This is a genomic window from Nocardia sp. NPDC003999, assembly GCF_053604885.1.
Window position 1 is genome coordinate 57,672 of record NZ_JBSGIB010000021.1, and the last position, 56,572, is coordinate 114,243.

The following is a 56,572-nucleotide window of genomic DNA, read 5'->3' on the forward strand; positions in this document are numbered from 1 at the left end:
AGATCGAAGTTCACCGCGTTGAACGCCTTCGCCAGCGCTCCCGCGACACCCGCGACCTCGAAAACGAGTGCCAGCGTGCCGAACAACTGAGACCTGCGCTGGTGGTATCCGGATTTTCCCGCGTACCACCGTTGCTGTTCCCGGATGCGGTCGTTCAAGTAGACGCGGCGCCGTTCGTCGAACGGTGCGGAGCGCAGCCGCCGCATGCGATCGGTGATGGCCGGGGCGGTGGTCGGCCGCAACGCCAGCGCCGAGATATCCTGACGCAGCAGCATGAGTCGCTCGATCAACATCCGATCGGCCTCGCCCGGAGACAGCGTCCCGACGAACGGCGCACCCTGTACCGCGTACTTCCAGGTCAAGGTCTTCACCGATTCGGCGAGCGCGCGACCCTCGTACCAGGACTTACCCGGACGTCCGCGCAGAACGCCCACATCGACCGCGAGGATTCCGACGAAGGCCATCGCCGTGAGGATGGCCGCGATATCGGTGCCCGAAGCGCCGACGCGTATGGTGAATGCCGCGCACGCCGCCGCCACCACGGCCAGCCAAAGCCGAGCTCCGTAGGCGCGAAGATAGAACTTCTGGCCGTACAGCGACGCCGTGTCCGCGGACTGGAACAGCCCGGGGTAGTCGTCAGCCTGCCGCACGGGCCGCGGGACGCGTTCGAACCGACATGGCCGAAGCGTAACAGGCGACAGGTCCGTATCGAATCCTTTTGCGCTGCTTTAGAATTACGAGTCGACCATCGCCGATCGCCATTCCCGACCACGCATTCGCGACATCAACCACGGACTTGCAGATCCGCCATCAGATACCGGGTGGCGGCCCGATGACCGTCGGTCACGGCGATCCGGGCCGTCCGCGGGGTGGTGCCGGAATTCGGTGAGCGGCTGTCCATTCGCGACCAGTGATAGAGCACTTGCGCTTTCAGGAACGCCCGGTCACTCCGCTTGTCGCAGAGGAAGATGACTTCGGCAATGGGAAAGCGGTCGATCACACGTTGCAACTCGAATCGTGTTCCCGCGTTCGCCGGCACGTATCCGGCGAGGTCGAGCACGACGTAGTCGACCCGGGACAGCAGTGTGTCCACCGCCGCCTGCCAGAAGCTGGCGTGGCAGAGGATCGAGCGAACGGGATAGCTGCCCGCGGGGTCGCGGACCTTGACCGCCAGATCGGTCACCCCGAGCAGCCGCCTGCGTCCGGGTGGAAACGGTACGTCCGAGTGTTTCGCCAGTTCTTCGCGCAACATGCGCGGTGACGCCACGAACATGGTGCGGAAGGCATTGCGCCTGCGCACGTCTCGCACCTCCTCCGGACTCACCGACGCGGCGCTGCGCAGGAGATGCACATACCCGAACTCGCGCCACGCGCCGCGCAGGAATTCCCGGGCGCGCGCCCGATTGTCGAACAGGCGCAGATAGGCGATCTGTACCGGCTTCGCGCCGATCACATTCGACCGCGGCGAGACCTCGCGAAGGTCTCCCCCGCCCCGCGGCGGGGTGGTGAACCGCACGGTGAGCGCCGGAATCTCGCTCGCGCGAGACCAAGTCGGGTCCGGGCCGATCGGGCTGATCCTGGCGCTGTAGGCGGGGTCTTTCGACCACTTCTCGACCGTCCGGCTCGCATTCCAACGCCGCCACCGCAGCGCGACCGATGCCAGCAATACCGCCGCCGACAGGACCATCAGGCCGAGGACGGCAGGCTCCAGTTCCGGCGCCGGACGTTGCGTTCCGTCGGGTTCCTCCACGGTCACCCCGTAGACCAGGACCAAGACGAACAGCGCGACCGGCACCACGCCCCAGAGCAACCGTCGGCTCGCGGCCGCGCCGTGACTTCGGACCTCCTGCACCGTGGCCATGTGCGTGTCCAGCGGCGGCACCAGCATGGCGATCTGATCGGGATCACGGTCCACGCGTCGCCGCAGCGATCGCGCCCGCAACCCCTGCGATGCGTCGGTGACGGCCTCCGCACCGGCGGCGAACGCCCCCACCCCCAGCACGGCCAGCGGAAACAGCACCAGCTGCCGCCACGTCGACAGGTCCACCGCGGGCACCCAGGCCGCCAGCAGCTGCGGCCCGCGAGCCCAGACCACGACAACAGCCGCCACGGCCGCCACGAATCGAACGGCGTTTCCAGCCGCCGACCGCAGCGACGCGGTCTCCTCGCCCCGGACGCGAGCGTACAACTCGCCGCCGCTCATTCCGCTGACCACCGCTGGCGTACCGTCCCGCCCCTGTGCCGACGAACATCCGTATACCGATGGCTGCGCCTGTCGCGCCGGCGATATCGCCGGGCATGTCAGCCGCTTTCACCGGCGAGCACCAGTATGGACCCGAGCCGGTGAAGACACATTCGTTATCGGCCGGGCCTATATGACGCGGACCGGCGCGGATTTCGGGAAGACGACCGGCAAGGCCATCAGTGCCCGGTGGAACGGTCCCGGCCGCCATTGCAGTTCGGCCTTGCCCAACTGGATTTCCGGCAGAGCGTCGAACAGCTGGTCGATGGCGTTCTGCACCGTCATGTAGGCGACGGATTTCGCCGGGCACGCGTGCGGACCCGCACTCCACGCCAGATGGGAACGATTGCCGATACGACTGCCACCTGGCTCGTCGGTCCCACGGATCTGAGGATCGTTGTTGCACCCGGCGAGGCTGATGACCACCGGCTGGTCCGCGGGCAACCAGACCCCGTCGACCATGATCGGCTGCCGCGGGTATGTCGTGCAGAAGTTCGCCATCGGCGGATCGTTGAACAAGACCTCGTCGAGCGCGTCGGTGGTGGACAGGTTCCGTCCGAGGACGTCACCGAAGCGGAACCGGTCGTCGGTGATCATCAGCAGCACGGCGTTGGTGATCAGATTGCGCTGCGCCTCGAATCCGGCCCCGTAGAAGCTCATCAGCTGGGCGAAGATCTCGATGTCGTCGAGTTCGGTCGAGTGGTGCGCCAGCCGCGAGGTGACGTCGTCGCCGGGATGTTGGCGCTTGAGCCGGATCAGCTGCATCAGCGCATCCTTGAGCATCTTCATGCCCTCGGGCCCCCGCACCGTGTCGAAGCGCGCGGCCATACCGGTGGCGACTCGCTCGCCGATCTCGGCCGGGCAGCCGACCATCTGGTTGAGGACTTCCAGGACCAGCGGAAACGCGTACTGGGTGACCAGATCGGCGGATCCGTCCGCGCAGAACGCATTGATCAACGGGACGGCGATCTGTTCGACCGTGGTAGGCACGTCGAACAAATCGATCCCGTCGATGGCGTCGACGGAAGCATGCCGGTAGCGATCATGGGCGAGTCCGGTGTTGTACCGTGCCGCCGGATACCACTCCATCATCGGCCGCACCGGAGAATCGTCGGGAATGGTCTTCTGCCAGGTGCGCGGATCGGCCGGGAAATGGTCGGGATCGCTGAGGATGCGCACCGCGGTCTGGTAGCCGATCACCAGGGTGGCAGGAACGCCGGGCGCCAGCTCGATCGGAACCAGCGAGCCGTGCTTGCTCCGCATCTCGCGGTAGGCATGGTGCGGGTCGGTGACGAACTCTTTCGTATACATCTGGACGCGCGGGGCGTCCGCTTCCGTCAAGGGTCCGTGCTGGACGGGGCACGCTCCGGTTCCAGTGGTGTGCGGCGCGGCCATCGGGGACTGTGGTGTGGTCAAGAACGTGACTCCAGGTAATGGAACTGCAATTCGACGAAAGTGATCTGTGAGCGGGTACACGTGCCTGCCGGGACCTGTCGTCCAGAGCTCGGCGACCCGCATACGCTAGCAACATAGCAACGCTCCGATCCCTCCGCTGACGAAGGCGGCGCCGACATACGGCCGAGAGGCACGTCGGGACAAGGCAATTCGCCGAATTTCGGCACGAAAGCACGCTGTAGGCGCTGGTCGGGAGCGCACGATCCGGTCGCCGCGCATCGGCTCCGGGTCGTGTTCCGCACCTGGGGGGCGTCGCCGCTCCCCTGCGGTCACGCGCGGTCGGCTACCGCACGGCAGATCACTGTTCGGGTCCCCCACCGCCGGCCAGGCCAACCGTCGTCGCGGCCGCCTGCCGCGCGTCGTCGACCGTGCATCGGCCGAGTCCGCAGGCGGTGGCGACACCGTAGGCCTCGCGTCCGGCGGCTTGCTCGAAGAGAGCGAGCGCGCGGGCGCTGTCCTCTTCGGAGTCCGGGGAGACGACACCGGCGATCACTTTCCAGTCGGGATCGAGTTTGCGCAGTGGTGCGTAGAACCGCGGGTCCAGCGGCGCCGGCTCGGCGCCGTAGGCGCACGGGATGTGCACCGGCGGCAGTGGTGTGCCCTGTTCACGCAGCAGCCGTGCCGTGCGGCCGAGCAGCTTCACCGCCGGAGTGAGGGTGCGCGGGGTGAGCAGGCTCTTGTGCTGATAGTCGCCGTAGCACAGGTGCACGATCGCTTCCGCGCCGATTCGGTGCATCCGGCCGAGGAAACCAGCGAATTGCCGCGCGACGAGCGGTGCCAGGACCCACTGCGAACGTAGTCGTTCGGCCTTGACCATGCTCAGCAGTGCGATCGGCGACTCCAGCTGCCAGACCACGCGGTCACCGTACCGTTCGACGACCTCGGTCATCTCCTGAATCACCGCTTCGGTGAACACCGGCAGCTGCCGAAGCGCGCCGACCACGAGCCCGGAGCGCCGCACGGCGGGCCAGACGGGAAGCCCACCGGAGACCGCGGCGCCTGCGAAGACGAACATCGCCAGATCCAGCGGACTGGGTTGGCTGATCTGGACTTTCGTTCCGGCCAGCTCCGGACGGTCGCTCCGCAGCGATTCGAACGTGTCCACGACCTGGCCGATCCGCTCGACCCGGTCCATCGAGACGTGCCGCGGCTCCAACGTGCGCCCGGATCTCAGGCCGTAACTGGGGAAGTCGCTGTAGTCGGCGTACTCGCCGGGGCGGACGATCTCGAAGACGTCGGCATGCTGCTTGCGCGTGCGCAGATAGTCGAGAATCCAGTCCGGATCGAGATCGCAAGGCACGGCGGTCACCGGCCGTCCCTCGCTGTGGTCGGCAAACCATTGCATGACGGCACGATCACCCGTCATCAGCTCGGCAGGCAGGCTGCCGACATAATGCGCGTATCTGGTCATCTGTGGCTCTTCTGTTGTCTGGACGCGCGATCCGCGACCCGGGAGCATTCCCGTTACGCCGATCGGTAGCTGTGCAAGCGTACACGGACACGCCGGAATCCCGCACCCCCTGATGTTCCCACGCTATCGACCAGCGGATGAACGTTTCCGAAGCCGTTCGCCGTCGCGGCAGGTGCTGCGGTGGCCGAGTCGGCCAGCCACTGCGGACCGGGACCTGTTGTGTGCCAATGGCTTAACCCCATGCTTCGATGCGAGCCCCGAACGGCGGCGACTACCGCGACAAAAGCACCGGACGAACCCAACGCCCACCAGACCCGGCACAGCGGTCACTATTGCGCTGACTCCAGCAGGCGTGCAGCCGATACGGGGTGCTTGCCGGCATCGTTCGGTGATCGGCAAAGTCGCGGATCACGCACCCTTCGGCTGCACAGCAGCAACTTCCTCGCACAACACTGACCCGGGGTCGGCACCGGTCACCGTAGTCCGGGGCGACCGACCGCAGCAGTCCGCGCCGCGTCCTGGACGAATTGCGGCGAGGCATTCCGAAAATTTCCCACGCGCAGGCGTATTCGCGGTCTACCATCGGTGTCGTCCGAACCGATTTGCTGGATAGGACAATTCGACGGCGCCTGGTCCGTATCGGCGTCGTGTCGTGTTATCGCTTTGCTGTGCACCACTGATCAGATCCGAACAGACGCAGACCATCGACAGCGTGCTCGTCGATCGTCTCGGTATCCATCTCGGGGGTGAGGGCCACGCATGACCATCGAAACGCCTGTCGGGACAATTCCGGCTCGCCTGGTAGCCGCGACCCGCTGAGCGTCTCGACCGGCTCGCGGGATCGCGTGATGTCTCGTCGGCAGCGCTGAGAGCTTTCCGATCCGAGCATGATTCGCTCGGGATGACCAGGTCGCCGCAGTACCGCTGAGCGCAGGCGCATCGATCGACCTCGGACACGGCGATGCCCGGAATTCATCGAATCCGTAGTGCGACAAGCGCTGCGGTACGTCGCCGACGCGGCGGTCGCGAGAACCACTCAGACAGAATGGAGTCCCCGCATGGCCTTCGAGTTTCTCGTGCCCGCTCTCACCGCACTGGTCGCGGTGGTCGTCTTCGTGGCGGGGGATCGCCTACATCCGAAGGCATGGCGGCACACCGACGACGACACCGTCGGCGCGCTGGTGCTCAACTTGATCAACACGATCTTCATGGCGGTGGTGGCGTTCATCGTCGTGATCGCCTGGCAGCAGTACGACAACGCGCGCAATCACACCATCGCCGAAGCCAAATCGCTCATCGACACCTACTGGGCCGCGCACAGGATGCCCGAACCCGACCACACGCGCATCCAAGGACTGGTGCGCGATTACACCGAGCAGGTTCTCACCGCGGAATGGGCCGTGATGGCCGACGACGGTCATCTCAGTCAATCCACCCAGGACACCCTCGATACCCTGCGCGACGCCGTTGCCGTGGTGAATCCGGCCGATCCCGAGGTCGACACACTTCGCACCAGTGCGCTGACCAGCCTCGACGCGGTGGCGCAGGCACGTGCCGATCGCGCGCTGGACGCCGGTTACCGCGTTCCCGGCTTCCTCTACCTGGCCATGTGGATCTGCACGGTCCTGCTGCTGTTCAGCGTGGTCCTCTCCGGCGTCCAGGTCACCAAGCGCACCGTCGTGACAACCGCGCTGCTCGGCGCCATCGTCGGCGTGGTGATCCGGGCGATCTACAACCTCGACGAGCCGTTCTCCGGTGGGAACGTGGTCCCGAAGGAGGCCTTCGAACTCGCACTGTCCCGGTACCAGCACACGACGTGATCTTCCGGCCGGTTCCGACTACGACGAGGCGACTGCACATGCGACGCGAGCGAAACACATCTCGAACACCGAGAATGGCCAAGGGATTGGCCGCTGCGATGCTGCCCCTGACCATAGCGGCACTCGTGGCCCAACCGCTGGAAGCATCGGCGGAGGCACCGCCGTGGCCGCCTTTCGGCGACCTCGCCACCGGGAGTGCGGGGACCGGATCCGAGCCGGTGGGCGCCTTCGCGGGCGGTGGTTCCAGCGACCGCCCCGCCACATCGTCCGGTAGCGCCGCTGCCGAAGGTGAGACGTCCGGTGGGTCCCTGAGTCTCGGCCCGATTCGGCTGCCTTCCGGCAGCGCCGGCCTCGTCGCCACCGGCAGCGCCGGGACCGCCGGCGCTCGCGGCGGTCCGCTCGCCACCGGCGATGCGGAAACCGGCGGCGCGGCACGCCCGGCGCCCCACTCGGACGTCACGGCGGAACGACCGGCCGCGACGCCGGGAGTCGACACCGGCAGCGTCCAGCTGGCGTGCACCGGCAGCGCCGTGACGGGCAGCGCGTTGCTCCTGCTCGGGCTCGCGACCGGCAGCGGTTTCGGCTCCCTCGTACCTGGTCTCATAGGCCCCGGATCGAGTGGATCGGGCGTGGGCAGCGCCGCCGCAGGCAGTGCCGCTACCGGCAGCGCAGTGCTGACGTGTCTTCTGCTGCTTCCCACCACCCCGCCCCCGCCTATGAGCCCCCTCCAACTCGGTCCGCCTGCCCCGGAACTCCCTATCGTTCCGGCTCCCGCAGCTGCCCCTACACCGATACCGCCGCAGGCCGAACGTCCCCTACCCGAGCCGCGCCCTGCCCCACAGAACCGGACACGCGGACGGGACATCCAACCCGCCGAACCGGCCCCCGACCCGGCCGTCTGGAACCTCATGAGGCTGATGACAGTGCTGGTGGTCACCGTCATCACCGTCGTCGGTATCCGCCTCGCACCCGGCCCCAGACGAACCCGTTAGATCTCCGATCCGCGCAAGGATGGTGCGGGTGCCGAAACAACCGGCACCCGCACCGTCCTCACTACTCGGAGTCCCTCCGGCACACCTCAGCGGGGCGCCATCCGGATGGCGCCGTCGAGACGGATGGTCTCGCCGTTGAGCATCGGGTTCTCCACGATGTGGCGCGCGAGCGCGGCGTATTCGCTGGGGTCGCCCAGGCGCGAGGGGTGCGGGACCTGAGCGCCGAGGGACGCGATGGCCTCGTCCGGCAGCGTGGCGAACAGCGGAGTGTGGAACAACCCTGGCGCGATGGTCACGACCCGGATCTTGATGGCCGCGAGGTCACGCGCCACCGGCAGGGTCAGGCCGACGATTCCACCTTTGGACGCCGAGTACGCCGCTTGCCCGATCTGGCCGTCGAAGGCCGCCACGGACGCGGTGTTGATGATGACACCGCGCTCCTCACCCACCGGATCGGTCTTCGCGATCCGTTCGGCGGCCAGCCGGATCACGTTGAAGGTGCCGATCAGGTTGACGTTGACGACCTTGGTGAAGTCCGCCAGCGGGAACGCCCCGTTCTTGCCCACGGTCTTGATGGCATTGCCGATACCCGCGCAGTTGACCGCGATCCGCAGATCGCCCAGCTCCTGCGCGGCGTCGAGGGCCGCCGTGACCTGCTCCTCGTTCGTGACGTCCGCCGCCGCGAAGACCACGCCGTCGCCGAGTTCTTTGGCGACGGCCTCGCCGGAGGACGACGGCAGGTCGATGATCACGACCTTCGCTCCCTTGCCGTGCAGCTCCCGCACGGTCGCCAAGCCCAGTCCCGACGCACCACCGGTCACGGCCGCGACCGAGTTGCTGATCTCCATCCCACTCCTCTTCTCCGGGTTGTCGAACGACAGCGCGAAACGCCGTCCGACTGGTCCGCGCTGTCACCCCGACACGGGGAGCCAGGCGCCGTGACCAATCGAGACACGGCGACAGGCTAACCGTACGGGCAGCGCTAAGTAAACAGTCATTCTCCTTCGAATCGATACGCCGGTCGTCCAATGTCACCCGAACCCCCTGCAAGAGCGCGGAAATCGTCGTGATGGCAAGCTGTTGGTTATGGCCGATATTCGCCTGGACGTCTCCGACGCCATCGCCACCATCACACTCGACCGCCCGCGGCAGCTCAACGCGTTCACCACCGCGATGGGCGCGGAGCTGATCGATGCCTTCGACACCTGCGACCGGGACGATCGAATTCGCGCCGTGATCATCACGGGCGCCGGACGCGCCTTCTGCGCGGGCGCGGACCTGTCAGCGGGTGCGGAGACCTTCGTCGCGGGCGACCAGGACGCCGCGGAGTCCTTCCGCGACAGTGGCGGCGAGGTCGTCCTGCGCATGTTCGAATCTCGCAAGCCCATCATCGCCGCCGTCAACGGCCCCGCCGTCGGCGTCGGCATCACCATGACGCTCGCGGCGGACTTCCGCATCGCCGTCGACACCGCCCGCATCGGGTTCGTCTTCAATCGACGTGGCATCGTTCCCGAGTCCTGCTCCAGCTGGTTCCTGCCCCGGCTGGTCCCCATGCAGACCGCACTGGACTGGGTGTACTCGGGCCGCCTCGTCGACGCGAGCGAGGCCCGCGAAGCGGGATTGTTCTCCGCGCTGCATCCGGCGGACACCCTGCTCGACGAGGCGCGTGCGCTCGCGCGCCGCGTCACCGAGCATTCCGCGCCGGTCTCGGTGGCCCTGTCCCGGCAGATGCTGTGGCGCAACCTGGGCGCCGAGCATCCGATGATCGCGCACCGCATCGAGTCCCGCGGCATCTACCACCGAGGCGCGAGCGCCGACGCCAGGGAAGGCGTGACCGCCTTCCTGGAGAAGCGCCCCGCGCGCTTCCCCGACAGCGTCGATCGCGACCTCCCGGACCTTTTCGGCGACGATCTCGCGGTCCCGCCGTTCCGGCCGTGAGTCTCTCGGCGCTGATCACCGACCTGTCGGTGCGTCAGGATCCGTCGACGGTGGCGAGGAACTCCCGCAGCAACGCGGTGATCGCCGTGGGTTGTTCCAAGCTGCTGGTGTGACCGCAATCCGCGATGGTGTGCAGGCGCGCGCCCGGGATCGACGCGGCGATGCGCTCGGATCGCGCGGGCGGCGTCGCGCTGTCGTCGGCGCCGACAGCGACGAGCGTCGGCATCGTGATGGCCGCGATCTCGTGTTCCACCGAAGCCCGGTCGGCCACGCCGAGGACTGCCCTGCGAACGGCGGCACGATCACAGCGCCGCAGGCGTGCGGCCCACGCATCGATGACGGGCCGATTCGCGGGGTCGGCGCGGAAACTCGGCCCGAAAAGGTGCGGTTCGATCCTGCCCAGCACCGGTTTCGCGCCGAACAAGCGCAACGCGAGCGCGAGCCGCTTGTACTCCCCGATCTTGCCGGGGTCCTCCGGCTCGGCGCTGCTGTCCAGCAACGTCAGTGAGCGCAGCAGCGTGCCGTGCCGCGCCGCGATCCGCTGCCCGACGAAGCCGCCCATGGACAGACCGACCCAGTGCACCGGAGCGATCCCGAGTCGCCGGATCACCGCGACGGCGTCACCGGCGAGGGTGTCCATGTCGTAGCCGTGAGCCGTCGCCGGGGTCGCGCCCTGGCCTCGCCAGTCGATCGCGACGCAGCGATAGTGCTCGCGCAGCACCTCGATTTGCGGCTGGAACATCCAGCCGCCGAACAGCAGTCCGTGACCGAACACCACGGTGGCCGCCTCCGGGCGGTTGCGCGGCGTTCCGGTGTCGGTATAGGCGATCGGCACGCCATCGACCGTTATCGTGGGCATGAGTTCGTCCTGCTCCGAAGAATCGCGCTACACCGAAATGGACAGTTCCGCGGGTCCACGCACGTTGATCCGTCCGTTCCAGCGCAATTCGTCGATGGTCGCCTCGGGGAACCGCCGCACGAAGCGAGTGAAGACGGCCCGTGCCTCGAGCCGGACCAGCGCCGCGCCCAGGCAGTGATGGATGCCCGCGCCGAAGGAAAGGTGCTGCTGCGCGTTCGGCCGGTCGAGGCGCAGCTCGTCGCCGTCGACGCCCCAGAACTCGGGATCGCGATTGGCGGCGCCGACGCAGGCGAGCACCAGGCTGCCCGGCGGAATCACCGAGCCGCCGATCGGCATGGACTCCACGGTGATCCGGCGCATCAGTTGCACCGGGGTGTCGTATCGGAGCAGTTCGGCGACGGCGTTCTCGGCGAGTGCGGGGTCTTCCCGGAGTCGTCTTGCCTGCCCGGGGTGGCGCAGCAGGGCGAGGATGCCGTTCGCGAGGTGGTTCACGGTCGTCTCGTGGCCCGCGATGTAGAGCAGCATGACCTGGGCGACCAGCTCGTCCTCGCTCAGCACATCGCCATCGTGTTCGGCGGTGATGAGCCTGCTCAGCAGGTCGTCGCCGGGTGCGGCGCGTTTCCAGCGGACCAGGTCGCCGACCATGGCGAACAGTTCCTGGTTGGCGGACCGGACCTTGGCCTGCAAGGCGGGATCGGGCAGTGGTTCCAGCGCCAGCACGAGTATCGCGGTGAGTTCGCGCAGCCTGGTGTGCTCGACCACCGGGACGCCCAGCATCTCGGAGATGATCGCGAAGGGCACCGGGAACGCCAGTCCCGCGACCACATCCGCGGTGCCCGCCTCGGCGATGCGGTCCAGGGCGGCATCGACGAGTGCCTCGGCCCTGGGCCGCAACGCCTCGATCGCGCGGGGTGTGAACGCCTTGGCGACGAGGCGGCGCAGGCGGGTGTGATCGGGCGGATTCCGGTCCAGCATGGACAGTCCGCGCATCATGCGGTTTTCCTTTCCGAGCTCGCCGCTGTCGCTTTTCCAGGTCGGCAGACGGGTCAGATCCTGTTCGTCGACCGACTGCGCCGACCGCTGCAGCGCGGCGGCATCCTCGTACTTCGACACGATCCAGAATCCGAGCGGGTGCTCGTGCACGGGTGCGGCGGCCCGCAGCCGGTCGTAGTGCGGATAGGGATTCTCGGCGAAGCCCGCGGCGAACGGATCGAACACGAAGCTGTCGGTGGTCACGGCCACTCCTCCTGGTTCACGAGTTGACCAGTTTCACGTTGCGCATGGTGACAAGTGCCGTGGCGCACAATGTTTCGTCCTCGTCGCGGACCGAGAAGACGTCCGTGGCCGCGATGGTGATGAGTACTCGTGGCGACGCATCCACAGGAAATGCGAATGCGCCAGGCCGCGCAGCGTTCCGCGCAGACCACCGCCGGAAAGGTTCGGCGAGTGCGGATCTCCTTCGCGATCGCTGTATTCGTGATGCCGCCGATGCAGGGCCACCCAGGACACCACGCCACCCTGTCCGGCCATCGAGCCGAGCACCGCCAGCACCGCGGCGACCCACGGCGCCGCCGTGAACGTGCGATGGGTGAACAGCCGGTGGTAGCCGACGGTCACGCCGAGGCCGGTGGCCAGCCACATCGAGAACAACAGCAGGAATTCGGTCAGGCCGAACGGATGCACCCGGAGAAAGGCGAACGCAAAAGCCGTGCCGAGAATCGGCAGAATATCGAATAGCAGGAAGTGCCGACGTTGCAGCCGATGAATGTAAGGACTGCTGATCGTCTTCCTGCGGGGTTCCGGCTTCTCGCCGTTCGGATCACTGTCTTCGGCAATCACTCGACTACACCTCGTCGGTCCAGGGGCCCGATCTCGCCGGCGGGACCGCTCGACCGTAACCCCGCCGGCGAGAGGAACTTCGGCAGAGCAAGAGCCCCCGATCGTGGGATCGAAAGCGTCTATGTCACCACCACGCCACGACGCGCAGCGGAAACGAGCCCATCCCGCGCACCGGCGCAGGCAGTGCGACGAGTCTGGCGCCGGTGCCGGGGAGCGCGTCCAGGTTCGTCATCTGCTCGATGATCGGGATTCCCGCGCCCAGCAGCGTGTGATGGCACGGACGTGTCGGCAACGACGTGTCGTCGACGTCGAGCGAGTCGATGCCCACCAACGCCACATTGGCGGCGACCAGCGCATCGGCGACCTCACCGATCAGGAACGGATGCCCGGGCTCCCGGTACGCGGCCGAACCCCACTCGGCCGACCAACCGGTGTGCACCAGCACCGCCTTGCCCCACAGGAGCGCGGGATCACCGAGCAGGTCGGGGCCCACCGCGCGCAGTCCCCGCGCGCGGATAAGGACGATCGGCACGTTGAACAGCCGTTCCAACGGCAACTCGGCGATGTCGGCGCCTTCGGCGTGGAAATGGTAAGGCGCGTCGATGTAGGTCCCGGTGTGGCCGACCATATCCACGCGTGCGATGTCGTAGGCCATGTCGATCAGCGGCGATCGGTCGCGCGCCACGGCCGTGGTGACGCGTGGTGCGGGCAGGCCCGGATAGGTGAGCATGCCGTCCGAGACCGGATGCGACAGCTCCACGATCGCTCGGCTCATACCTGGGACGCTACCGGCCGATCCCGTGCCCGTACACGGAGTCGTCGCGGGGCCGGACGCGGTGAAAGCGCCGATCGCGATCGGCACATGCGCGTCGCGCCGAAGAAGCGCAGAATGGACACCGGAAGGTCATCATGCGAGCGCTACAGGGCCTGCTCGGCGTCGTGCTGGGGATCCTCACGGCCGTGCTCGGCACGGTACTGGGGCTGGTCGCGGCCGTGCTGTGGCTCGTCGGCGCGATCCTATGCGTGACGGTGATCCTGCTTCCCCTCGGTCTGCCGGTCACCAAACTCGCCCGCCGCCTGTTCACCCTCTCCCGGCAACTCATGCATCTGCCCTGACGGCCGTCGCCGCGGGTCGGTCGATCAGGTTTCGTATGGCTTCGATGACGGGGCCGGGCATCTCCTCCGGCAGGAAGTGTCCGCACCGCACGGTCCCGGCGCGAAGATCGTTCGCCCATCCCGACCAGATCGATAGGGGATCGAACGGAAGCACGACCTCGCCCGGATCCTGCCAGAGCGCGGCGACGGGCATGGTCAACCGGCGGCCCGCACGACGATCGGCTTCGTCGTGGACGTTGTCGATGGAGGCGCTGGCCCGATAGTCGGCGCACACCGCGCGAACGGCGCCGGGCGCGCGGCCAGCCGCGAGGTATGCGGCGCGGGCTTCCCCGGGAATCGCGCCGGGTATCCGGCACCAGTCGTCGAGGAAGTGCCCGAAGAACAGATCGGGGTCGGCTCCGATCATGCGCTCGGCCACGTCGGAAGGTTGTGCGAGCAGGTACAGATGGAAGGCGAAGATGCCGGAGGTCCCGTGCAGGGTGGACCACATGTCCGCGGCGGGCAGCACGTCCAGAATCGCGAGATGGCTGATCGCGTCCGGGTGGTCCAAACCTGCACGGAACGCGACCAATCCTCCTCGATCGTGTCCGGCGAGCGCGAATCGCTCATGGCCCAGCGCCCGCATGAGCCCGATGATGTCGGCGGCCATCGTCCGTTTCGCGTAGGTGCTGCCATCCGGCTCGCCGACGGGCTTGTCGCTGTCGCCGTAGCCGCGCAGATCAGGGCAGATCACCAGATGGTCGCGAGCGAGGTCCGTCGCGACGTGCCGCCAAGCGAAATGGGTCTGCGGAAAGCCGTGTAAGAGCACGATCGGGGCGCCTGCTCCGGCCATGGCTACGTGGAGACCGATATCGCCGACCGTCACGCGATCGTAGGCGAATCCAGCAATCCTGTTGCGCATCTCCCGGACAGTAGGACATGGCACCGACAAGCTCTGGGCACGTGCACTGGTCGAAAACCACTGCGGCGCTGTCGATCGTCAGCGAGAACTGAGATCCCCGGCTTATCGCGTGCGGCCGAACAGTAGCCGCTATCGGGAGCGGCTAACCCCGCCGGGATGCGGGAACAACAACGGTGCGAGAAAACGCCGGGCGAACTCCTTCGCCGCCGCGGCGTCGGCGAGCGGGAGCGCGCCGCGCGGATTCGAGATGAACGACATCGTCAGGCGGACGAACAGCTCGGCGACCACCTCGGCGTCGAAGACGCCCAGCTCGCCCCGCTTCTGCCAGTGCACGATGAAGCGCGCCACCAATGCCCGTCCCTGCTCGATGAATTCGTCACCGGTGAGGAAACGGGTGAGTTCCCCTGCCGCGGACGAGACGCGAAGGCTGCGCGTCAGCAACCGGGGGGCCTTCGCCTCGCTCACGAACGCCGAGAACATCTCCGCCAGCGCGCTGACCGGACCCGCCGAGCGCTGCACCGCCTCGGCCACGATGATCCCGACCCGTTGCGACTCGGCCATGAGGGCGTAGCGGACCAGCGCGGACTTGGTGCCGAAACGGCGATAGACCGTGGCGACGCCGACACCGGCCTGCTCGGCGATGCGGACCATGGTCGTCTCCTCGAAACCCACCTCGGCGAAGCAGTCGCGGGCGGCCTCGACGATGCGGCGCGATCGGGCGTCCAGCGCGGCGAGATCGGCCCATACATCGCCCACCGCGGCCAGAAACTCCGGGACGGTCTGGTCACCGCCGCGTCCCTGCGGGCGCGTGGCGGAATGCGGTTCGGCCGGGCCCACGTCACCCGCGGTCTTGTTCCGCCTGGTGCTCGTCTCGGGCTTGCTCGAATCGTTTCGCTGCGCCCTCATCGGCGTGAGCCTACCGCCCGTCCCGTGCGGCGCCTCACCACCACCGTCGGCTCTTCCGCGTCCCCGCATGCGGGGACCCGTTCACCACGTCCACAAATGATAGTCTTGAAGCCATATCACTATCACCCGTAGTTCAGAGGTGACCCATGACGACGAACGCAGAGCTGCCCGTTGTTTCAGAGCCCGGCGTCGGCGCGGCGCCCTTCGATCGGGTTCGCCCCGAGGTCCTCGCCGAGTTCCGCAGGCATACCGGCAGCGTGCTGTCGGGCGTCTTCGCCGGCGCCGCCTTCGACCAGGTCGCGCTCGTCCCCGTCGCCGCCGCCGTCGACCGTACCGGCCGCTTCGCCGCGAACTTCGCCGATCGTGGCGTACGTTCGAGTTTCTCGGCCCTGCTGGCGATGTGGGGCGACCCTGCCGACCGGCTGGCCGAGGCCGAGTGGCTCAAACAGCGCCACCGTGACGTGCACGGCCGGGGTCGCGGCGACTATCACGACGTCCGCTACAGCGCCCTCGATCCGCAGACGTGGATCTGGGTGGGGGTGAGCGGGATGTTCGTCGCGCTGAACACCTTCACCTACTGCACCGGGACGGTGCTGCGCCCGGAGGAGAAGGAAGCCGCCTATCAGATGCTGCGCGAGGGGTTTTCCGGGCTGGAGTTGGCGGCGCGGTCGGGCAAGCTACCCCCGGACCTGGCGTCGGCGACCGAATACTACGACGCGATGGTGGAGCGGGAGCTGTCCTCGAACCCGTTCCTGGTCGAGCAGTTCGCGGGCCTGACCCGGCTCCCGTTGCCCACCCTCGGGCTGCCGCAGCTCGTTCGCACCGTGCTCATGCCGTTGTGGCTGCTGCTACGCCCTTTCACCGGTCACGTGATCCAGGTGTGCTCGGCCGAGGTCATGCACCCCGGCGTCCGCCGCATGGTCGGGTTCGAGCTGAAGCGGCGCCACCACCTCGAGTTCGCCGTGTACGTCCGTGTGCTGCAAGCGGCATGGCGTCTGCTGCCGGATCGGTTGCTGCTGCTCCCGCTGGCCTACAACCGCCTGCGATACGAGAAGCTCGTCCGCTATCACCGCAAGTACGCGCTGGACTCCTTCGCGCCGCCCCCGGGCTCGACGGGCGGTTGCCCGGCCTGAGACGGCCACTCCCCGCCGGGGGCAAGGCACGCCGCACCGCACCGGAAGGCATACCGGACTGGGTATGCAGGTGTCGAAGCTGGTGCTTGCCAAGGTGATTCAGCGGATCCGGCGGCACGGCTCGGCGATTCACCGGCTCGGGCAGGCGGCGCGGCAGGTAGCGTGTGCCGATATGGCGACCCCCTTGGCGTACACGGCCACCTACTCCCATCCGGCCGACGCGCTTCGCGCGGCGCTGGCCGACGAGCGGTACTGGAAAGACCGCGTCGAGGAGGTCGGCGGAGTTCTCGTGGAGTTCGATGCCGCCGAGGACCGTTTGCACGTGCGAATGGTGCAGACCATAGCGGCGGCCGAGTTGCCCGGCGCCGTCACTGCGGTGCGCCCCGAGGGTCTGGTCGTCACCCGCACCGAGACCTACACCCAGGAGGGCGGCAGTTTCGACGCCGACGTCGAGGGTGTGCCCGCGCGGGTGAGCGGCACCGTCCGGCTCACCGAGCAGGATGCCGCCGCGGTGGCGGTCGTGGACGGCGCGGCCGAGGTGGGGATTCCGTTGTTCGGCAAGAAGATCGAAGCGGCCGTCGTCGCACGGCTGGTCGACATGCTCGCCGCGGAAGCGGAATTCACCGATACCTGGATCACGAACCACTGACACGTCGACCGGCACCCGGAGTCGATCGGGCAGTCGATCGGGCATCAAGGATCACGCGGGGGCGGCCACCTCACCGGTCTCGTGCTCTGTACCGGTCGCGGTCCGACGACCCAGCGCCGGCGCGATCAACTCCACGGTGTCGTGCAGGATCTGCTCGTAGTCGGCGCGGTGGAACTCGTACGGAAGCTCCAGTCGCAGTTCCGAAGTCTGCGCGAGCACCGGATCGGCCCGCAGCCGATCGATGATCTCCTCGGCGGGCCCGACCAGGTCCGGGGCGAACAGGACGCGCCGCGGCCCCTGCGGCCCGAGGGTGCGCTCGCGCCTGCTCTCCGCGTACTGCCGGTACCGCTCGCGAGTCGCGCGGTCGGCGCAGTCGAACGGAACGATCACCCGTCCCACCGCGACCCGGGCGGGCCGAGCCGGATCCACCAGTCCGCGGTACTCGCCGATCAGGCTCGACTGGGTGGTGGTGAAATCGTCGCTGTGCTCGCCGAACACGATGTTCCCCGTCAGGAGGTTCAGCCCGTTCTCCCCTGCCCAGCGCACCGAACGGGTGCTGGCCCCGCCGTACCACAGCCGGTCGATCAAACCGGGATTGTGCGGCTGTAACCGCGGCCGCTGGGTGTTGCCCGGGGAGTGGATCACCGTGTCGGCGTCACCGAGATAGTCGCCCCGCAGGTTCTCGATCAGCCGGGCGATCCGTCCGTAGGAAAGGTCGTAGGTGCGCCAGTCCCCGTCGAAGACCAGGCCGCCGAGCAAGTCGGCATGCGGCGGCGTGCCCGCACTGAAACCGGCTTGCAACCGGCCCCGCGACAGCACATCCGCCAGCGACAGATCCTCGGCCAGCCGGAACGGGCTTTCGTAGCCGATGGGAATCACGGCCGTGCCCAATTGGATTCGACTGGTGCGCTGACCGGCGGCGGCCAGGAACACCGCTGCCGACCCGACGCCGTGCTCGAGATGACGCTGCCGGATCCACGCACCGTCGAAACCGAGGCTTTCGCCGTACTCGAACAGCCGTAGCGTGTCCTCGAGCCCGGAGTACGGATCGTCGTCGGGATAGTTGCCCGGCGTCAGGAACGACAACGTCTTGATCCGAGGTGTCGTGTCGCTCATCGGTTCAGCCGCGCTCGTACGGCAGCTTCTCACCGGCTTCGATCGCGACCGGGAGCCGGTTCTCCGCGGGCGGCAACGGGCAGGTCGCCAGGTCGGTGTAGGCGCAGGGCAGATTCGCGGCCCGATTGAAGTCCAGATCCACCGAACCGTCGGCATCCGGCGGCGACAGCTGCAGCACCCGGTTGGCGGCGTATGTGGTGACCCCGGAGGTTTCGTCGGTGAAGAGCACGGTCAGGGCGCCGGGGTCCTTGCCGGGGAAAGCGGTCAGGCGCAGCGGCCGTCCGTCCAACTCGAACTCGACCTGCCCCGGCGCGTCGTAGACGTGTTCCAGTCCTTCGACAGCGGCGCCGACCGTGGTCGGCTGCGGCTCCGGGAAGGCGACATATCGCCCGGAGACCACCCACTTCGGGTGCGGCGCGTAGGCGGGCGTGCCGCGAAATGCCGTGCGCAGCGGGTTGTCCGGGTGCCGTGGCCGAACGATGTCGTGCCCGCCGCGCTTGGCGACCTCGATCACCGCGTCACCCCAGACAGCGTTCACGCCGCCGCGTTCGGGGATGACCCCGAACACATGCCGTCCGCGCACGGGTTTCCCGTCGACCACCAGCTCCTCACCGTCGTCGAGCACCACCGTCACACCGTCGGCGCCGGTGGACCAGGCACCCGGCGCGTCGGAGAATCGCTGCGGCGTCTCGGCCAGCCAGTGCAGATCGGTGATGGCCAGGAATCCGTGCGGGTCGGCCAGTCGCGCCTCTTGTCCGCGGTGCCAGTCCTGCCAGTCGGCGACGAAGGCGTCGGTCGGAGTTGCCGCGGCGGCCTGCGCTGTCATGTGGTGCTCCTCATCTGAAGCCGTGTCCGCCCCGGTTCGGTGCATGCAGTCCCCACGATTCGAGCCGAGACGTGCGACACCGCTCCGGACGACGAACGGAGGTGATACCGGATTCAACCGCACGTGCCCGTGCGCGAACAGAATTGCGATCAGCCCGAACCCAATCGCCGCTCATGGAGCATTCATCTGGTCGTGTGCGCACCGCCGTTGACGTGAATCGTCTGGCCCGTGATGTGCCGGGCGTGCGGGGAGGCCAGGAACTCGATCAGCCCGGCGACGTCATCGGGCTCACCCGCGCGTTTGTCGTGCGTGGAGTCGATCAACCAGCTACGCCGTTGCTCGCTCAGTTGCCCTTGGAAGAAATCGGTGTTCTCGATGTAACCGGGCGCGACCGTGTTCACCGTGACACCCTTCGGCGCCAGTTGCGCCGACAAGCCGGCCGACCACGCCGCCAGCGCCGCCTTCGCGGCGCCGTAGGACCCCGCGGCATACTCCGCGCCGATCGAGCCGACATTGATCACCGCTCCACCGGGTCGCAGCCGCTCCCGCAGCGCCGAGGTGGTCAGGACCGCACTCAAGAGATTCGTCGACAGGTTCGCCGTCCACTGCTCGGCCAACTCCGCCAACAACACCGCGGCGCCGTTCCCGACGACGAGATCGGTGTTGCCCCCGGCCATGTTCACCAGCACATCCACTTCGGGCCCGACCGATTCGGCGAACCGCTCCACCTCCGTTGGAATCGCCGCATCACAAACGATTCCCCGCACTCCGAGTTCCTGTGCCGCCCGCTCCACCCGTTCCTTCGAACGCCCGGTGATCACCACGTCCGCCCCGCCTTCGGCGAACCGCTGAGCCACCCGGCGTCCGATTCCCCCGCTCGCACCGGTGACGACGACCGTTCCGCGCATTCTCATCTCCTCTCGGTATATTTAGCGCTAAATGTACCGAGGGGAGAGACTTCCGGCAATGACGCACGAAGCACACGACGAGATACCGTCGGCCGCCCGGATAGCCGCGGCATGGCGCCGCGAACTGCCCGGCGCGCGAGTCGAGTCGATCGAGATCCTCACGCCGCTGTGGCGAGTCGCCAAACTCCTCACCGACGAGCGACAGCGCACCCTCCAGCGGCTCGGCATCGATGAATCGACCCTCGACCTGCTCAGCACCCTGCGCCGATCCGGTCCGCCCTACCAGCTGACCACCCGCCAGATCGCCGCCCGCAGCCTCGTCACCGCGGGCGCCGTCTCCCAGCGCCTCGCCCGTGCGGAAGCGGCCGGGCTGATCACCCGCGAACCGACCTCGACCACCCGGCGCGGCGTCCTGGTCTCGCTCACGCCGGACGGCCATCGCCACATCGAACAGGTCGTGCCCGCCCTACTAGAGCACGAAACCGCCTTCACCGACCAACTCGCCGCCGACGAACGCACCGTGCTCACCGCGGCTCTGCGCACACTCGAGGCGGCGATCCGATCCGCCGAACCGGCATAGACCCCCGCGCCGACTCGGTCAGGCGCCGGACAGATCCGCGGACAGGTCGCTGATTTCCACGACCGGCCCGGCTCTGACCCAATTCGCGCGAGGCCGGATCGAGGATCGCACTGCGGTAGACGGCGAAACCGCGCACAGCGTGCCGGAATACGTCCGGCGATTGAGCGAACACGGTCCACCAGTCGCCGGGTGTGGCATGGATCGTGCCGTGATCGACGGCGGGATCCTTGCCGGGGCCGAACAGCCGGTCGTAGAACAAGAGGATTCGTTCGATGTGATTGCTGACACGTCGCCTGTCAAGGCTCGATCCGCCGACCCCGGCACCAGGGCATTCGAGCGGAGCCCCGGTGCCGAGAAGACAGCGTCAGAGAGGTCGCGGCTCCGGTGTTCCGGCGTGACCGCGCCACGCCGCACGTGGCCCGATGCCGTGGAATCGCCCGCTCCGCAGCGAGTCGGCCAGCGCGTCCTCGACAGAGGAGTGAACGGGCCGCAGGGCGTCGAGGTCGAGGACGGCCACGACGCGGGCCACTACCAGCCGGTCACCGACCACTCGCAGCCGGATGCCCCGGCGCAGGCATGCCTCGGATTCTTCGGCCAAGATCAGCAGCGAACGGCAGGACATGAAGCCGAGACCGCTCGCATCGATCACGATCGACCCCGGCGCCGCGGTGGTCGCTCCGGCCTCGTATAGCAATCGCCGCCACGCGGGCAGCGTGTAGGCATCGACTTCACCATGGACGTGGACGACGGTCGCGTTGCCGCGGTGTTCGATGGTCGCGTCCAGTCCGAGGAGGGCGTCTTTCCACCCGTCCGACGAGGGGTGGGCGGCGCCGCCGAGACCGTGCAATTCTGTGCTCATAGGGCACTCGATTCATTTCGCGCCTAGCGCGCTCGATACCGGCCCACCCTGCATCCTCAAGACAGACCCGTCCCTTATTGCTAACAGAGACATGCCCATCTGTACAGCGGTGCGGATCCGAGCGGTTACCTGGACAGGTCGTGGGACGGGCTGCGGCACCTGTTGGAGTCGGCCGAGGCGGGAGGCCGCGCGCTGCTCAAGCAGGCGCCCAACTGCGGAACCGATCGACGGCGACCCGTCACGGCCGGATAGGAACAGCACGTAGCCACGCCGGGCCGTCACGGATTTCCCATGGCCGCACGCCGATCGTATGAGCGGTTCCTGCCGACCGTGAACGCTGACATTTGTTCAAGACGAATCTTCGGTCGCCCAGCAAGGTAGTCCCTGTACGGACCGTCCGAAGGAGAACCAATGGCTGAGACCAGCGCCGCTGCGGCGTCGAGTCGGTGTTCGGATCCAGATCCGAAGTGGCAGTGGAGTTTCGGATCGAAGATGCCCAACTGATCGGCGATTTCAGCAAAAAGGGAGGCATACTCGTGCGGATCCTCATCTCCGGTGCAAGCATCGCCGGACCGGTGCTGGCGTACTGGCTCACCAGGCACGGCTTCTCCGTCACCGTCGTCGAACGCGCGCCGACCCTGCGCAAGACCGGCGGCCACGCGGTCGACCTGTTCCGGCCCGCGATGGACATCTCGCAGAAGATGGGCGTGCTGGCGCGCATCCAGGAACGGGCCACCGGCACGAACCGGATGACACTCCACCCCGAAGGCGCGCGGCGGCCCGCCAGCGTGGATCTCGCCAAGATCTTCGGCGCCACTTCCGACCAACACGCCGAGATCATGCGCGACGACCTCAGCGAGATCTACTATGACGCCGCCTCCGACGACGTCGAATATCTCTTCGGCGACTCGATCACCGCGATCTCACCCGAGGGCGAGGTACGGTTCGAGAAGTCCGCGCAGCGCCGCTTCGACCTCGTCGTCGGCGCGGACGGGCTGCACTCCTCTGTGCGCCGCCTGGTCTTCGGCGAGGAATCGCGCTTCAGCGCCTTCGCCGGGGCCTATCTCGGGGTGATGACCCTGCCCGGCGCCTACGGCTGCGACAGCGAACTCCACATCCACGTCGGTGTCGGCCGCACCGCAGGTATCTACGGTGTACGCCACCTCGGCGAGGCGCGTGCGTTGTTCCTGTTCCGCAGCAACCGCGAACTCGACTACCACCGCCACGACGTGTCACGGCAGAAAGAGCTGCTGCGTAAAGCATTCCACGGTTTCGACACCGACGTGGACCGCTGGCTCGACGAACTCGACCACACCCCGGCGTTCTACTTCGACTCCATCACCCAACTCCGCATGGACACCTGGTCCCGAGGCCGGGTGACGCTCGTCGGCGACGCGGGCTACTGCCCCGGCCCGGCCGTCGGCGGCAGCACCACGCTGGCCGTCGTCGGCGCGTACGTCCTCGCCGGAGAACTCGCACGAGCGGGCGGCGACCACGAGCGCGCCTTCCCCGCCTACGAACACGCGATGGCCGAACACATACGCGGCGGCCACGCCGTCGCGCTCAGCGCAGCCAAGACCCTGATCCCCACATCCCGCCTCGGTGTCTCGGGACTGGTGCAGGCCACCCGACTGTCATCCGCCCTGCCCGCAGGCCCCGGCCGCGCCTTCCTCCGCCTCGCCACCAAAAGCACACGCGTCTACAACGCTATGACCGTCGACGACTATCCACCACCGCCCACCGCATCAGGAGGCCTGGGTGGCGACCCGTTCAGCCCTCGGACGTCAGACCCTCGAAGGTCAGGGTGAGCAGACGGCGAGCATGGTCGGCACGCCGTTGCCCGCGTCTGCGGTCGCGGGGACGAGGGTCATTAATTCGGTCACCTCGAGATCCGCGTGTACGACGGCAGGCTCGTCGAGCACTGGATGGTCGCGGGACCCTTCCAGGCGGCCGGATAGGCGACAGAGCGCGAGCTACGCGCGGGCGAAGTTCGCCCTGCGCGGCGCTCTCAGTAGAAGACCGGACCCGGGACGCCGCCGCCGACCGCGATGGCGTCGCCGGTGATCGCGATACTGCGGGGTGACGCGAGGAAGGTCACCACGTCGGCGACTTCCGCGGCGTCGATGACCCGGCGCAGCGTATTCTTCGCCAGCTCGGCTTCGAGTTCGGTGACCGTATTCCCCGACTCCTCGGCTTGCGCGGTCAACCGCTGGGTCAGGCGTTCGGTCCTGGTCAGCCCCGGATGCACGACCGTCACATTGATGCCCTTCGGACCGAGCTCGTCCGCCAAATTCTTGGTCAATGCCGAGACGCTGATGTTCCGAATCGTCTGGGCGATGGAATTCGCCTGGCGCGCACCGAGTCCACTGATGTTGATGATCCGGCCCCAGCGCTGCTCGACCAGATGAGGGGCGACCGCGCGGGCGGTGCGCAGATATCCGAGCACCTTGATCTCCACTTCACGCCGCACCACATCGTCGCTGGTGGCCGCCAGGTCGGCGCTCGCGCCCGCACTCCACGGCGTGGCGGCGGAGTTCACCAGGATGTCGACGCCGCCCAATTCGGCGACGGTGCGCTCCACCAGCGCCTCGACCTGGCCGTCGTCGCCGGTGTCGGTCGGTATCGCGACCACTCGCCGGCCCGTCTCCTCGGACAATGTCCGGGCAGCGGCCGCGAGCGGTTCGGCCGCACGCGCCGCGATCACCACATCCACACCTTCGTTGGCGAGCCCGCGAGCGACAGCCAATCCGATCCCTCGGCTGCCGCCGGTCACGATCGCGCGTTTTCCATCCAGATCGAAATTCACCAGGCTGACGCTAACAAGCCTGTCGATCCCGGTAACCGATCCCGCTCGACATGATCGGAACTACGCGCTGCCCCGCGTCTATTTCCGGTTCTTCCGGGGCGCGGCGAAGCTCAGCCGTTGCCGTAGACGCGATCCGGCGAGATCAACACCACCGCCCGGCGCTCGGCGGCCATCACTCTGTCGTACTCGTCCCAATCCTCGTGCACGCCACCGGCCGCGGTGAACACCTCACGCAGCAGCAACCGCAACCGCTCGGCATCGACCCCGGGGGCCGGGTCGTCCGGACCGGCGATCCACACCGGCCCCTCGGCGGCGCACCATTGCCAACCGACACGGACCACGATCGTGGCACGCGCCCGGGCCCGCAGGTTGTCCAGTTTGCGCACGCCGCCGCGTACCACCATGCCGACCACGTCGGCACCGGTCGCCGGGTGTCGCAATACGCCGGCGTTGACCAGCGACGACTGGATCGTGTTGTCGGCTCGAAGGGTGGAGACGACGCAAAGTCCGTGGTCACCGGCGATCAGCCGGGCGAAGTCCGCGAGATCGGTCACGCCGAAAGTCTACGTACTCGAGCGGGCGCGGGCCGTCGGTAACAGCGAGTTACGCAGTGCCGCTGATATTTTCCGCACAACCCGCTCGGAAACACACCCGGCCACGCCATGCGCGCGCCGTGGCAGTGCTTGCTCCCCGGGCTCAGAAATGATCGCGGCTCAGAGTCGGCCGACGATTCGTTCGGGCGTGACCCGGACGACGACCATCGGAGTATCCCCGTAGGTGGCCGCGGCTTCCGGATTGTGCTCGCGATAGGTCTTGCCGGTGTACTTCAGCGCCAAACGATCCCGTATTTCGAGACCGCCTTCGGTGGACAGGGTCGCGGTACCGTGGATCGCGGCGTAGGTGTAGGGCTGCTCGGGTGGGTTGACCAGCACGCCGACTCGGGCGTCACGGCGCAGGTTGCGCTCTTTGCGACTGCCCTCCCCCACGACGAAGAGGACATCGTCCCCGTCTCGCAGTATCCACACCACCGATTGATGTGTGCTGCCGTCGGGCTGGATCGTGGCAACGACACCGAATACGGGCGAGTCGAGGACCTGCCGCAACCTGGCCGGGGAAATGCCCGACGCCGCCGACTGCAACCGTCCGAGCAGCTTCGTCGTCTCGCCGTACAGCCGCGCGGCCGCGGCGGCGTCGAACTCGGGTCCGTGCACGTCCAACGGCTGTCCCTGCGCGATCGCGGTCAGCGCCTCGACCGGCGGATCATCCAGTACCGCGAGGATCGGGCGGATGGCCTCGTCGATCGGTCGTGCGGTGCGGCGCATCGTTTCGATCCTGGCCGCCATCTCGGCGTCGTAGTCGCCGGACAGGGCGGTATTCACCACCCCCGGATGCACCAGCACGTATCGCACTCGCGCCGACACCGGCCTGCGCGCGAACTCGATGCCGAGCAGATCGTTGAGCTGACCGCCCTGCGCGAGCGCGTGCAGGCCGTGGTAATCGCGCTCGAGACCCAGGTCGTCCCAGCGGATCTCGCCGGTTCCGCTGCCCGGACCGGCCACATTGACGATGACCGGGTTCGGGGCGGTGTTCAGCAGGTCGATCAGTTCGTAGCTGAGCACGAATCGGCTCAGGTAGAACAGCGCGAAGGTGTATTCGAACCCTTCCGCGGTCACCAGCCGATCGGACCGGTAGTGCCTGGCACAGAGCACCAGGGCATCCACCGTGGTGAAACGGGTTCGGATGGCGTCGACGGCGGTGCGGGTCGCACCGATCGAACTGAGATCCGCGGGCACGAAATGCGCACGGTCGCCCGCCCCGAGCTCCTCGGCTGCCGCGAGAAGGCTCTTGCCTTTCTCGGCGTCTCGCCCGACGACCACGACGGCGTCTCCAACGGCAAGCCGCTTCAGGGCGACAGCCCGGCCGATCCCATCGGTACCACCAACGACCACAACATATTTCATGACACAAAGTTAACCGACTAGTTCAAATAAGTCATCTTGACAGTACTGCTTATCACACTATTTGGTTCAATGAAGCCGAACTACAGAACGAGCAGAGATCGGTATACACATCAAATTGGTTTGATGTAATGTGGGCGAGGTGGGTACCACGGATCGAGTGCCGGTTCCGCTGCTGATGCGCATGACAGCACATCCGCTGCGGTGGGCGTTGATGACCGAGCTGGCGGCGAGTGATCGCCGGGTGCGGGAGCTGGTGCAAGCGGTCGGGGAGCCGCAGAATCTGGTGTCGTATCACCTACGGCTGCTGCGGTCGGCCGGGTTGATCGACGCGCGCCGCAGCAGTTTCGACGGCCGCGACAGCTACTACCATCTCGACCTGTCCCGGTGCGCGGCCGCATTCGGTGACGCCGCGGTTGCTTTGCATCCGGCGCTGGCTCCGTCCGGCCGCCCATGGCCGAAGGACTGTTCGGTGTTGTTCCTGTGCACCGGTAACAGTGCCCGGTCGCCGATGGCCGAGGCACTGCTGCGGCACCGCGTGACCGGCGTCCGGGTCGCCAGCGCGGGCAGCCATCCCAAACCGCGGATCCATCCGAACGCGGCGCGGGTGCTCCGGGAGGACTACGGGATCGACCTGGGTGCACAGCGACCGCAGGCGCTCGATGCGGTCGCCGACCGCCGCTTCGATTACGTGATCACGTTGTGCGACAAGATCCGCGAGGTACCCCGCGACCACGGCCGCGCCGTCGCGACGCATTGGAGCCTGCCCGATCCGGCCACGACCGGCGACACCGACCGCGCCACATATCCGGAGTTCCGTCGTCTCGCCGCCGAACTCGACACCCGCATCGGGTTCCCACCCATGCCCACCGCCATGTCCTCGGCACACAACAACTAGGAGATCCAGCCATGACCACGACCGCACCGATCGAACTCGCCCGAGTCCGCTACCTCATCGACGATGTGGCCGCGGCGGTCGAGTTCTACACCACCCACCTCGGGTTCACCGTCGACTTCGACGCCTCCCCGGCCTTCGCCGCAGTGGTGCGCGGCCCACTGCAGTTGCTGCTGGCGGGGCCGAAGAGTTCGGCGGCACGCCCGATGCCCGATGGCGCTACCCCGGAACCCGGCGGCTGGAATCGTCTCCAGCTGGTCGTCGACGATATCGCCGCCGAGGCCACGCGGCTGCGAGCCGCGGGCGTCACCTTCCGCAACGACATCGTCGACGGCCCCGGCGGGCAACAGGTGCTCCTCGAGGACCCCTCCGGCAACTTTGTCGAACTGTTTCAGCCCGCGCCCCGCCCGACAGCACGCTGAGAGCATCGACTCATGCCGGTCGACAAGCTCGCCGCTGGTGTAGCGGCCACCGATGGTCACCGCGGGCCGCGGTGGCGTGATCCGCGGCTGATCGCCGTCGTGCTGCCGCCGGTCGTGTTCGTGGCCGGCGCGGTACTCGTTCCGCACCTGGGTGCCGACCAGATCCGCAGTTGGGCACAAGAAACCGGTCCGTGGCTGCCGCTGGTGTTCTTCACCGCGCACGCCGCGGCGACCATCGTCCTGCCACGGATCGCGTTCACTCTCAGCGCCGGACTGCTGTTCGGTCCGGTCACCGGCGTCGCCGTCGCGATCGCCGCGACCACGGTCAGCGCGGTCGTGGCGTTCCAGCTCGTGCGCGTGGTCGGCCGCGAAGCCGTCGCGGCCCGGCTGCTGACCCATCCTGCGGTCGCCGCGGTCGACCGGCGCCTGGCCCGCCGCGGCTGGCTGGCGGTGGGGTCGCTGCGGCTGATCGGCCCGGTGCCGTTCGCGCTGATCAACTATTGCGCCGGCCTGTCCTCGGTCCGGCTCGCGCCCTACCTGGTCGCCACCGTCGTCGGCGTGCTGCCAGGAACGATCGCGGTCGTCGCGCTCGGCGACGCTCTGACCGGGCACACTAGCCCGGCCTTGCTCGCGACCACCGTGGCCTGCGCCGCGATCGGAGCGGCTGGACTGCTCGTCGATGCCCGTCTCGGCGCCGACGAACCAGTAACGAACGCGCCTACGACACCGGCAGCCGGCGCTACCTCCGATCCAGCCTGCTCATCCGCGGTTGCGCCGACAGCTGCAATTGCCCGGTCCAGCTGTCGGTTTCGTGTGCGATCACCTCGTTGACCCGGTAGGAGAAATCCCGCAGCAGTCCCATCCTGCGGTCGATCTCCCCATTCGAATTGGCGGGCGCGCGGGAGACCGAAGCCCACTCGAGTTGGAAGTCGCACAGCATCGCGTTGATCGACTGCGCGCTGCGGATGTCGCGCGCCCACGCCGTCGAGACACCGAAGAAACGGTCGCATGCCGCGCTTCCGGCGGCGCAGGCGAGCAGGATGTATCCCCAGCTCGGGTCGATGGCGTGGACTCCGGCGGTGGTCAGCAGGGGCACCAGGATTCCGAGTAAGCCGAGCACGATCATCGCCGCGGTGAGGGCTAGGCTCGCCCGCCGCTTCGTTAGACCGTCCCGCGAATACCACTCGCGCGCGTCCATGGCGTACGCCTCGACACGTTGGAACAGCCGGGCAAGGGTCTCATCGGAACTCGACCAGTCGGCGGAGCGGAGGTCCAGCGAACGCGGTACTCCGAGATCCTGCGAGCGATCCCCGCCGATGGGCGATCGGTGCTCTGTCACGGCCCGTACTGTATCTCGCCTACGGCTCCAGAATCACCTTTCGGCCGTTTGCCAGGCGGCCGGAGCGGCGTCGGCAACCCTACTCGGCACGTCCGATCGGCACCGCCGGATGCACCGTTTCATCTTGTGCGGCAAGGTTTTTCAGCTCGCGGCTAGATCGTGGACTGATTCCGCGTCGACCGCGCCGAGGTGTTGCGATGCGTGGATCGACGAAAGTTGCGACTTAGTAACGGATTCGGGCGACACGTGGTCTCCAGGTAAGTCGCCGGTCAATTCCGGCACCGCTGCCGGAAAGATTGCAACGGCACCGAATCGGACTGTGCTACAGATCTTTCGACGGCCGCCTGCGATGCGGACGAACGGCGCCGCACCGATCGCTGTCCGACGTCGGCAGAATGCACCGAACTCTTCCCGAACGCGGTAGTCCGTCTGCTCGAATGTTCACACAGACCTGGAAGCCGAAGTGCCGGGCGAAGGGTGGGGTGGCCGGGTGAGCCGATCTCCATTTCCGCACCTGCGCCCAGGCGCCCCACCGAGATTTCAAAATCGCGCTGATCGCAACCATTCTCCGAGCGTTCGGCAGCTCTTAACGTCCGGATAACCCTGCTGCCTACCGTGCGTGAGGCCGACCGCAGTCGGGACCGCCCTGTCCACCCGGGTTCCCGACGGCGAACCCTTGTCCTCGAGTTCGGAGCGAAGTGCAGCCAACGCCGTGGTCAGCAAAGGACACTCGACTCGAGCGAGAACCGAGCGCGGCGCCGGGACGGCACGGCGAATTCCGTGCATCCCTGTCGGCGTTGCGGGGCCACTGGGGCTACCTGTGCGCCGTGGCCGGCAGTATCGTCACGCTGATCCTGCTGTTCCAGCCGTGGCTCAGGGCTGTGGGCGCCGACGGCAAAGCCAGTGCCGATGCCTTCGGCCGGATCACCGCGACCACTTCCTACCTGAACGTCTGGTCGTCGTCGCAGCCGCCCACCGCGCGGATCAGCGGCGCCCTGGCACTGCTGTCCGCGGGCGCGATCGTCCTCACCGTCTGCGTGGTGGTGGTGAATCTCCGGCTTCGCACCGAGGTCCTGTCACGCACGGCGACGGCGTGCGCGGTGACGAGCGCGGCGCTGGTCCTGCTCACCGTGCTCTACGTCAACAGCAAGGCTCCCGAGCTGCGCGCCATGCTCGCCCGCTCCACGGACTTCGGCGGGCAGGTCGGCATGGTGACGAGTTGGGCGTTCGGCAACGGCAGCCTGATCGCGCCGGGAGTCCGGCAGGTCTCCTACAACACCGCGGGACTCACCCACTGGGCTCTGCTCGCAGGTATCACTTCGCTGGGCTCGGCCGTCATCGCCGTCGCCCAATGGGCCTACAACCGTCCGGCCACGGCGCTGCGCCTGCCACGCCGTACGGCCGGTGCGCGTTCCGGCGAACCGGCCGGACGCGTCGAGTGAGCAGGCCCGCGGGCCACCTCACGCTCCGCTGACGCCTCGATCTGCCGCCGGTCGGCACACGTGGCCGGCCGTCGCATCGGCGGCCTTCACGATCCCACGCGACGGGACGGCCGAGCGCCGAGGGACTTCACGATGCTGAAAGTAATCGGCGTAGCGGACTTTCGGCCCTACGGGCACGACCCACGCTGCGGGCACAGTCTTGCCAGGTGAGTCGGTGGGGCGAGAGCAGTGGAGGATGGGATGTCGCTGGTGTCGGAGGTGTGGTCGTCGACGTCGTTCCCGGAAGTCGCCGTGTTCGCCACCGGCCGGGTACCGGCCCTCGAGCGGGAACGCTTCGCCGGTACGGTCGGCCGCCTGCTGCGGCGATTCCCTGTCGCGGGCGCCGCCCGCCTGCGGATCACGGCCCCGGACAGCGACGACGGCCCGATGGTCATCCAGGTGAATCTGTCCGTCGGTGACACCTGCGCGCGAATCCAGACGTTGGCACATCGTCGTGGTGACGCGTTGCCGACGGTGATCCGGTTGCAACGGCAGATCAAGGCGTTGCAGAAGCCGTGGGAGCCGCGGCCGTGGCCGGATCCGGACCGTCGGCCGCTGGACGCACCCGGCCCGGGAGAACTGGTCCGCCGCAAGGCGGTTGCGCTGACAACGGGCTCGCTGCCCGCGGCGACGGCGCTCTTGGACGCGATGGATTACGACGCGCATCTGTTCACCGATGCCGAGACCGGGGAGGACGCCGTCATCTACCGCGCCGGACCGTTCGGGCTGCGGATGGCGCGCCAGCACAGTGTCCATACGCCACACTCGATCGTCGGCAGTTCGGGACTGTTCACCATCAACCCCCGACCGGCACCGGCGCTCACCGAAACACGAGCAGTGGAACGCGTATGCGAATACGGATTGCCGTTCCTGTTCTACACCGACCCACCGTCGGGACGCGGCCGTCTGATGTATCGCCGCTACGACGGCGGCCTGACGCTCGTCGCACCCCGCACCGGCGCCATCGACACGGCGACCGACTGAAAGTCGTCACTTCCCCGGCGTTATCCGTCCGGCCTCGGTCGTCGCTGATCGCGACCGGGCCGGGCCGCGACCGATCATCTCTCCCTTCCGTAGCAATGCGCAAAGAAAGGCGGACACGACGTTGGCGCGTGATCTGACACAGCTGGAGATCCTCACCGAGCTCGAACCTTTCGCGGGTGCCGCGTTGAACCGGCACCTGTCCATGGTCAAGGAGTGGCATCCCCACGACTACGTGCCCTGGGACGAAGGACGCAACTTCGCGATGCTCGGCGGGATCGATTGGGAGCCAAGGCAATCACGGCTCTCCGAGGTGGCGAAGGCGGCCTTGATCACGAATCTGCTCACCGAGGACAACCTTCCGTCCTATCACCGCGAGATCAGTGCCAGCTTTTCCCGAGACGGCGCGTGGGGGTCGTGGGTGGGACGATGGACCGCCGAGGAGGCCCGCCACAGCATCGCCCTGCGTGACTACCTGGTCGTCACACGGGGCGTCGACCCGGTCGCGTTGGAGAACGACCGTATGGCGCACATGTCCACCGGCTTCGGCGCGCCGGTGGAGCGAGCGGACACCGACTTCGACGGCGGGTTCCTGTACTCGGTGGCGTACGTGTCCTTCCAGGAGTTGGCCACCCGCATCAGCCACCGCAACACGGCGGCGGTCTGTGACGACCCCGTCGCCGACCGCATGCTGCAACGCATCGCCGCCGACGAGAACCTGCACATGATCTTCTACCGCGGCATGTGCGGCGCCGCCTTGGATCTGGTGCCCGATCAGGCCATCGAAGCGATCGACCTGATCGTGCGCAACTTCCGGATGCCGGGCACCGGCATGCCCAACTTCCGGCGCAACGGCGTCCTCATGGCCAAACACGGCATCTACGATCTGCGCCAGCACCTGGAAGAAGTGCTCCAACCCGTCATCCGGCAGTGGAACATCCTCGACCGCGACGACTTCGGGCCACGCGGCGAGCAAGCCCGCGAACGACTCGCCGCCTTCTTGGACGACCTCACGGAAGTGCGCATTCCCCGGTTCGAGGAACAACGCGACCGTGCCCTCGCCCGGGAAGCACGCCGGGGTGTCGGCGCCGCTGCGGGATAGTACGCCCGGGTAGGTCCTCCCCGCCGAGACGACCGTCAGCCCACATAGCGACGCGCGGGGGAACGGCGCTGCGATTCTTCCAGCAGCACGAGGCCCGCCTCCACTGGCGGAGGTAGGACTTTTCGTTCGCGCAGCACCCACGGCATCCCACGCAGTGTGTCCAGGACGGCCGCGGCGGTCGTCAGGTCGGCCGGAGCCGATCCGAGTACGACGGCGGTCCGCCGGGCGGCGCTGCGGGCCGGGCGGCGCAACCACAGCGTCCACAACGTGTTCCGGATGCCGAGCCTGCGACGGTGCGTCGGATCACGGGTGGTGGACGGCTCGTGGTGGATCAGGATGTCCTCCATCCAGCACATCCACCAGCCGTGCGCCGCGAGGTCGAGGGCGAGCAGTTCCTCTTCGCCCGCGAACCACAGACGCCGGGAGAAGCCGCCGACCTCCCGGAACGCGCTGACCCGGAAGGCGGACAGCGCGGCCATCACGCCGAGCAAAGCGGGGCCGGGCAGCCAGTCGGGCCCGACGACCGGTGAGTCGCGCAGTTCCGGCGTGATCGGGTCTTCTCGGAGATCGGGTGCGACCAGGCATCGTCCGGTCACCGAGCCGAGGCCGGGGTATCGGTCGAGCACATCGGCGGCGCGGGTCAAGGCGCCCGGCTGCCATCGGGTGTCGTCGTCGCAGAACGCGACATACGGCGTTGCCGTCCGCTCGACCGCGATATTCCTGGCCACCGCGCCGAGGTTCTCCGCCGAGCGGATGAGTATTACCGAGGGGAACGCCGCGGCGACCGCGTCGGCGGTGCCGTCCGTGGACCCGTTGTCGACGAGGATGATCGGCGCCGCGTCGGGCAGCGTGGTCATGTGCGCCAGGGTGCGCAGCAATTGTTCGCGCCGGTTGCGGGTCATGATGACGACCGTCATTCGTTCCGTGACCATCCGTCACTTCCTTCCATGGGCGAGTTCCAGCGTCCTGGCACGGCGCTCGACCTCCGGCGGCAGCGTGCGCCGCTGCGCCAGCGCCCTCGGCAGGCGGCGAACGACCCCCGCGAACGCCAGCAACATTCGGGGGTCCCGCGCCGCTCGGCGCAACAGGCCCGCGGACTCGGCAGCGGACCGCCGCAACGGCCGCCGCATCCAAGCGATCAACGCGTTGTTGCGCTGTTCGGTCCGTCTGCGCCACGCGTGCGGCGGGCGCCGCGCCGAGGGGTGGTGATGGGCGCGCACTCGCGCCACGTAACAGAGGTCCCAGCCGCACGCCGCCATATCGAGTGACAGCAGGCGTTCCTCGGCGCCGAAATGCAACAGCGGGCTGAACCCGGCGGCCTGCAGATACGCCTCTCTCCGGACGATCGCCGCGCAGGCGAGGAAGCCGAGAACCAACGGGCCCGGCAGACCGGGGGGATGCCCGAGCGGGCTGCTCGCCATCAGTTCGTTGACGGGATCGTCACGGTGGTCGGCGCCGACAAGCGTGCGTCCGGCGATCAGGCCGAGTCGCGGATGGGCATCAAGCACCCGCTCGGCTTCGCGCAGCGCGTCCTCGGCCCACCACGAGTCGTCGTCGCTGAACGCGACGTAGGGCGTGCGGGCCAGTGCGACGCCGAGGTTGCGCGCCGCCGCGCCGAGATTGCGGGGCAGCCGGACGACGCGCACATCCGGGAATGCCTCCGCCGCGCCGACCGTGCCGTCGACCGAAGCGTTGTCCAGTACCACGATCGCGGGAGCCGGGCGCAGTGCGCGCAATTCGGTCAAGGTGCGGGCCAGTTCGGCCGCGCGGTTGCGGGTGGCGATGACGACGGTGGTCTTCGCCACCGTCGGCGCGCTCACGCAGGCCGTCCCGCGAGCAGTTCGTCGAGCAGGTCGCTGGTCAAGGCGTCGGCCGAGGGGAACTCCCGCCGCCGCGCGCGTTCGCGCCCCGCCGGTGCCAGGCACCAGCGCCACCACGGGTCGAACGCGCCCGCGTCGGCGGTCTGCTCGGCGGACACCAGCGCAGGCCAGTCCAGCGCCCTCGCCTGCGCGGTGACCTTCCCTCCGCCCGCGATGGGATCCACCGCGAGGACCGGGATCCCGGCTCGCAGGCCCAGCACCAAGCCGTGCAGTCGAGTGGTGATCACCGCGTCCAGGCGAGCGAACACCGACGCGAGCTGGTCGGGTGTGCGGCACAGGCGCCAATCGTCGGACGTCAATCTGGTGTCGAGCGGTAGTCGCGCGCAGTCGAGTTCGCGCAGCCACCGCAGCAACGCGCGATGCACCGACCGGTGCCGCCTGGCCACGCCGTACTCGGCCTGGCCAGGGGCGAAGACGACTCCCACCACGGGGACGCTCACCGTGGACGCCCCGACCGCCATGTCCGGTCGCGCGATGGACGGACCGTCGCGCGGCAAGATGCGGTGGAACCCGGTGACCGCGGCATCGGCCGGATCGAGGATGGAGACGCCCACCGCGATGCGTCGGCAGTTGGCGTACCGTTCGTGCAGGAACCGGACCTGTTCACCGTGCGCGGGCCCGCACACGAACACCAGGTGCGAATATCGCCCGGAGTCCGCGTCGTCCAGATTCATCCCGTCGGAACGAAACCCCGGCTCCACGCCGTGTCGTGGGGTATCGCGGCGGAGACCAGCGCGTCACACACTCGGCTCATGCTCAACACGTCCCCGGCCGTCGCTTCCCCGTGCAGGAAGCTGGGCCACCCGGTGACAAGTACCCGCATGTCTCTGCCCATACCCGCTGCGTTCCAGGTCAATCAGCCGCGACGGCGACCTGTCCGCTCGGTGACCGCGAAGACCGGGGTGCGGCGTCCTAGCTCGGGGCCGGGCGCAGGTGCACGACCTTCGTCTGGGTCATCTCGTCCAGCAATTCCGGCCCGTAACCGAAACCGGACCCGCTGGCCCGCCGCGGGTGCGCCGCTCCCCCGGGCGCCCCGCCGAACACCGAGTTGATCTTCACCGTCCCCACCGGCAGTTCCCGCCAAGCGTGCTGCGCGTTGGCCATAGACGGCGTGAGCACGGTGGCCGCGAGCCCGTAGTCGTCGGTCGCGGCCTCGGCGATGCCCTGCTCGAACGTATCCACCACCCGTACCGGCGCGATCGGACCGAAGGTCTCCTCCCGCATGATCCGCATGGCCGGATCGCACTGTGCCAGTACGGTGGCCGGATAGTGCGCACCGGCGCCGTCCGGCAGCACACCGCCCGTCAGCAGTTCGGCGCCGCGCTCCACCGCGTCGCGGACGTGCGCGTGGACCTGCTCGCGATGATGACGGTCGACCAGCGGCGCTGGGTTCCAGGACTCGGCTTCGGCCACCAGCGCCGCCAGGAAGGCCTCCGCGACGTCCCCGTGCACGAAGATCCGCTCGACGGACACGCAGATCTGGCCGGAGTTCGCGAACGCGCCGAGCGCCGCCTGCCCGGCCGCCCAGACGGGATCCACACCGGCGTCGACGACGAGCGCGTCGTTGCCACCGTTCTCCAGCAGTGCCTTCGCACCGGTGTCGGCGACGCTGCGCGCGATCGACCGTCCCGTGGCGGTGCTGCCGACATGCGCGATGACGTCCACATCGAGACGTGCGGCGAGCAGCGCGCCGACCCGGCCGTCGCCTTGCACCGTCTGCAGAACGCCACCGGGAAGCGCTCGGGAAAGCAACTCGCCGAGCAGAGCTCCGGTGTGCGGTGCGCGTTCGCTCGGCTTGTACACGACCGTGTTTCCCGTGACCAACGCCGCGCCGAGCAAACCGCAGGACACCGCGACGGGATCGTTCCACGGCGTCAGCGCGACGACGACGCCGCGGGGCTCCCAGACCATGAGGTCGGTCGCCTCGAAAGCTCCTTGCAGACTTCGGCCTCGGTGCAACGGTCCCAGTTCGGCATATTGCTCGAGCGTCGCGGCACCGGCCAGCACCCCCTCCTTGCTCTCCGACCGTGGACGTCCGGTTTCGAGCCGATTGAGTTCGGCCAGTTCATCGGCATGCTCGCGGAGCAGAGCAGCACCGGCGCGGACCGCGACGGCCCGCTCAGCCGCCGTTGTTCGCGCCCAGCTGGTTTGCGCGCGATTCGCCAGATCAACCTGCCGATCGATCTCGGCGGTATCCGACATGGGCACCTTGCCGACGGTGGCGCCGCTGGCGGGATCGAAGATCTCGATTGTTTCGGTCGCGCGTAGTTCAGTGGCCGACGGGGCAGCATGGGGTGCGCTCATATCGCGGCCATTGCCTGGCATCCATGGTTCAAACCGGTCGCGCGTCGGCCGCATCGGTACCGCCGCGCGGCAGTCCCAGGACACCGACATAGCCACAAGTTTGCTGTCGGGCCGCGCCGACCAGGTTTGATCCGGCGGCAATAGGCAAGAGCTACCGGCATGGCCGGAAAGATCGAGCGGCTCACGGTGCTGCTGTGGCACGTGCACGGCTCGTGGACGACGTCGTTCGTCCGAGGGCGGCACCGTTATCTGCTGCCCGTGGTGGAAGGCGGCGGGCCGTGGGGCCGTGGACGGTGCGGCCGCGACTGGCCGTCCGCCGCGGAGGTGCCCGCTGACCACTTGCGCGAAACCGAGCCGGACGTGGTCGTGCTCCAGCGCCCGGAGGAAATCGAGCTCACCGAACGATGGCTCGGTCGTCGTCCCGGGGCCGATATTCCCGCGGTCTTCGTCGAGCACAACGCGCCGCGGCCCAGCGCTGCCACCAGCAGGCATCCGCTGGCGGATCGCGCCGACATCCCGCTCGTGCACGTCACGCATTTCAACGACTTGATGTGGGACAGCGGACGCGCGCCCACCCGGGTGGTGCCGCACGGAATCGTCGACCCCGGCGCGCGCTACACCGGTGAACTGTCTCATGGCGTGGCGCTGATCAACGAGCCGATGCGGCGCGGAAGGATCACCGGGAGTGATCTCCTGCCCGACTTCGCGATGGCGGGACCGATCGATGTGTACGGGATCGGAGCCGGCGACTACACGGCGAACAGGTCCACCGGGCACCCGATCCGCGGCATCGGCGACTTGCGGCAGTCGGCATTGCATCCGGACATGGCGCGCAGAAGGGTGTACCTGCACACCGCGCGCTGGACCTCGCTCGGATTGTCCCTTCTCGAAGCCATGCACCTGGCCATGCCGGTGGTAGCCCTCGCCACCACCGAGGCCGTCATGGCGGTGCCCCCCGAAGCCGGCGCCGTCTCCACCGATGTCGCGGTGCTCACCGCGAAGTTCCACGAGTTTCTCCACGAACCCGATCTCGCGGCGCTGGCGGGCAAGTCGGGACGGCAGTTCGCGCTCGAGCACTACGGCCTCGAGGTCTTCCTGCGCCGGTGGGATGCCCTGCTCGCCGAGGTCGCCGAATGAAGGCAGTGTCCCGGAGAGAGAAGGCGGAATCATGAAGATCGCGATGGTGTCCGAACACGCCAGTCCGCTCGCGGTGCTGGGCGGCGTCGATGCCGGTGGGCAGAACGTTCATGTCGCCGAGCTGTCCGCTGCCCTGTGCAGGCAGGGGCACGAGGTCACCGTCTACACGCGCCGCGAGGAGGCCGACGCGCCCGACATGGTTACCGCCGAACAGGGTTACCGCGTCGTCCACGTCCCGGCCGGTCCCGCTCGTCCGCTGCCGAAGGACGAATTGCTGCCGCACATGGTCGAATTCGGCATTTTCCTGCGTGAGCACTGGCGCGACCTGCGGCCGGATGTCGTGCACGCGCATTTCTGGATGTCCGGACTCGCCGCCCTGTCGGGGGCACGCCCCACCGACATTCCGGTCGTACAGACCTTTCACGCGCTGGGCGTGGTGAAGCGCCGCCACCAAGGTGCGAACGACACCAGTCCGGCCGACCGGACACGCCTCGAACGGCTGATCGCCGGACAAACCGACCGGATCATCGCCACCTGCACCGACGAGGTGTTCGAACTGGCCAGGCTTGGCGTCCCCCGGTCCAAGACTTCGGTGATCCCGTGCGGCGTGGACCTCGAACAGTTCGCACCCGAAGGACCGAAAGAGCCGAAGTCGGCCGAGTACCGGATGATCAGCGTCGGCAGGTTGGTGCCCCGCAAAGGTTTCGACACCGCGATCACCGCGCTCACCGGACTGCGGAACGCCGAGTTGGTCTTGGTCGGCGGCCCGGACGATGCCGAGCTCGCCGACGACCCGGAGGGCAGGCGGCTGCTGGCCCTGGCGGACGAACTCGGCGTACGAGAACGGCTGCGCATGCTGGGCCGGGTGCCGAGGACCCGGATAGCTCCGCTCCTGAGATCGGCAGACGTGGCCGTGTGCACGCCGTGGTACGAGCCCTTCGGGATGACGCCACTCGAAGCGATGGCGTGCGGCGTTCCCGTGGTGGCCACCGCGGTCGGCGGCCTCATCGATACCGTCGTCGACGGTGTGACCGGCAGGCTGGTTCCACCGCGGGAGCCCGCGGAACTGGCCGACGCGGTCGGCGAGCTGCTGACCACACCAGGGGTCCGGGAGCGCTACGGCCGCGCCGGGCGCGAGCGTGTCGAGTCGCGCTATTCATGGGATCGGATCGCCACCGAAACCCTCCACGCGTACCGCCGGGTGACCGCACGCGCGGGCGCGCGCAACGGACATGGGCCCACCGACAGCCGTTCGCTCGACGGCACCAGCGACAGCGGCAAGCTTGCTCCCGAGTCACCGTCGACAGATCGTGGTCTTCGCGCGAGCGGCCGCGGGTAGGCCACAGCATGTCCGAACCCTGCGAACGCGCGTTGGTCACCGGCGGATGCGGTTTCGTCGGATCACACCTCTGTGAGCAGTTGCTCGACGCGGGCACCGTCGTGGTCGCGCTCGACAACTTCGCCACGTCCACACCGGACAACGTCGCCCGGCTGCTGGCCCGTCCCGGATTCGACCTCATCCAGCACGACGTCACCGAGCCGCTGCCGACGATGGGCTTCTTCGATGTCGTCTTCCACCTCGCGTCGGCCGCGTCGCCACCGGACTACCTGCGACTGCCGATCGAGACACTACGAGCCGGCTCCCTCGGCACCGCCAACGCCCTCGATTCGGCCGAGCGGCATCGAGCTCGTTTCGTGCTCGCATCGACCAGCGAGGTCTACGGCGACCCGGGTGTCCACCCGCAACCCGAGCATTACTGGGGTCACGTGAATCCGGTCGGGCCGCGCAGCGTCTATGACGAGGCGAAGCGGTATGCCGAGGCTTTCACGATGGCATTTCGCCGGGAGCGTGGCGCGAACACCGGGATCGCCCGGATCTTCAACACCTACGGTCCCCGCATGCGTACCGACGACGGCCGGATGGTGCCCACCTTCATCGCACAGGCGTTGGCGGACGCACCGCTCACCATCGCGGGAACCGGCGAGCAGACCCGCTCGCTGTGTTATGTCGAAGACACGGTGCGCGGCCTGCTCGCGTTGGCGTCGACCGACCATCCGGGGCCGGTCAACATCGGTAATCCGCACGAGATATCCGTCCGCGGCCTCGCCGAGGAGATCCGAGCGGCAACCGGCAGCCGTTCCATCGTGACGTATGTCGACAGCGCGATCGATGATCCGAAACGGCGCTGCCCGGACATCTCGCTGGCCCGGCGCGAATTGGGCTGGTGGCCGTTGATCGGCAGGAAGGAAGGACTGCGCCGCACGATCGACTGGTTCGCCGGGCGCACGGCCGAGTCGGCCGAAGAGTCCGTGCGCTGAGCGGCGCCCGACGGCGGATCGGTTTAGTCGCGACTTCACCGGGTAGCGCCCCCCTTGTATGCCAGCGGGCGAACCGGGTCCCGCGCGTCTCGAACCGCGTCTCGAACAGAAAGGCGGCCCGTGCGCATTCTCGGAATCAACGCGGTATTTCATGATCCTGCTGCGGCTCTGATCGTGGACGGCGAAATCGTCGCGGCCGCCGAGGAAGAGCGGTTCACCCGCCGCAAGCACGGCAAGCGCCCGGTGCCCTTCTCCGCATGGGAACTGCCCGAACAAGCCGCCGCATGGTGTCTGGAGCGAGCGGGATTACGCCCCGACCAGCTCGACGCGGTGGGCTACTCCTACGACCCGGCACTGGTCGATCATTCGCTCGGCGGTCTCGATCGGAAAAGCGAGGCGACCAGAACGGACTACGCGTTCCGAGCGCCCGCTTTCCTCGCGGCCGCGTTGCCCGGCCTCGATCCCACCATCGTGCGTTTCGTGCGACATCACCTGGCGCACGCCGCGTCCGCGGCCCTCGCGGCCCCGTCCGGCGACTCGGCGGTGCTGGTGGCCGACGGACGCGGCGAGAGCCAGTCCTATCTCGCCGGGGAATATCGAGACGGCAAGTTCGTGGAGCTGGCGGCACAGCGGCTGCCGCACTCGCTCGGATTGATGTACGAGGACCTCACCGAGCATCTGGGCTTCACCCGGTCCAGCGACGAGTACAAGGTCATGGCACTGGCCTCCTACGGCACCCCCCGCTTCCTCGATCGGTTCCGCCAACTCGTGTATTCCACCCGGGACGGTGGTTTCCGTACCGAGGCCGTGAACTGGTCGGACTTCGCCCCCACGGTCATCGGCGGTGAGTTCGGCCGAGACCACGCCGACCTCGCCGCCAGCGTCCAACGACGACTCGAGGACGTGTTGCTCGAGTTGACCTCTTGGCTGCATCGCCAGACCCGGCAGCGAACCCTCACGCTGGCCGGCGGCATCGCGCTGAACTGCGTGGCCAACAGCCGTCTGCACGCCGAAGGCCCCTACGAGCGGATCTGGGTCCAGCCTGCCGCGGGCGACGCGGGCACCGCACTGGGCGCCGCGCTGCAATTGGCGGCCGAGTTCGGGGAGCGGGTCACCCCGATGCGGGGCGCCGACCTCGGCCGCGAATGGACGGACGCCGAGCTGGAAACCGTGCTCCGCACGGCCAAGGTCCGGTACACGAAATCCAACGACATCGCGGCGGACGTGGCGCAAGCGCTCGCGGAAGACCAGGTGGTGGCCTGGTTCCAGGGCCGGTCCGAATTCGGCCCGCGCGCACTCGGCCACCGTTCGCTGCTCGCTCACCCCGGCCGGTCGGCGAATCTCGAACGCCTCAACGATGTGAAGGGGCGCGAACAGTTCCGGCCGCTGGCACCGATGGTGCTCGCCGACCGGGCGTCCGAGATCTTCGGACGCGGGCCGCTGCCGAGCCCGTACATGCTGTTCGTGCACGACGTCGCGCCGGAGTGGCGAGAGCGGATTCCCGCCGCGACACATGTCGACGGCACCGCGCGGGTACAGACCGTAGATCCCGCCGACAAGCCGGTTTTGGCACGCATGCTGGCGGAGTTCGATCGGCACACGGGTCTGCCGGTAGTGATCAACACCAGCCTGAACACGGCGGGCAGGCCGATGGTCGATTCACCGCGCGACGCCCTCGAATGCTTCGGTTCGGCACCCATCGATCTGCTCGCCATCGGCTCATTCGTGGTCCGTCGCCCATGAACGGCCCCACCGTGGACTACAGCATCGTGATCCCGACCATGGGCCGGGAAAGTCTTCGCGCGCTGCTCGAGTCGCTGGACACGGCGTCGGGACCGAAACCACGGGAGATCATCGTGGTGGACGATCGGCCACGAGCCGGGGACCTACCGTTGCCCGCGACGGTGTCTTCGGTTCAGGTCATCCGCTCGGGCGGACGCGGACCCGCCGCGGCCAGGAACGCCGGGTGGCGGCATGCCGAAGGAACCTGGATCGCTTTCCTCGATGACGATGTGCTCACCGCGCCGGATTGGCCCGCCCGCTTGGCCGAGGACCTGCGTGATCTCGACGACAACACGGCGGCTTCCACGGCCCGCATCGAGGTTCCACTGCCGAAGCACCGCAGGCCGACCGACGCCGAACGCGGGATCGCACGGCTGGCCACGGCGCAGTGGATCACGGCGGACATGGCCTATCGCCGGTCCGCGCTGATCGCGGTGGGTGGCTTCGACGAACGGTTCCCGCGGGCGTTCCGCGAGGACGCCGATCTGGCACTCCGGGTCTGCCTCGCGGGTTACGTCATCGCGGCCGGACAACGCGTCACTCGCCACCCGCTTCGCGAATCGGGACCGATGGCCAGTGTCCGAGCACAACGCGGGAACGCCGACAACGCCCTATTGCGGCGGAAATACGGCGCTCGATGGCGGCAGCGGATCGGCGAAGAGGCCGGACTTCTCCGCCACCACGCGTTCACTACGGCCGCGGGCGCGGTGGCCATGGCGCTCGGCATCGCGGGCCGCAAACTGCCCGCCCTCGTTTTCGCGGCCATCTGGACGGCGCTGACCGGTGCATTCGCAGCGCGCCGGATCGCACCCGGACCCCGAACACCCGGCGAGATCGGCCGGATGACGCTGAGCAGCGCGCTGATTCCACCGGCCGCGTGCTGGCACCGACTGCGCGGCGAGCTGCGTCACCGGAACGCGACCCACGCCTCGCCGCTGGCGTTGCTGTTCGACCGCGACGACACCCTCATCATCGATGTCCCCTACCTCGCCGACCCCACCGAGGTCCAGCCGGTGCCAGGAGCCGCCGACGCGCTGCGGAAAGTGCGCGCGGCGGGCATCCAGCTCGGCATCGTGAGCAACCAGTCCGGCGTAGCGCGAGGATTGATCAGCCCCGAACAGCTCGCCGCGGTGAACGCCCGAGTCGAGGATCTGCTCGGACCGTTCGCGACCTGGCAGGTGTGCGTGCACGGCGAAGGCGGCGGCTGCGGGTGCCGCAAACCGGAGCCGGGCCTGATCCGGCAGGCCGCCGCGGATCTCGGCGTCGACATCGGCAGGTGTGTGGTCATCGGCGACACCGGCGCCGACGTCGCCGCCGCGCAGTCCGCGGGCGCACGCGCGATCCTGGTGCCGACGGCGAGAACCCTCCCCGGCGAGGTGCACCGCGCGCGTCGCGAAGCGACCGTGGCGCGGGATCTGACCGAGGCCGTCCGGCTGGCGCTGGCGGGTGTGCCGTGACCGGCCGGGCGCTGGTGGCCCGCATGGACAATTTCGGCGATGTGCTGCTGGCGGGGCCGTGCGTCCGAGCGGTGGCCGCGCAGGTCGATTCGGTGACGCTGCTGGCCGGGCCGCGCGGCCGAGCCGCCGCGGACCTTCTGCCGGGTGTGGAGCAGGTCGTGACGTGGCGCGCGCCGTGGATCGATCTGGAGCCACCCGCGGTCACGTCGGCGGGCATCGATGCCTTTGTCGAGCGGATACGCGCGCTCGAGGTGGATCTCGCGTTGATCCTCACGTCCTTCCACCAATCGCCGCTGCCGCTGGCGCTGCTGCTTCGGATGGCCGGTATTCCCTGGATCGGCGCGATCTCGGAGGACTACCCCGGTTCGTTGCTGGATCTGCGCCATCGCGTCGAGGGCGATCCGCCCGAAGCCGAACGGGCGTTGTCGCTCGCCGCGGCGGCCGGCTTCCGGCTGCCGCCCGGCGACGACGGGAAACTCGCTGTCCGGCAGCCGTTGCCGAAGGTCGGCGGACTCACCGGCGAACCGGGTTACGTGGTCATGCATCCGGCCGCGTCGGTACCGGCGCGGCAGCCGTCGTCGTCCCGTTCCGCGGCCATCGTCGCCGCACTGACCAGCGCCGGTCACCGGGTGATCGTGACCGGCGCTCCCGCCGACCGGCCGCTCACCGGCGCCGTCGCGGGCAGACACGGCATCGACCTCGGTGGAGCCACGACCCTGCCCGAACTCGCCGCCGTGCTCCGCGACGCGAGCGTCGTGGTGGCGCCCAACACCGGCCCGGCGCATCTCGCCGCGGCCGTCGGGACACCCGTGGTCTCGCTGTTCGCACCGGTCGTGCCCGCCGAGCGGTGGGCCCCCTACGGCGTGCCGGTGGCCATGCTCGGTGACCAACGCGCGCCGTGCCGCGGCAGCAGAGCCCGGGTCTGCCCGGTGGCGGGGCATCCGTGCCTCGACTCGATCACCCCCGAGCAGGTCGTCACGGTGGCGGAAGAACTCGGTGCGGGCAGCCTCACGCGCCTGCGGACAGGAGGTGCGGGGTGATCGAAGACCATTTCGCGGCTTTGCACGCGGCGCTGGACCGCACCAGTTGCTTCGCACCCGATATCCGCAGATGGGGCAGGCAACTCGCGGTCGTGCTCGCCAACGGTGGACGGTTGCTCGCCTGCGGTAACGGCGGCAGCGCCGCGGAAGCCCAGCACCTGACCGGTGAGCTGGTCGGCCGCTTCCGCAACGAGCGCCGTCCGTTCTCGGCGATCGCGCTGCACGCCGACACCTCGGCGGGTACCGCGATCATCAACGACTACGGCGAGACCGAACTGTTCGCCCGCCAGGTCCGCGCGCACGGCAGGCCCGACGACATCCTCGTCTTGTTGTCCACCAGCGGCACCAGCCACAACGTGGTTGCCGCGGCGAAAGCGGCGCACGACATCGGCGTCGTCACGTGGGCCATGACCGGGCCTGCGCCCAATCCGCTCGCGGCGCTGTGCGACGACGCCGTCGCCGTGGACGCGCCCACCACGGCCACTGTGCAGGAAGTGCATCTGGTCTTGGTGCACGCTCTGTGCTCGGCGCTCGACGATGCACTGGGGGTACCGACATGAAGCCGTTGGTCGTGGTCGGCGACAGCATTCTGGACGTCGACATCGAAGGCGTCGCGGAGCGGTTGTCGCCCGAAGCGCCCGTGCCCGTCGTGGACGTGGAACGCCAGTGGATACGCCCGGGCGGTGCCGGGCTGGCCGCCGCGCTGGCCGCGCAGTCGGTCGCCGAGGTCTCGCTCATCACGGCGACCGCCGACGACCACGACGGCCGCATCCTCACCCGGCTCCTCGACCAGCACGTTCGAGTCGTTCCGATCGCGCTGCGCGGCAAGACGGTTCGCAAGGCCCGCGTCCGCGCCGCGGGACAGTCGCTGTTGCGAATGGACACCGGCGACGGCACCGCGGACGGCGGCTCGGTGAGCGCCGCGGTTACCAGGACACTGCGGGCGGCCGGGGCGATCCTCGTGGCGGACTACGGCCGGGGTGTCGCCGCGCATCCCCGGATCCGGAGCCTGCTCACCGAACTGGCTCGGTCGGTACCGGTGGTGTGGGATCCGCACCCGCGCGGCCCCGCGCCGACGCCGGGAGCACAACTGGTCTCGCCGAACCTGAAAGAGGCACGCCAGTTCGCGCCGGGATATGTCGAACCCGACGAGTTGGCGAAGGTGCTCCGAGACGAGTGGGCAGCGGATTCCGTCGCGGTTACCACCGGTCCGGGCGGAGCGGTCCTGGCCAATGGGAAACGGCTCACTGTGGTTCCGGTACCTGCCGACGTCCGTCTCGCCGGGCATTCCGGTTCCGACACTTGCGGCGCGGGTGACCGATTCGCCTCGGCCGCGACCGCCGCCCTGTTCGGCGGCTCCACGGTCGCCCACGCGGTGTCGCACGCGGTCGACGCGGCGGCCAGGTTCGTCGCGGCGGGCGGCGCGGCCACGTTGTCCACGTGCGACAGCACGGCCGTGGCCACGGCAGGGCCGACCGACACGAATGAGTCGGCGTTCGAGGTGGCGGCGCGAATCAGGGCGCGTGGCGGCCGACTCGTCGCCACCGGTGGCTGTTTCGATCTGCTGCATCCCGGCCATGTGAGCCTGCTGCGCCAGGCTCGCGCCATGGGTGACGCCTTGGTGGTCTGTCTCAACTCCGATGCGTCGGTGCGGCGCCTGAAAGGGCCGCGCCGGCCGATCGTCACCGCACGTGACCGTGCCCGGCTGCTCGTCGAACTGTCCTCGGTCGACGCCGTCGTCGTGTTCGACGAATCCTCGCCGAGCGCACTGCTGGACCGCCTTCGCCCCGATGTGTGGGTCAAGGGCGGCGACTACTCCGGCGTGGATCTCCCCGAGGCCGCGGTCGTTCGCGGTTACGGCGGCGAGATCGCGCTGATCCCCACTGTTCCCGGTTACTCGACTACACAACTGGTCACCGCGAGCCAGGTCGGCGGCTGACCCGAGAACATAAGGAGCGCGATGCGAACCCTCGGCAATGTCCTGATCACCGGTGGCGCTTCCGGGCTCGGCGCGGCGGTCACCGCCGCCGTCCGCGCGAACGGGGGCCGCCCCTATGTGATCGACCGGGTGGAGCCCGAGGCACCCGTCGATTTCGTGCGTGCCGATCTCGCCGACACCGTCGCCGCCGAACAAGCCGTGCACGAGATCATCGAGCGCACGGGGGGCCGGATCGACGGCGTGTTCACCGCGGCGGGGACCGACGCCTGCGGCCCACTGGACCAAGTGCCAACGAAGAAATGGGAATACGTGGTCCAGGTCAATCTGTTCGGCACCGCCGCCGTGATTCGTGCCGCCCTTCCGGCGCTGCGGGAGAGCAAGGGAACGGTCGTGACGTGTGCTTCCACCCTGGGCATCAAGGCGGTCGGTCACGCGACCGCCTATTGCGCCTCGAAATTCGGCGTCGTGGGCTTCACCAGGGCGCTCGCCGCCGAAACGGCGGGCAGCGTCGGGGTGACCCTGCTCATCCCGGGCGGGATGCACACGGCGTTCTTCGACGACCGCGACGAGCAGTACAAGCCGCCGCCCGACGCGAAACTCAACCAACCGCAGGACGTCGCCGACGCGGTGGTCTTCGCGCTCCGGCAGCCGCCGGGCTGCGAGGTCAGGGAGATGGTCGTGTGCGCCTCGGAAGAGGGATCGTGGCCCTGACGCGCACGATCCTGGTGCTGCGGGCACTCGGGCTCGGCGACCTGCTGACCATCGTGCCCGCCTTGCGCGGGATCAGAAGCGCCCACCCCGGCCACCGGGTGGTGCTCGCGGCGCCGGCAGCGCTGCGTGACCTCGTCGGCCTCATCGACGCGGTCGACGAACTGCTGCCGACGGCGGGACTTGGTGCGCTTCGATGGCCCACGGCGCCACCGAGGCTCGCGGTCAACCTGCACGGCAAAGGACCGGAGAGCATCCGCGATCTGTTGACGGCAGGCCCGGATGCACTACTGACCCACCACAATCCGGAATTTCCCGACCTGCCCGGCCCCGCGTGGCGCGACGACGTGCACGAAGTGGATCGCTGGTGCCGCCTGCTGGAATACGGTGGGATCGACGCCGATCCAACCGAACTGCTGCTGCCGGCCCCACCGCGACCCGCCCCCGAATCGAATGCGGTCGTGATCCATCCCGGCGCGGCGTATCCCGCGCGGCGCTGGCCGTCCGAACGCTTCGCGCGAGTGGCGCGTGAACTCGTCGCCGACGGTCATCGAGTGGTGATCACCGGGAGCAGAGACGAAATGCGCTTGGCCAACGCGGTCGCCGAGAAGGCCGGGCTCCCGCCCTCGGCGGTGTACGCGGGACGCACCGATCTGACCGAACTCGCCGCACTGGTGGCCGACGCGGCTCTGGTCGTGTGCGGTGACACCGGCGTCGGGCATCTCGCCACCGCGTTCGGCACAGCGTCGGTAGTGCTGTTCGGGCCCACGCCCCCGAACCGGTGGGGGCCGCCCCCGGACGCGGAACACCACATCGCGCTGTGGGCCGGGACGGTCGGCGACCCGCACGCCGATTATCCGGATCCGGGCCTGCTCATGGTGCGACCCGAACATGTGCTCACGGTCGCGGCCGACTTGCTCGGACAGCGGGTCCGCCATGGGTAGTCGCGTCGGCGTGGTCGGCGCCGGTTATGTGGGGCTCACCAGCGCCGCATGCCTCGCCCACCTCGGACACCACGTGATCTGCGTCGACAACGACGAAGCCAAAGTGGCGGCGCTGCGTACGGGTGCGGTCGCGATCGTCGAGCCCGGGTTGCCGGAACTGGTTCGAGAGGGACTGGAGGAAAATCGGCTGGTCTTCACATCGGACGCGCAGGCGCTGCACGAATGCGAAGTGGTCCTGTTGTGCCTTCCCACGCCCATGGGCACCGGCGGTACGGCCGACCTCGGCGTGCTCGAGGACGCGCTGAGGACGTTGGCCACCGTCCTGCCACCGGACTGTGTGCTCGTCACCAAATCCACCGTCCCGGTGGGGACGGCAGCGCGGATTCCCGCCCTGTCCGGTCTCGCGGGCACGGCGGTGGTCAGCAACCCCGAATTCCTCCGGGAGGGCCACGCGGTCGAGGATTTCCTGCGCCCCGACCGGGTTCTCCTCGGCGCGGCCGAGCACGATCGGGAGTCGGCCGACCGTGTCGCGGCGCTCTACGCCGGAACGGGCGCACCGGTGCTGCGTTCCGACTCTGCCAGCGCCGAACTGGCAAAGTACGCCAGCAACGCGTTTCTCGCGGTGAAGCTCTCGTTCGTCAACACACTGGCCGAACTGTGCGAACGAGTCGGCGCCGACATCACCAAGGTCACCGGCGCGATGGGGATGGACGACCGGATCGGTCCCGCCTTTCTCGCTCCCGGCCCCGGCTGGGGCGGCTCGTGCCTGCCCAAGGACACGCGCGCGCTCCTGCGTGCCGCGGAAGCTCGGGGTGTGGACTTCGCCATGGTTCGCAATGCCTTGCAAGCCAATGACCGCCAGCAGGCGATGGTGCTGCGCAAGATCCGCCGCGCGGTCACCGATTCGGTCGACGGCTCGCTGGCCGGAACCCGGATCGGCGTGCTCGGCCTCGCGTTCAAAGCCGGAACCGGCGATCTGCGCGACTCCCCCGCCGTCGCGGTCGCGCGGCAGCTGACCCGGCACAGCGCCGTGGTCACCGCCTACGACCCGTGTGTGCCGGCGGGCACCCCGGGTCTGGACGGCATCCGCGTGGTGGACGACCCCTACCTGGTGGCGAAAGACGCCGGCGCGCTGGTGATCCTCACCGAGTGGCCCGAATTCCGTTCGCTCGACTGGGCGAAACTCGCGACCGATGTCGACCGACCCGTAATCGTCGACACGAGAAACCTTCTCGACGAGCGCCTGCTCACCCGCACCGGATTCACGGTGCTGGGCAACGGCACCTCCGGCGCTTCCGACGGCGGACGGGCCTTTTAGACACGCTCGTGCAGGGCCCAGGTCGAGTACGCGAAGCCGGTCTCGGCACCGGCGATCTGCTGGCCACCGGAACGCCGTCCGGCGTCGGTTACGCCCGCACCCCGCCTGGCTGGTGCAGCCGGGCGACACCGCGAAGGCGTGGGCGACTTCGGCACCGTCCGGCGCCCACGCCTACGGGGCACAGGACGAGGTCGACGCACGGCACGACAGCACGCGACATCTCGGCCGAGGAGTCCGGCACAGCGCGCCGGCCGTCGATGCCGCACACTGCTCCCATGACGACGCCCGAATCGCGAACCGGATCGATGTTCCGGTGGACTCCGGTAGCCACCGGCGCGGTGATCGCGCCCGGCGAGCGATTGACCTGGCCGCGCACGATCGGGATCGGATTGCAGCATGTGGTGGCGATGTTCGGCGCCACCTTCCTGGTGCCGGTCCTCACCGGGTTCCCACCGTCGACGACGCTGCTGTTCTCCGGGGTCGGCACCCTGCTGTTCCTGGTGATCACCCGCAACCGGCTGCCGAGCTATCTGGGTTCGAGTTTCGCGATCATCGCTCCGGTCCTCGCGGCCACCGCCTCCGCCGGAATGGGTGCGGCGCTGGGCGGCATCGTCGTGGTGGGCGTCGTGCTGATCGTCATCGGCGCGGTGGTGCACTTCGCAGGCACCCACTGGATCGAAGCGCTGATGCCGCCGGTGGTCACCGGCACCATCGTCGCCCTGATCGGGCTGAACCTGGCGCCGACCGCCAAGACGAATTTCGAGAAGGACGCGATCACCGCGACGGTCGTGCTCGTCCTACTGATCCTGTGTCTGGTGCTCTTTCGCGGGTTGCTCGGCAGGCTGGCGATCGTCACCAGTGTCGTGCTCGGCTATCTGCTCGCGCTCGCCCGCGGCGAGGTCGACACCGCGGCGATCGGGGAGGCTTCCTGGGTGGGGCTGCCCGACTTCCACGCACCGAGCTTCCACCTCTCGGTGATCCCGATGTTCCTGCCGGTGGTCCTGGTACTCGTGGTGGAGAACATCGGGCACGTCAAGTCGATCACCACGATGACCGGTATCGACTACGACCGGCGCATGGGCCGCGCGCTGGCGGCCGACGGTCTGGCGACCGTACTGGCAGGCAGCGGCGGCGGTTCGGCGACCACCACGTACGCGGAGAACATCGGCGTGATGGCCGCGACGAAGGTGTACTCCACCGCCGCGTACTGGGTGGCCGGCGCCGCGGCGATCGCGCTCAGCCTCTCACCGAAGGTGGGAGCCGTGATCGCCGCCATCCCGGCCGGGGTGCTCGGTGGCGTGACGACGGCACTCTACGGCTTGGTCGGAATCCTCGGCGTGCACATCTGGGTGAGCAACCGGGTGGACTTCGGCAAGCCGATCAACCAGTTCACCGCGGCCATCCCGCTGGTCATTGGCATCGCCGACTTCACATGGGTGGTAGGCGAACTCGACTTCGGTGGTATCACGCTGGGCGCCGTCGCGGCGCTGGTGATCTACCACGCCATGCGGCTCATCGGGGGATGGCGCGGGACGGTCGTCCCTGACAACGCGCACGGGGTGCGGAAGCCGGTGGAACCGACGGATCGGTGACCGTCGGCGATTCCGGGCAACAGCGATCGACGCTCCATGCGCTGGGAACCTGGAGGAATACGAGCACGACCCTCAGATCCTCGTGCTGCGGTCGGCCCAAAATCGCTCCCGCACTTCCTTCTTCAAGACCTTGCCATTGACGCTGCGAGGGAGCTGGTCGACGAAGACGACCGCCTTGGGCGCCCGCACCGGGCCGAGCCGCTCGCGGCACCGGGCGATCAGCTCCGCCTCGCCAACGGTCTGCCCCGCCTCGAGTTCGACCACAGCGGTCACGACCTCACCCCAGTCGGGATGCGGGGCGCCGACCACCGCGCAATCCCGCACGGCGGGGTGGCTCCAGATCACCTGCTCGACCTCGCCGGGAAAGACGTTGAAACCGCCAGAGATGATGAGGTCCTTCTTCCGGTCGGTGATGTGGAGGTAGCCTTCCGCGTCGCGATGCCCCAGGTCGCCGGTGTGCAGCCATCCGTCGACAATGGTCTCCGCGGTGCGTTCGGGATCCTTGTAGTAGCCCTTCATCACGAGATCACCCCGGACACAGATCTCGCCGGTCACACCCGCGGCCACCTCCGCCCCGGACTCGTCCAGAATCGCCACCGTGGCCAGCGGATAGGGTCGTCCGCACGAACCGAGTCGGTGCTCGGGCGCAACCCGTCCGTCGATCAGGTGCTCGTCGGGCCGCAGGAACGAGATCGCCGCGGGGGCTTCCATTTGCCCGTAGCCTTCCAGAAAGACCGGCCCGAGCCGCTCGATTCCGGCGCGGAGTTTCTCGGTCGACATCGGCGCCGCGCCGTAGGTCAGGTAGCGCAGGGACGAGGTGTCGGCAGTCCGCTGCCGCAGCACCTCGAGCAAGCGGTAGATCACCGTCGGCGGAAGGAACAGATCCGTGACGCGGTGCCGCTCGATGGCATCGAGGACCCGCTCCGGTGTCGCGCGCGGGATGATGACGACTTCGCCCCCGCGTGCGGTGGCCTGCAGGCTGAACAGCCCGGCCGTGTGCGTCATCGGGGCCGCGGCCAGGTTGACGATGGGTGCGCCCGCCGGATGGACCAGCGCCATCATCTGGTGGGTCACCATCGCCGACAGACTGCGGTGCGTATTCATGACGCCCTTGGGTGCACCGGTCGTTCCGCCGGTCGGCGCCACGGCGACCACGTCGTCCATGGCGTAGCCGACCCGCGGTGGCGCGGTGGGATGCTGGGCGGTCCAGTCCTGCAGGGTCACATCGTCGGTCCCTGCCGCCAACGCGATGTATACGCCGACCCCGGGTGCCGCCGTCTTCAGTTCCGCTACCTGGTCGGCGAGAGCAGGGTGGTAGAACAACACTTCCACGTCGAAGCGCCGCAACAGCCGGATGTTCTCGCTCACCGGATGGGCCGGGTTCAGCGGGACCCACGCCGCGCCCGCGCGCCATGCGCCGAGTACGCAGATCCACGCCAGCGGTGAGTTCGGCGACAGCACGGCGATTTTCGATTCGCGCCGCATGCCGGCGCTCAGTAGCGCATGGGCGATTCGGCACGACAGCGCACCGGCTTCGTCGAAAGTCCAGACCTCGTCGTCGGTCCGGTAGGCGACGCCCGCCGGATTGATCGCCCGCCCTCGATCGAAGAAATCGATGATGGCCATGTCTCACACCCTTCCCAGCACGATGACGGCGGTGACCGCTTCCTCGCCGCGGTGGAAACCACCGCCGTTCTCCGCCAACGCGATTCGCGCCCCGTCCACCTGACGCGGACCGGCGTTGCCGCGCAATTGTTCCGTGAGCTCGAAGATCTGGCCGAGCCCACTCGCCCCGAGGGGATGCCCCTTGGATTCCAGGCCGCCGGAGGGATTCACCGGAATCCTGCCCCCGAGCGTGGTCTCACCGCGCAGCGCCGCCGGTCCACCCGCACCGAGCGGAACGAGGCCGAGCAACTCGGTCTGCAGGATCTCGCCGAATGCCGTGGCATCGTGAACCTCGGCCACGTCGATGTCCTCCGGACCGGCTCCTGCCAGTTCGTAGGCGCGTGCGGATACCGTACGGCTCGGGTGTCCCTCGAACGTCGTCGCGTCGCGGTCCGCTCCGCTGCCGAGGACGGCGGCGAGAACCTGCACCGATTTCGGCGCGCCGAGCCGCCGGAGCCCGGCCTCGCTGCACACGATCACCGCGGCCGCGCCGTCGGTGATCGGCGCGCACATCGGGACGGTGAGCGGGTACGACAGCTGCCGCCCCGCGAGTACGTCCGCCACGGTCATCGGCTTGCGGTAATGCGCGCGCGGGTTGTCGGCCGCATGGTCGTGATTCTTGGCCGCTACCGCGGCGATCTGTTCCTGGGTCGTGCCGTGCAGACGCATGTGGTTGCGAGCGATAGCCGCGTAGATGTCCATGAAGACCGAGCGGCGCCCCAGGTCGTGGTCGTCGACGTCACCACCCAGCTCCAGCAGGACGCGCTCGAGCGCGGCGGGATCGGACACGTCGTAGGCGCTGTCGAACATCGCCATGGTTCGTTCGGGGTCGTCGACGTGCATGCGCTCCACGCCGACGGCCAGCGCGACATCGGCGGCCCCCGACCGGATCCGATCCACCGCGAGCGCGAACGCGGAGGCGCCCGTAGCGCAGGCGTTCTCGACGTTCACGATCGGAATGCGCTGAATACCCGAGGCCCGCAAGGCGATCTGCCCCGCGATCATGTGCTGGCCCTCGAGCGCACCTTGCGTGGCGGTACCGAAGAACGCGGCGTCGAGTGCGTCGGCGGAGGCACCGCAGTCCCGCAACGCGTCGGTGACGGCCCAGCGGGTGAGATCGTTGACGCTCTTTCCGGCGTGTCTGCCGAACGGCGTCATTCCGACACCGGCGACCCAGACGGGGGTTGTCATGATTTTCCTTTCGATTCGGAAGTCGTCGATGCGGTCCGATCGACGCCGGCCCGCGCCGAAGGCGGTGCGGAGTCGCATCGACCGCGCGGGACGACAGGAGTCGTCGCTAAGGGCGCTCACCGATCGGCTGGTGATCCGCCAGGAGTCGACTGCCGAGGAAATCCAGTACTCGGTGTAGGGCGGCCTGGGTAGGTTGGCCCGGTTCGTCGATGAGGTGTTCGGTCAGGACCGAGTGGGGATCGAGCACGGCGTCCGGGTTGGCGGCCGCGTCGTCGAGTTCGATCGCGATGAACGCGTCGCCGAGTTGGTCGCGCAGGAAGTCGAATCGTTCGGCCGGAGAACGTCGATCACCGCAGAATCGCAGGCCCATGACCGAAAGTCCGTCGGCGCAACGTTGTTTGACGCGGGCGAGGTCCGAAGCGGACAGGTCGATGGAGTATTTCTGTCGCGAGGTGAAACCCAGCGGCAGCCCCGGCTGGGACAGCACGGGCGCGATCAGACGGTCGTCGACCGCCATGGCGAGGGCGAATCCACCGGTGAAGCACATCCCGACGGCACCGACACCCGGTCCGCCGCAGCGGCGGTGCTCGTGTTCGGCAAGCGCACGCAGCCAGTGCACGACCGGTGAGGTGCGGCCGGTGGCCAGCACCACGAACTCCCGGCTGACGCAGATCGGCCCGAGCTGACCGGCGACGTTCGCCAACGCGGAGACCAGCCCGTGCGCGGCGGGGCTGGGGTCACGACCCGGGTTGCCGTACAGGTGCGGCACCACCGCCGTGCACCCCAAACCCGCGACGCGGCGGGCGAAGTCGAACACCTCGGGTGAGATGCCCGGAAATTCCGCCATGACGATTACGGCGGGACCGGCGCCTTGGCGGAAAAGTGCGCGGGTCTTGCCGTCGTAGGTGAACGAATCGCGCTCGAAGTCGTGAAGATCGTCGTCGCTCATGTGTAGCCCTTCTCGTGAACGGGCCCTCACTATCGACCGGCAGGACTCGCCGGTTATAGGAAAAATGTTCCCCGATGCGCCCGGAGTCACCGCTGTCCCTCGACAGCGCCGTCGATGAACAGCGGCGTCGACGAGACCGGGACCCGAAGCACTCCCCCAGCGATGTCGACCGGCACCCGAGCACCGTGGACATCCACTACATGCGCCCGGAGAAACGGCCAGTCACAGACGAATTCGTTCGGTGAATCATCCTGATCGGCCATGCCGCGCCGCTCCCAGACGACCAGCGCCGGAGTGCCGTGATTCCGCTCGGCTTCGAACAAGTACAAGTCGGGACGATCGGTGACGGTGATCCGCCGAACCCGGGTGGCGCCGTCGAGCAGGCGTGCCATCGACTCGAAGGTGTCGGCGGCCGGATGCCGCCGACCGATGATTCCGCCCGCACTGTCCAGAAGCTGGAGTTTGCCGAACATCAGCGCACCCGCGGCACGGCTGTCGCGATAGAACTCCCATTCGGGGGCGATCGGGTAGTACAAGTTGCGCCGGATGCCCTCGGCGAGCGCGAGCATCGTGCGCACCACCACATCCCGGCAGGCCAGCCTGTGCCGGTGTTCCTCCAGTTCCGGTGCGCACCCGTTCATGAACATCTGCAACGTGGGCGGCAGTTCGGCCATGCGCTGGTAGAGCTCGACCACCGGCGCGTCCGCCGTGGCTTCGATCTCTTCGAGGGTGTCGGGCATAGGAGCCTTCCCAAGGAACTGCTGCTGATGAACCGCGAGCACATCGGCCAGATGCGGCAGATTGTCCGGGAAATCCGTGGGCAGCGGCCCGCTGTGTTCGCTTGCGACGACCGGCTTTTCGCATCCGTGCGCGGCCAGCTGCGCTCGGCATGCTCGCACCAGTTCCGGGACGGTGTACGGGTCGCCGTAGGGGTGGATGTCGAAAACGTCGAAATGCTCCGTTCCATCCCGCAGCACCTCTCCGAAGAAGCGACCCCAGGTGTGCGCTCCGGCCGGTCCGTCGCCCAGCATCGCCCCCGGCACCGCCGCGCCGAGTACCACCAGCGCCGCGGGGTCCGCCTGTTTCACGGCCTCGTGGAAGACCCGCAGCTGAGCGACATAGTCACCGGCCGTACCGGCCCAGAACAACGGCAGGCAGGGCTCGATCTCGCACTGCCAGAAGCGGATTCGGCCCGGCTGGTGCGCGGCGAGCTCTCGGACGAAGCGATGGTAGCGGTCGATGTCGATGGCCGGCGACGCGGGCAGCCACCGGGTGGCGCGCCGCGTGGCCCAGTGCGAACCCGCGCACACCGTCACCCACGCCTCGTCGCCGTCGGCGAGTTGGTCCAGCAACGCGTCGAGCACGTGCAGATCGAACCGGCCGGGTTCCGGCTCGACCTGCGACCAGTAGATGTTCACCCGGACGATGCCTGCGCCCAGCGCCCGCGCCTGTGGCACGAACTCCTCGGGTCGGCCGAACAGCCCGTAGGTGGTGCCACGCACCACCCCGAGACGAATTCCGGGCAGCAGTTCATCCGCGGATACGGCAGAGGCCATGGTCGTGCTCCTTTCAGCGCCAAATAGAGGACTATCAGTACTCTATTAGTGCGCCAAGCTACCACGAGATTCCGCCACCAAGGGACGTATAGTCCTCTAAGTGAACGGAATGAGTGGGCCGGACGGGCCGAGCCGCGCGGACGATCACCGCAAGGCGCCGCGACGGCGTGGCGAAGTGTTGGAGCAAGCGATACTGCGAGCGGCGGCGGAAGAACTCGCCGAGGTCGGCTACGCGGGCTTCGGCATCGACCGAGTCG

The 56,572-nt window shown here is 68.4% G+C and carries 53 protein-coding genes and 1 pseudogene (2 of these 54 only partly in view); 26 read left to right on the top strand and 28 right to left on the bottom strand.

Annotated features, from left to right (window positions below; genetic code table 11):
• From ACWESM_RS29935 to ACWESM_RS29950, 4 genes are all read right to left on the bottom strand, one after another.
• Positions 1–650 carry the 5' portion of a DUF4231 domain-containing protein gene (locus ACWESM_RS29935; protein WP_364426605.1) on the bottom strand. 226 nt of this gene lie to the left of the window's left edge, so the window shows 650 of its 876 coding nt (coding positions 1–650); the start codon lies at positions 648–650; its stop codon lies beyond the left edge, outside the window.
• A 134-nt stretch (positions 651–784) separates the two neighbouring features.
• Positions 785–2,203, bottom strand: coding sequence for a hypothetical protein (locus ACWESM_RS29940; protein ID WP_452494604.1), 1,419 nt, complete (start codon positions 2,201–2,203; stop codon positions 785–787).
• Positions 2,204–2,371: 168 nt separating this feature from the next.
• Entirely contained in the window at positions 2,372–3,637 is a 1,266-nt protein-coding gene (locus ACWESM_RS29945) for a cytochrome P450 family protein (protein ID WP_355074441.1), read from the bottom strand.
• A gap of 358 nt (positions 3,638–3,995) precedes the next feature.
• Positions 3,996–5,108: a hypothetical protein gene (locus ACWESM_RS29950; RefSeq protein ID WP_452494606.1), complete on the bottom strand. Its 1,113-nt coding sequence runs from the start codon at positions 5,106–5,108 to the stop codon at positions 3,996–3,998.
• Positions 5,109–6,166: 1,058 nt separating this feature from the next.
• Here ACWESM_RS29950 and ACWESM_RS29955 point away from each other — a divergent pair.
• The gene (locus ACWESM_RS29955; RefSeq protein WP_452494608.1) at positions 6,167–6,928 is read left to right on the top strand and encodes a bestrophin-like domain; all 762 of its coding nucleotides are present in this window, start codon (positions 6,167–6,169) and stop codon (positions 6,926–6,928) included.
• A 1,078-nt stretch (positions 6,929–8,006) separates the two neighbouring features.
• Here ACWESM_RS29955 and ACWESM_RS29960 read toward each other — a convergent pair.
• Positions 8,007–8,768, bottom strand: a complete 762-nt coding sequence (locus ACWESM_RS29960) for a 3-hydroxyacyl-CoA dehydrogenase (RefSeq protein ID WP_355074129.1) — start codon at positions 8,766–8,768, stop codon at positions 8,007–8,009.
• A 238-nt stretch (positions 8,769–9,006) separates the two neighbouring features.
• Between ACWESM_RS29960 and ACWESM_RS29965 the strand changes: the two genes are divergently transcribed.
• Complete coding sequence (locus ACWESM_RS29965) at positions 9,007–9,858, top strand: crotonase/enoyl-CoA hydratase family protein (RefSeq protein WP_364426620.1); 852 nt, start codon at positions 9,007–9,009, stop codon at positions 9,856–9,858.
• A 34-nt stretch (positions 9,859–9,892) separates the two neighbouring features.
• Here the strand turns inward: ACWESM_RS29965 and ACWESM_RS29970 are convergent, their stop codons facing one another.
• From ACWESM_RS29970 to ACWESM_RS29985, 4 genes are all read right to left on the bottom strand, one after another.
• Complete coding sequence (locus ACWESM_RS29970) at positions 9,893–10,717, bottom strand: alpha/beta fold hydrolase (protein ID WP_452494611.1); 825 nt, start codon at positions 10,715–10,717, stop codon at positions 9,893–9,895.
• Between the two features lie 27 nt (positions 10,718–10,744).
• On the bottom strand, positions 10,745–11,953 hold the full coding sequence (locus ACWESM_RS29975) for a cytochrome P450 (RefSeq protein WP_452494613.1): 1,209 nt from the start codon (positions 11,951–11,953) through the stop codon (positions 10,745–10,747).
• Between the two features lie 33 nt (positions 11,954–11,986).
• Positions 11,987–12,556, bottom strand: a complete 570-nt coding sequence (locus tag ACWESM_RS29980) for a fatty acid desaturase (RefSeq protein WP_397278002.1) — start codon at positions 12,554–12,556, stop codon at positions 11,987–11,989.
• A 124-nt stretch (positions 12,557–12,680) separates the two neighbouring features.
• On the bottom strand, positions 12,681–13,331 hold the full coding sequence (locus ACWESM_RS29985; RefSeq protein ID WP_355074148.1) for a cyclase family protein: 651 nt from the start codon (positions 13,329–13,331) through the stop codon (positions 12,681–12,683).
• 134 nt (positions 13,332–13,465) lie between these two features.
• Between ACWESM_RS29985 and ACWESM_RS29990 the strand changes: the two genes are divergently transcribed.
• Positions 13,466–13,672 carry a hypothetical protein gene (locus tag ACWESM_RS29990; RefSeq protein WP_355074149.1) on the top strand — a complete coding sequence of 69 codons (207 nt, stop codon included), beginning with the start codon at positions 13,466–13,468 and terminating at the stop codon, positions 13,670–13,672.
• On the opposite strand, the gene ACWESM_RS29995 is transcribed toward ACWESM_RS29990, so the two are convergent.
• Both ACWESM_RS29995 and ACWESM_RS30000 read right to left on the bottom strand, forming a co-directional pair.
• Positions 13,656–14,573 carry an alpha/beta fold hydrolase gene (locus tag ACWESM_RS29995; protein ID WP_452494615.1) on the bottom strand — a complete coding sequence of 306 codons (918 nt, stop codon included), beginning with the start codon at positions 14,571–14,573 and terminating at the stop codon, positions 13,656–13,658. The genes ACWESM_RS29990 and ACWESM_RS29995 overlap by 17 nt on opposite strands.
• A 129-nt stretch (positions 14,574–14,702) precedes the next feature.
• The gene (locus ACWESM_RS30000; protein ID WP_452494617.1) at positions 14,703–15,479 is read right to left on the bottom strand and encodes a TetR/AcrR family transcriptional regulator; all 777 of its coding nucleotides are present in this window, start codon (positions 15,477–15,479) and stop codon (positions 14,703–14,705) included.
• A 146-nt stretch (positions 15,480–15,625) separates the two neighbouring features.
• Here ACWESM_RS30000 and ACWESM_RS30005 point away from each other — a divergent pair, with 146 nt between their 5' ends.
• Complete coding sequence (locus ACWESM_RS30005) at positions 15,626–16,612, top strand: oxygenase MpaB family protein (protein ID WP_452494619.1); 987 nt, start codon at positions 15,626–15,628, stop codon at positions 16,610–16,612.
• A gap of 64 nt (positions 16,613–16,676) precedes the next feature.
• The gene (locus ACWESM_RS30010) at positions 16,677–17,261 is read left to right on the top strand and encodes a DUF2505 domain-containing protein (RefSeq protein WP_364426645.1); all 585 of its coding nucleotides are present in this window, start codon (positions 16,677–16,679) and stop codon (positions 17,259–17,261) included.
• A gap of 51 nt (positions 17,262–17,312) precedes the next feature.
• On the opposite strand, the gene ACWESM_RS30015 is transcribed toward ACWESM_RS30010, so the two are convergent.
• From ACWESM_RS30015 to ACWESM_RS30025, 3 genes are all read right to left on the bottom strand, one after another.
• Positions 17,313–18,377 (bottom strand): LLM class flavin-dependent oxidoreductase, encoded by a 1,065-nt coding sequence (locus ACWESM_RS30015; protein WP_452494621.1) that lies wholly within the window; start codon positions 18,375–18,377, stop codon positions 17,313–17,315.
• Positions 18,378–18,381: 4 nt separating this feature from the next.
• A complete protein-coding gene (locus ACWESM_RS30020; RefSeq protein WP_397278010.1) occupies positions 18,382–19,203 on the bottom strand; it encodes a DUF1684 domain-containing protein in 822 nt (273 codons plus the stop codon).
• A gap of 182 nt (positions 19,204–19,385) precedes the next feature.
• Positions 19,386–20,111 carry an SDR family NAD(P)-dependent oxidoreductase gene (locus ACWESM_RS30025; protein ID WP_452494623.1) on the bottom strand — a complete coding sequence of 242 codons (726 nt, stop codon included), beginning with the start codon at positions 20,109–20,111 and terminating at the stop codon, positions 19,386–19,388.
• Positions 20,112–20,169: 58 nt separating this feature from the next.
• Here ACWESM_RS30025 and ACWESM_RS30030 point away from each other — a divergent pair, with 58 nt between their 5' ends.
• Positions 20,170–20,691 carry a MarR family winged helix-turn-helix transcriptional regulator gene (locus ACWESM_RS30030; protein WP_364426657.1) on the top strand — a complete coding sequence of 174 codons (522 nt, stop codon included), beginning with the start codon at positions 20,170–20,172 and terminating at the stop codon, positions 20,689–20,691.
• Between the two features lie 61 nt (positions 20,692–20,752).
• On the opposite strand, the pseudogene ACWESM_RS30035 reads toward ACWESM_RS30030, so the two are convergent.
• Positions 20,753–20,965, bottom strand: a pseudogene (locus ACWESM_RS30035) (carboxymuconolactone decarboxylase family protein); the annotation flags it as partial.
• A 90-nt stretch (positions 20,966–21,055) separates the two neighbouring features.
• Entirely contained in the window at positions 21,056–21,550 is a 495-nt protein-coding gene (locus ACWESM_RS30040; protein WP_364426660.1) for an anti-sigma factor antagonist, read from the bottom strand.
• A 536-nt stretch (positions 21,551–22,086) separates the two neighbouring features.
• On the opposite strand from ACWESM_RS30040, the gene ACWESM_RS30045 reads away from it, so the two are divergent.
• Entirely contained in the window at positions 22,087–23,358 is a 1,272-nt protein-coding gene (locus ACWESM_RS30045; protein ID WP_452494626.1) for an FAD-dependent monooxygenase, read from the top strand.
• A gap of 200 nt (positions 23,359–23,558) precedes the next feature.
• On the opposite strand, the gene ACWESM_RS30050 is transcribed toward ACWESM_RS30045, so the two are convergent.
• From ACWESM_RS30050 to ACWESM_RS30060, 3 genes are all read right to left on the bottom strand, one after another.
• The gene (locus tag ACWESM_RS30050; RefSeq protein ID WP_364426666.1) at positions 23,559–24,356 is read right to left on the bottom strand and encodes an SDR family NAD(P)-dependent oxidoreductase; all 798 of its coding nucleotides are present in this window, start codon (positions 24,354–24,356) and stop codon (positions 23,559–23,561) included.
• A gap of 110 nt (positions 24,357–24,466) precedes the next feature.
• Positions 24,467–24,910: a pyridoxamine 5'-phosphate oxidase family protein gene (locus ACWESM_RS30055; protein WP_355074173.1), complete on the bottom strand. Its 444-nt coding sequence runs from the start codon at positions 24,908–24,910 to the stop codon at positions 24,467–24,469.
• A 159-nt stretch (positions 24,911–25,069) separates the two neighbouring features.
• Positions 25,070–26,317, bottom strand: coding sequence for a TIGR03618 family F420-dependent PPOX class oxidoreductase (locus tag ACWESM_RS30060; RefSeq protein WP_364426671.1), 1,248 nt, complete (start codon positions 26,315–26,317; stop codon positions 25,070–25,072).
• A gap of 139 nt (positions 26,318–26,456) precedes the next feature.
• Between ACWESM_RS30060 and ACWESM_RS30065 the strand changes: the two genes are divergently transcribed.
• Genes ACWESM_RS30065 through ACWESM_RS30075 form a run of 3 tightly spaced genes read left to right on the top strand, consistent with a single transcriptional unit; the run spans position 26,457 to position 28,462 of the window.
• Positions 26,457–27,212, top strand: a complete 756-nt coding sequence (locus tag ACWESM_RS30065; RefSeq protein ID WP_452494629.1) for an arsenate reductase/protein-tyrosine-phosphatase family protein — start codon at positions 26,457–26,459, stop codon at positions 27,210–27,212.
• Positions 27,213–27,223: 11 nt separating this feature from the next.
• A complete protein-coding gene (locus tag ACWESM_RS30070; protein WP_355074179.1) occupies positions 27,224–27,631 on the top strand; it encodes a VOC family protein in 408 nt (135 codons plus the stop codon).
• A gap of 12 nt (positions 27,632–27,643) precedes the next feature.
• Complete coding sequence (locus ACWESM_RS30075; RefSeq protein ID WP_355074181.1) at positions 27,644–28,462, top strand: TVP38/TMEM64 family protein; 819 nt, start codon at positions 27,644–27,646, stop codon at positions 28,460–28,462.
• On the opposite strand, the gene ACWESM_RS30080 is transcribed toward ACWESM_RS30075, so the two are convergent.
• On the bottom strand, positions 28,371–28,970 hold the full coding sequence (locus ACWESM_RS30080; RefSeq protein ID WP_355074183.1) for an SLATT domain-containing protein: 600 nt from the start codon (positions 28,968–28,970) through the stop codon (positions 28,371–28,373). The genes ACWESM_RS30075 and ACWESM_RS30080 overlap by 92 nt on opposite strands.
• An 827-nt stretch (positions 28,971–29,797) precedes the next feature.
• On the opposite strand from ACWESM_RS30080, the gene ACWESM_RS30085 reads away from it, so the two are divergent.
• The 3 genes from ACWESM_RS30085 (at position 29,798) to ACWESM_RS30095 (ending at position 32,534) form a co-directional block, all read left to right on the top strand.
• Positions 29,798–30,412 (top strand): hypothetical protein, encoded by a 615-nt coding sequence (locus tag ACWESM_RS30085; protein ID WP_452494632.1) that lies wholly within the window; start codon positions 29,798–29,800, stop codon positions 30,410–30,412.
• Between the two features lie 240 nt (positions 30,413–30,652).
• The gene (locus ACWESM_RS30090) at positions 30,653–31,435 is read left to right on the top strand and encodes a sigma 54 modulation/S30EA ribosomal C-terminal domain-containing protein (RefSeq protein WP_397278028.1); all 783 of its coding nucleotides are present in this window, start codon (positions 30,653–30,655) and stop codon (positions 31,433–31,435) included.
• A gap of 121 nt (positions 31,436–31,556) precedes the next feature.
• Positions 31,557–32,534 (top strand): acyl-ACP desaturase, encoded by a 978-nt coding sequence (locus ACWESM_RS30095; RefSeq protein WP_397278030.1) that lies wholly within the window; start codon positions 31,557–31,559, stop codon positions 32,532–32,534.
• A 35-nt stretch (positions 32,535–32,569) separates the two neighbouring features.
• On the opposite strand, the gene ACWESM_RS30100 is transcribed toward ACWESM_RS30095, so the two are convergent.
• The 4 genes from ACWESM_RS30100 to ACWESM_RS30115 all read right to left on the bottom strand — a co-directional run bounded on the left by ACWESM_RS30100 (position 32,570) and on the right by ACWESM_RS30115 (position 36,718).
• Positions 32,570–33,466 carry a glycosyltransferase family 2 protein gene (locus ACWESM_RS30100; protein ID WP_355074189.1) on the bottom strand — a complete coding sequence of 299 codons (897 nt, stop codon included), beginning with the start codon at positions 33,464–33,466 and terminating at the stop codon, positions 32,570–32,572.
• 3 nt (positions 33,467–33,469) lie between these two features.
• Positions 33,470–34,354 (bottom strand): glycosyltransferase family 2 protein, encoded by an 885-nt coding sequence (locus ACWESM_RS30105; protein WP_355074191.1) that lies wholly within the window; start codon positions 34,352–34,354, stop codon positions 33,470–33,472.
• Positions 34,351–35,088: a polysaccharide pyruvyl transferase family protein gene (locus tag ACWESM_RS30110; protein ID WP_452494635.1), complete on the bottom strand. Its 738-nt coding sequence runs from the start codon at positions 35,086–35,088 to the stop codon at positions 34,351–34,353. The genes ACWESM_RS30105 and ACWESM_RS30110 overlap by 4 nt, the downstream gene beginning before the upstream one ends.
• A gap of 238 nt (positions 35,089–35,326) precedes the next feature.
• Positions 35,327–36,718 (bottom strand): aldehyde dehydrogenase family protein, encoded by a 1,392-nt coding sequence (locus ACWESM_RS30115; RefSeq protein WP_452494637.1) that lies wholly within the window; start codon positions 36,716–36,718, stop codon positions 35,327–35,329.
• A 159-nt stretch (positions 36,719–36,877) separates the two neighbouring features.
• Here ACWESM_RS30115 and ACWESM_RS30120 point away from each other — a divergent pair, with 159 nt between their 5' ends.
• The 12 genes from ACWESM_RS30120 to ACWESM_RS30175 all read left to right on the top strand — a co-directional run bounded on the left by ACWESM_RS30120 (position 36,878) and on the right by ACWESM_RS30175 (position 50,954).
• Positions 36,878–37,855 carry a glycosyltransferase gene (locus ACWESM_RS30120; protein ID WP_364426702.1) on the top strand — a complete coding sequence of 326 codons (978 nt, stop codon included), beginning with the start codon at positions 36,878–36,880 and terminating at the stop codon, positions 37,853–37,855.
• A gap of 31 nt (positions 37,856–37,886) precedes the next feature.
• Positions 37,887–39,194: a glycosyltransferase gene (locus ACWESM_RS30125; protein WP_452494639.1), complete on the top strand. Its 1,308-nt coding sequence runs from the start codon at positions 37,887–37,889 to the stop codon at positions 39,192–39,194.
• A gap of 8 nt (positions 39,195–39,202) precedes the next feature.
• A complete protein-coding gene (locus ACWESM_RS30130) occupies positions 39,203–40,174 on the top strand; it encodes an NAD-dependent epimerase/dehydratase family protein (protein WP_355074197.1) in 972 nt (323 codons plus the stop codon).
• 120 nt (positions 40,175–40,294) lie between these two features.
• A complete protein-coding gene (locus ACWESM_RS30135; protein WP_452494642.1) occupies positions 40,295–41,917 on the top strand; it encodes a carbamoyltransferase family protein in 1,623 nt (540 codons plus the stop codon).
• Positions 41,914–43,413, top strand: a complete 1,500-nt coding sequence (locus ACWESM_RS30140) for an HAD-IIIA family hydrolase (RefSeq protein ID WP_452494644.1) — start codon at positions 41,914–41,916, stop codon at positions 43,411–43,413. The genes ACWESM_RS30135 and ACWESM_RS30140 overlap by 4 nt, the downstream gene beginning before the upstream one ends.
• Positions 43,410–44,453 (top strand): glycosyltransferase family 9 protein, encoded by a 1,044-nt coding sequence (locus ACWESM_RS30145; protein ID WP_364426716.1) that lies wholly within the window; start codon positions 43,410–43,412, stop codon positions 44,451–44,453. Before ACWESM_RS30140 ends, ACWESM_RS30145 begins: the two co-directional genes overlap by 4 nt.
• Positions 44,450–45,013, top strand: coding sequence for a D-sedoheptulose-7-phosphate isomerase (locus ACWESM_RS30150; protein ID WP_355074204.1), 564 nt, complete (start codon positions 44,450–44,452; stop codon positions 45,011–45,013). Before ACWESM_RS30145 ends, ACWESM_RS30150 begins: the two co-directional genes overlap by 4 nt.
• Positions 45,010–46,392, top strand: a complete 1,383-nt coding sequence (locus ACWESM_RS30155; RefSeq protein WP_452494646.1) for a PfkB family carbohydrate kinase — start codon at positions 45,010–45,012, stop codon at positions 46,390–46,392. Before ACWESM_RS30150 ends, ACWESM_RS30155 begins: the two co-directional genes overlap by 4 nt.
• A 21-nt stretch (positions 46,393–46,413) precedes the next feature.
• A complete protein-coding gene (locus tag ACWESM_RS30160; RefSeq protein WP_356969335.1) occupies positions 46,414–47,103 on the top strand; it encodes an SDR family oxidoreductase in 690 nt (229 codons plus the stop codon).
• Complete coding sequence (locus ACWESM_RS30165) at positions 47,094–48,044, top strand: glycosyltransferase family 9 protein (RefSeq protein WP_452494649.1); 951 nt, start codon at positions 47,094–47,096, stop codon at positions 48,042–48,044. The genes ACWESM_RS30160 and ACWESM_RS30165 overlap by 10 nt, the downstream gene beginning before the upstream one ends.
• Positions 48,037–49,362 carry a UDP-glucose dehydrogenase family protein gene (locus ACWESM_RS30170; RefSeq protein WP_397278049.1) on the top strand — a complete coding sequence of 442 codons (1,326 nt, stop codon included), beginning with the start codon at positions 48,037–48,039 and terminating at the stop codon, positions 49,360–49,362. Before ACWESM_RS30165 ends, ACWESM_RS30170 begins: the two co-directional genes overlap by 8 nt.
• Positions 49,363–49,667: 305 nt before the next feature.
• Positions 49,668–50,954 (top strand): uracil-xanthine permease family protein, encoded by a 1,287-nt coding sequence (locus ACWESM_RS30175; RefSeq protein ID WP_452494672.1) that lies wholly within the window; start codon positions 49,668–49,670, stop codon positions 50,952–50,954.
• Positions 50,955–51,026: 72 nt separating this feature from the next.
• Here the strand turns inward: ACWESM_RS30175 and ACWESM_RS30180 are convergent, their stop codons facing one another.
• The 4 genes from ACWESM_RS30180 to ACWESM_RS30195 all read right to left on the bottom strand — a co-directional run bounded on the left by ACWESM_RS30180 (position 51,027) and on the right by ACWESM_RS30195 (position 56,315).
• A complete protein-coding gene (locus ACWESM_RS30180; protein WP_364426735.1) occupies positions 51,027–52,580 on the bottom strand; it encodes a class I adenylate-forming enzyme family protein in 1,554 nt (517 codons plus the stop codon).
• A gap of 3 nt (positions 52,581–52,583) precedes the next feature.
• The gene (locus tag ACWESM_RS30185) at positions 52,584–53,810 is read right to left on the bottom strand and encodes a thiolase family protein (protein WP_452494651.1); all 1,227 of its coding nucleotides are present in this window, start codon (positions 53,808–53,810) and stop codon (positions 52,584–52,586) included.
• A gap of 106 nt (positions 53,811–53,916) precedes the next feature.
• Positions 53,917–54,759: a dienelactone hydrolase family protein gene (locus ACWESM_RS30190; RefSeq protein WP_364426741.1), complete on the bottom strand. Its 843-nt coding sequence runs from the start codon at positions 54,757–54,759 to the stop codon at positions 53,917–53,919.
• 86 nt (positions 54,760–54,845) lie between these two features.
• Positions 54,846–56,315 carry a hypothetical protein gene (locus ACWESM_RS30195; RefSeq protein WP_452494653.1) on the bottom strand — a complete coding sequence of 490 codons (1,470 nt, stop codon included), beginning with the start codon at positions 56,313–56,315 and terminating at the stop codon, positions 54,846–54,848.
• A gap of 109 nt (positions 56,316–56,424) precedes the next feature.
• On the opposite strand from ACWESM_RS30195, the gene ACWESM_RS30200 reads away from it, so the two are divergent.
• Positions 56,425–56,572: the 5' end (the start) of a TetR/AcrR family transcriptional regulator gene (locus ACWESM_RS30200; RefSeq protein WP_452494674.1), read on the top strand. It continues 485 nt past the right edge of the window; the window shows 148 of its 633 coding nt (coding positions 1–148); its start codon is at positions 56,425–56,427; its stop codon lies beyond the right edge, outside the window.

Excerpts from the sequence above, each read along its gene's own strand:
- ACWESM_RS29940 (WP_452494604.1), bottom strand. The coding sequence starts at position 2,203 with ATGAGCGGCGGCGAGTTGTACGCTCGCGTCCGGGGCGAGGAGACCGCG.
- ACWESM_RS29945 (WP_355074441.1), bottom strand. The coding sequence starts at position 3,637 with ATGGCCGCGCCGCACACCACTGGAACCGGAGCGTGCCCCGTCCAGCAC.
- ACWESM_RS29950 (WP_452494606.1), bottom strand. The coding sequence starts at position 5,108 with ATGACCAGATACGCGCATTATGTCGGCAGCCTGCCTGCCGAGCTGATG.
- ACWESM_RS29955 (WP_452494608.1), top strand. The coding sequence starts at position 6,167 with ATGGCCTTCGAGTTTCTCGTGCCCGCTCTCACCGCACTGGTCGCGGTG.
- ACWESM_RS29960 (WP_355074129.1), bottom strand. The coding sequence starts at position 8,768 with ATGGAGATCAGCAACTCGGTCGCGGCCGTGACCGGTGGTGCGTCGGGA.
- ACWESM_RS29965 (WP_364426620.1), top strand. The coding sequence starts at position 9,007 with ATGGCCGATATTCGCCTGGACGTCTCCGACGCCATCGCCACCATCACA.
- ACWESM_RS29970 (WP_452494611.1), bottom strand. The coding sequence starts at position 10,717 with ATGCCCACGATAACGGTCGATGGCGTGCCGATCGCCTATACCGACACC.
- ACWESM_RS29985 (WP_355074148.1), bottom strand. The coding sequence starts at position 13,331 with ATGAGCCGAGCGATCGTGGAGCTGTCGCATCCGGTCTCGGACGGCATG.
- ACWESM_RS29990 (WP_355074149.1), top strand. The coding sequence starts at position 13,466 with ATGCGAGCGCTACAGGGCCTGCTCGGCGTCGTGCTGGGGATCCTCACG.
- ACWESM_RS29995 (WP_452494615.1), bottom strand. The coding sequence starts at position 14,573 with ATGCGCAACAGGATTGCTGGATTCGCCTACGATCGCGTGACGGTCGGC.
- ACWESM_RS30000 (WP_452494617.1), bottom strand. The coding sequence starts at position 15,479 with ATGAGGGCGCAGCGAAACGATTCGAGCAAGCCCGAGACGAGCACCAGG.
- ACWESM_RS30005 (WP_452494619.1), top strand. The coding sequence starts at position 15,626 with ATGACGACGAACGCAGAGCTGCCCGTTGTTTCAGAGCCCGGCGTCGGC.
- ACWESM_RS30010 (WP_364426645.1), top strand. The coding sequence starts at position 16,677 with ATGCAGGTGTCGAAGCTGGTGCTTGCCAAGGTGATTCAGCGGATCCGG.
- ACWESM_RS30015 (WP_452494621.1), bottom strand. The coding sequence starts at position 18,377 with ATGAGCGACACGACACCTCGGATCAAGACGTTGTCGTTCCTGACGCCG.
- ACWESM_RS30020 (WP_397278010.1), bottom strand. The coding sequence starts at position 19,203 with ATGACAGCGCAGGCCGCCGCGGCAACTCCGACCGACGCCTTCGTCGCC.
- ACWESM_RS30025 (WP_452494623.1), bottom strand. The coding sequence starts at position 20,111 with ATGCGCGGAACGGTCGTCGTCACCGGTGCGAGCGGGGGAATCGGACGC.
- ACWESM_RS30030 (WP_364426657.1), top strand. The coding sequence starts at position 20,170 with ATGACGCACGAAGCACACGACGAGATACCGTCGGCCGCCCGGATAGCC.
- ACWESM_RS30040 (WP_364426660.1), bottom strand. The coding sequence starts at position 21,550 with ATGAGCACAGAATTGCACGGTCTCGGCGGCGCCGCCCACCCCTCGTCG.
- ACWESM_RS30060 (WP_364426671.1), bottom strand. The coding sequence starts at position 26,317 with ATGAAATATGTTGTGGTCGTTGGTGGTACCGATGGGATCGGCCGGGCT.
- ACWESM_RS30070 (WP_355074179.1), top strand. The coding sequence starts at position 27,224 with ATGACCACGACCGCACCGATCGAACTCGCCCGAGTCCGCTACCTCATC.
- ACWESM_RS30075 (WP_355074181.1), top strand. The coding sequence starts at position 27,644 with ATGCCGGTCGACAAGCTCGCCGCTGGTGTAGCGGCCACCGATGGTCAC.
- ACWESM_RS30090 (WP_397278028.1), top strand. The coding sequence starts at position 30,653 with ATGTCGCTGGTGTCGGAGGTGTGGTCGTCGACGTCGTTCCCGGAAGTC.
- ACWESM_RS30100 (WP_355074189.1), bottom strand. The coding sequence starts at position 33,466 with ATGGTCACGGAACGAATGACGGTCGTCATCATGACCCGCAACCGGCGC.
- ACWESM_RS30110 (WP_452494635.1), bottom strand. The coding sequence starts at position 35,088 with ATGAATCTGGACGACGCGGACTCCGGGCGATATTCGCACCTGGTGTTC.
- ACWESM_RS30115 (WP_452494637.1), bottom strand. The coding sequence starts at position 36,718 with ATGAGCGCACCCCATGCTGCCCCGTCGGCCACTGAACTACGCGCGACC.
- ACWESM_RS30120 (WP_364426702.1), top strand. The coding sequence starts at position 36,878 with ATGGCCGGAAAGATCGAGCGGCTCACGGTGCTGCTGTGGCACGTGCAC.
- ACWESM_RS30125 (WP_452494639.1), top strand. The coding sequence starts at position 37,887 with ATGAAGATCGCGATGGTGTCCGAACACGCCAGTCCGCTCGCGGTGCTG.
- ACWESM_RS30130 (WP_355074197.1), top strand. The coding sequence starts at position 39,203 with ATGTCCGAACCCTGCGAACGCGCGTTGGTCACCGGCGGATGCGGTTTC.
- ACWESM_RS30140 (WP_452494644.1), top strand. The coding sequence starts at position 41,914 with ATGAACGGCCCCACCGTGGACTACAGCATCGTGATCCCGACCATGGGC.
- ACWESM_RS30155 (WP_452494646.1), top strand. The coding sequence starts at position 45,010 with ATGAAGCCGTTGGTCGTGGTCGGCGACAGCATTCTGGACGTCGACATC.
- ACWESM_RS30160 (WP_356969335.1), top strand. The coding sequence starts at position 46,414 with ATGCGAACCCTCGGCAATGTCCTGATCACCGGTGGCGCTTCCGGGCTC.
- ACWESM_RS30170 (WP_397278049.1), top strand. The coding sequence starts at position 48,037 with ATGGGTAGTCGCGTCGGCGTGGTCGGCGCCGGTTATGTGGGGCTCACC.
- ACWESM_RS30175 (WP_452494672.1), top strand. The coding sequence starts at position 49,668 with ATGTTCCGGTGGACTCCGGTAGCCACCGGCGCGGTGATCGCGCCCGGC.
- ACWESM_RS30180 (WP_364426735.1), bottom strand. The coding sequence starts at position 52,580 with ATGGCCATCATCGATTTCTTCGATCGAGGGCGGGCGATCAATCCGGCG.
- ACWESM_RS30185 (WP_452494651.1), bottom strand. The coding sequence starts at position 53,810 with ATGACAACCCCCGTCTGGGTCGCCGGTGTCGGAATGACGCCGTTCGGC.
- ACWESM_RS30190 (WP_364426741.1), bottom strand. The coding sequence starts at position 54,759 with ATGAGCGACGACGATCTTCACGACTTCGAGCGCGATTCGTTCACCTAC.
- ACWESM_RS30195 (WP_452494653.1), bottom strand. The coding sequence starts at position 56,315 with ATGGCCTCTGCCGTATCCGCGGATGAACTGCTGCCCGGAATTCGTCTC.